The sequence below is a fragment of the Arthrobacter sp. AD-310 genome, assembly GCF_054656615.1.
In genome coordinates, this window is record NZ_BAAHNO010000014.1 from 1 (window position 1) to 57,671 (window position 57,671).

General features: G+C 67.3%; 46 protein-coding genes and 2 pseudogenes (1 of these 48 running past the window's edge). 22 read left to right on the top strand and 26 right to left on the bottom strand.

All coding sequences use genetic code 11. From position 1 onward, the window contains the following. From ACYQ1Z_RS09895 to ACYQ1Z_RS09905, 3 genes and pseudogenes are all read right to left on the bottom strand, one after another. Positions 1–486 (bottom strand): annotated as a pseudogene (locus ACYQ1Z_RS09895) (hypothetical protein); the annotation flags it as partial. Further along, on the bottom strand, positions 479–1,057 hold the full coding sequence (locus tag ACYQ1Z_RS09900) for an RNA polymerase sigma factor (RefSeq protein WP_459792344.1): 579 nt from the start codon (positions 1,055–1,057) through the stop codon (positions 479–481). The pseudogene ACYQ1Z_RS09895 and the gene ACYQ1Z_RS09900, both read right to left, overlap by 8 nt. Before the next feature lie 175 nt (positions 1,058–1,232). Further along, the gene (locus ACYQ1Z_RS09905; RefSeq protein WP_459792345.1) at positions 1,233–1,901 is read right to left on the bottom strand and encodes a protein tyrosine phosphatase; all 669 of its coding nucleotides are present in this window, start codon (positions 1,899–1,901) and stop codon (positions 1,233–1,235) included. A 174-nt stretch (positions 1,902–2,075) separates the two neighbouring features. On the opposite strand from ACYQ1Z_RS09905, the gene ACYQ1Z_RS09910 reads away from it, so the two are divergent. After that, on the top strand, positions 2,076–2,723 hold the full coding sequence (locus ACYQ1Z_RS09910) for a DUF5655 domain-containing protein (protein ID WP_459792346.1): 648 nt from the start codon (positions 2,076–2,078) through the stop codon (positions 2,721–2,723). Between the two features lie 56 nt (positions 2,724–2,779). On the opposite strand, the gene ACYQ1Z_RS09915 is transcribed toward ACYQ1Z_RS09910, so the two are convergent. Further along, the gene (locus ACYQ1Z_RS09915) at positions 2,780–3,631 is read right to left on the bottom strand and encodes a DMP19 family protein (protein WP_459792347.1); all 852 of its coding nucleotides are present in this window, start codon (positions 3,629–3,631) and stop codon (positions 2,780–2,782) included. Positions 3,632–3,895: 264 nt separating this feature from the next. Here ACYQ1Z_RS09915 and ACYQ1Z_RS09920 point away from each other — a divergent pair, with 264 nt between their 5' ends. Further along, entirely contained in the window at positions 3,896–7,336 is a 3,441-nt protein-coding gene (locus tag ACYQ1Z_RS09920) for a DEAD/DEAH box helicase (RefSeq protein ID WP_459792497.1), read from the top strand. 76 nt (positions 7,337–7,412) lie between these two features. Here ACYQ1Z_RS09920 and ACYQ1Z_RS09925 read toward each other — a convergent pair whose 3' ends face one another. Continuing rightward, positions 7,413–9,236, bottom strand: coding sequence for an HNH endonuclease signature motif containing protein (locus ACYQ1Z_RS09925; protein ID WP_459792348.1), 1,824 nt, complete (start codon positions 9,234–9,236; stop codon positions 7,413–7,415). A gap of 149 nt (positions 9,237–9,385) precedes the next feature. Here ACYQ1Z_RS09925 and ACYQ1Z_RS09930 point away from each other — a divergent pair, with 149 nt between their 5' ends. Then, on the top strand, positions 9,386–10,402 hold the full coding sequence (locus ACYQ1Z_RS09930) for a family 43 glycosylhydrolase (RefSeq protein ID WP_459792349.1): 1,017 nt from the start codon (positions 9,386–9,388) through the stop codon (positions 10,400–10,402). Between the two features lie 144 nt (positions 10,403–10,546). Here ACYQ1Z_RS09930 and ACYQ1Z_RS09935 read toward each other — a convergent pair whose 3' ends face one another. Beyond that, entirely contained in the window at positions 10,547–11,836 is a 1,290-nt protein-coding gene (locus tag ACYQ1Z_RS09935; RefSeq protein WP_459792350.1) for an ammonium transporter, read from the bottom strand. Positions 11,837–12,071: 235 nt separating this feature from the next. Beyond that, positions 12,072–12,689, bottom strand: a complete 618-nt coding sequence (locus ACYQ1Z_RS09940) for a helix-turn-helix domain-containing protein (protein WP_459792351.1) — start codon at positions 12,687–12,689, stop codon at positions 12,072–12,074. An 85-nt stretch (positions 12,690–12,774) separates the two neighbouring features. Between ACYQ1Z_RS09940 and ACYQ1Z_RS09945 the strand changes: the two genes are divergently transcribed. Further along, positions 12,775–13,317, top strand: coding sequence for a dihydrofolate reductase family protein (locus tag ACYQ1Z_RS09945; protein WP_459792352.1), 543 nt, complete (start codon positions 12,775–12,777; stop codon positions 13,315–13,317). 24 nt (positions 13,318–13,341) lie between these two features. Here ACYQ1Z_RS09945 and ACYQ1Z_RS09950 read toward each other — a convergent pair whose 3' ends face one another. The 6 genes from ACYQ1Z_RS09950 to glnT are packed head-to-tail and all read right to left on the bottom strand — an operon-like array spanning position 13,342 to position 20,264. Continuing rightward, positions 13,342–14,628: an allantoate amidohydrolase gene (locus ACYQ1Z_RS09950; RefSeq protein ID WP_459792353.1), complete on the bottom strand. Its 1,287-nt coding sequence runs from the start codon at positions 14,626–14,628 to the stop codon at positions 13,342–13,344. 11 nt (positions 14,629–14,639) lie between these two features. Next, positions 14,640–15,806: an FAD-dependent oxidoreductase gene (locus ACYQ1Z_RS09955; protein ID WP_459792354.1), complete on the bottom strand. Its 1,167-nt coding sequence runs from the start codon at positions 15,804–15,806 to the stop codon at positions 14,640–14,642. Continuing rightward, positions 15,806–17,200 (bottom strand): FMN-binding glutamate synthase family protein, encoded by a 1,395-nt coding sequence (locus tag ACYQ1Z_RS09960; protein WP_459792355.1) that lies wholly within the window; start codon positions 17,198–17,200, stop codon positions 15,806–15,808. Before ACYQ1Z_RS09960 ends, ACYQ1Z_RS09955 begins: the two co-directional genes overlap by 1 nt. 9 nt (positions 17,201–17,209) lie before the next feature. Then, positions 17,210–17,938 (bottom strand): GltB/FmdC/FwdC-like GXGXG domain-containing protein, encoded by a 729-nt coding sequence (locus ACYQ1Z_RS09965; protein ID WP_459792356.1) that lies wholly within the window; start codon positions 17,936–17,938, stop codon positions 17,210–17,212. Continuing rightward, entirely contained in the window at positions 17,926–18,834 is a 909-nt protein-coding gene (locus tag ACYQ1Z_RS09970) for a class II glutamine amidotransferase domain-containing protein (RefSeq protein ID WP_459792357.1), read from the bottom strand. Before ACYQ1Z_RS09970 ends, ACYQ1Z_RS09965 begins: the two co-directional genes overlap by 13 nt. A gap of 26 nt (positions 18,835–18,860) precedes the next feature. Then, positions 18,861–20,264 carry a type III glutamate--ammonia ligase gene (glnT, locus tag ACYQ1Z_RS09975; protein WP_459792358.1) on the bottom strand — a complete coding sequence of 468 codons (1,404 nt, stop codon included), beginning with the start codon at positions 20,262–20,264 and terminating at the stop codon, positions 18,861–18,863. 231 nt (positions 20,265–20,495) lie between these two features. On the opposite strand from glnT, the gene ACYQ1Z_RS09980 reads away from it, so the two are divergent. From ACYQ1Z_RS09980 to ACYQ1Z_RS10010, 7 genes are all read left to right on the top strand, one after another. Next, positions 20,496–21,497 carry a LacI family DNA-binding transcriptional regulator gene (locus tag ACYQ1Z_RS09980; RefSeq protein ID WP_459792359.1) on the top strand — a complete coding sequence of 334 codons (1,002 nt, stop codon included), beginning with the start codon at positions 20,496–20,498 and terminating at the stop codon, positions 21,495–21,497. Between the two features lie 161 nt (positions 21,498–21,658). Next, entirely contained in the window at positions 21,659–23,014 is a 1,356-nt protein-coding gene (locus ACYQ1Z_RS09985; RefSeq protein WP_459792360.1) for an ABC transporter substrate-binding protein, read from the top strand. A gap of 2 nt (positions 23,015–23,016) precedes the next feature. Continuing rightward, positions 23,017–23,964: a carbohydrate ABC transporter permease gene (locus ACYQ1Z_RS09990; RefSeq protein ID WP_459792361.1), complete on the top strand. Its 948-nt coding sequence runs from the start codon at positions 23,017–23,019 to the stop codon at positions 23,962–23,964. Continuing rightward, positions 23,961–24,860, top strand: coding sequence for a carbohydrate ABC transporter permease (locus ACYQ1Z_RS09995; RefSeq protein ID WP_459792362.1), 900 nt, complete (start codon positions 23,961–23,963; stop codon positions 24,858–24,860). The genes ACYQ1Z_RS09990 and ACYQ1Z_RS09995 overlap by 4 nt, the downstream gene beginning before the upstream one ends. A 50-nt stretch (positions 24,861–24,910) precedes the next feature. Beyond that, positions 24,911–26,044: a Gfo/Idh/MocA family protein gene (locus tag ACYQ1Z_RS10000; RefSeq protein WP_459792363.1), complete on the top strand. Its 1,134-nt coding sequence runs from the start codon at positions 24,911–24,913 to the stop codon at positions 26,042–26,044. After that, the gene (locus tag ACYQ1Z_RS10005; protein WP_459792364.1) at positions 26,044–26,790 is read left to right on the top strand and encodes a ThuA domain-containing protein; all 747 of its coding nucleotides are present in this window, start codon (positions 26,044–26,046) and stop codon (positions 26,788–26,790) included. Before ACYQ1Z_RS10000 ends, ACYQ1Z_RS10005 begins: the two co-directional genes overlap by 1 nt. A gap of 66 nt (positions 26,791–26,856) precedes the next feature. Continuing rightward, positions 26,857–28,539, top strand: a complete 1,683-nt coding sequence (locus ACYQ1Z_RS10010; protein WP_459792365.1) for an alkaline phosphatase D family protein — start codon at positions 26,857–26,859, stop codon at positions 28,537–28,539. 12 nt (positions 28,540–28,551) lie between these two features. Here ACYQ1Z_RS10010 and ACYQ1Z_RS10015 read toward each other — a convergent pair whose 3' ends face one another. Together ACYQ1Z_RS10015 and ACYQ1Z_RS10020 are read right to left on the bottom strand one after the other, a co-directional pair. Beyond that, on the bottom strand, positions 28,552–29,025 hold the full coding sequence (locus ACYQ1Z_RS10015; RefSeq protein WP_459792366.1) for a hypothetical protein: 474 nt from the start codon (positions 29,023–29,025) through the stop codon (positions 28,552–28,554). Next, positions 29,012–30,982: a primary-amine oxidase gene (locus tag ACYQ1Z_RS10020; protein WP_459792367.1), complete on the bottom strand. Its 1,971-nt coding sequence runs from the start codon at positions 30,980–30,982 to the stop codon at positions 29,012–29,014. Before ACYQ1Z_RS10020 ends, ACYQ1Z_RS10015 begins: the two co-directional genes overlap by 14 nt. A gap of 123 nt (positions 30,983–31,105) precedes the next feature. On the opposite strand from ACYQ1Z_RS10020, the gene ACYQ1Z_RS10025 reads away from it, so the two are divergent. The 3 genes from ACYQ1Z_RS10025 (at position 31,106) to ACYQ1Z_RS10035 (ending at position 33,903) form a co-directional block, all read left to right on the top strand. Further along, positions 31,106–31,708, top strand: coding sequence for a TetR/AcrR family transcriptional regulator (locus ACYQ1Z_RS10025; RefSeq protein ID WP_459792368.1), 603 nt, complete (start codon positions 31,106–31,108; stop codon positions 31,706–31,708). Next, positions 31,705–32,802 (top strand): D-TA family PLP-dependent enzyme, encoded by a 1,098-nt coding sequence (locus ACYQ1Z_RS10030; RefSeq protein WP_459792369.1) that lies wholly within the window; start codon positions 31,705–31,707, stop codon positions 32,800–32,802. Before ACYQ1Z_RS10025 ends, ACYQ1Z_RS10030 begins: the two co-directional genes overlap by 4 nt. A 138-nt stretch (positions 32,803–32,940) precedes the next feature. Continuing rightward, positions 32,941–33,903, top strand: a complete 963-nt coding sequence (locus tag ACYQ1Z_RS10035) for an AraC-like ligand-binding domain-containing protein (protein WP_459792370.1) — start codon at positions 32,941–32,943, stop codon at positions 33,901–33,903. Between the two features lie 17 nt (positions 33,904–33,920). Here ACYQ1Z_RS10035 and gdhA read toward each other — a convergent pair. Continuing rightward, positions 33,921–35,257: pseudogene (gene gdhA, locus ACYQ1Z_RS10040) on the bottom strand (NADP-specific glutamate dehydrogenase). A 204-nt stretch (positions 35,258–35,461) separates the two neighbouring features. Here gdhA and ACYQ1Z_RS10045 point away from each other — a divergent pair. After that, the gene (locus ACYQ1Z_RS10045; protein WP_459792371.1) at positions 35,462–36,091 is read left to right on the top strand and encodes an AmiS/UreI family transporter; all 630 of its coding nucleotides are present in this window, start codon (positions 35,462–35,464) and stop codon (positions 36,089–36,091) included. Here the strand turns inward: ACYQ1Z_RS10045 and ACYQ1Z_RS10050 are convergent. The 8 genes from ACYQ1Z_RS10050 to glyA form a co-directional block, all read right to left on the bottom strand. Beyond that, positions 36,088–37,563 carry an APC family permease gene (locus ACYQ1Z_RS10050; protein WP_459792372.1) on the bottom strand — a complete coding sequence of 492 codons (1,476 nt, stop codon included), beginning with the start codon at positions 37,561–37,563 and terminating at the stop codon, positions 36,088–36,090. The two genes, ACYQ1Z_RS10045 and ACYQ1Z_RS10050, sit on opposite strands and share 4 nt — an antisense overlap. Positions 37,564–37,769: 206 nt before the next feature. Continuing rightward, on the bottom strand, positions 37,770–38,681 hold the full coding sequence (gene purU, locus ACYQ1Z_RS10055; RefSeq protein ID WP_459792373.1) for a formyltetrahydrofolate deformylase: 912 nt from the start codon (positions 38,679–38,681) through the stop codon (positions 37,770–37,772). A 3-nt stretch (positions 38,682–38,684) separates the two neighbouring features. Then, positions 38,685–40,058 carry an L-serine ammonia-lyase gene (locus ACYQ1Z_RS10060; RefSeq protein WP_459792374.1) on the bottom strand — a complete coding sequence of 458 codons (1,374 nt, stop codon included), beginning with the start codon at positions 40,056–40,058 and terminating at the stop codon, positions 38,685–38,687. Continuing rightward, positions 40,058–40,708, bottom strand: a complete 651-nt coding sequence (locus tag ACYQ1Z_RS10065) for a sarcosine oxidase subunit gamma (RefSeq protein ID WP_459792375.1) — start codon at positions 40,706–40,708, stop codon at positions 40,058–40,060. Before ACYQ1Z_RS10065 ends, ACYQ1Z_RS10060 begins: the two co-directional genes overlap by 1 nt. Beyond that, positions 40,701–43,643 carry a sarcosine oxidase subunit alpha family protein gene (locus ACYQ1Z_RS10070; RefSeq protein ID WP_459792376.1) on the bottom strand — a complete coding sequence of 981 codons (2,943 nt, stop codon included), beginning with the start codon at positions 43,641–43,643 and terminating at the stop codon, positions 40,701–40,703. The genes ACYQ1Z_RS10065 and ACYQ1Z_RS10070 overlap by 8 nt, the downstream gene beginning before the upstream one ends. Then, the gene (locus ACYQ1Z_RS10075) at positions 43,640–44,056 is read right to left on the bottom strand and encodes a sarcosine oxidase subunit delta (protein WP_459792377.1); all 417 of its coding nucleotides are present in this window, start codon (positions 44,054–44,056) and stop codon (positions 43,640–43,642) included. Before ACYQ1Z_RS10075 ends, ACYQ1Z_RS10070 begins: the two co-directional genes overlap by 4 nt. Before the next feature lie 30 nt (positions 44,057–44,086). After that, the gene (locus tag ACYQ1Z_RS10080; protein WP_459792378.1) at positions 44,087–45,307 is read right to left on the bottom strand and encodes a sarcosine oxidase subunit beta family protein; all 1,221 of its coding nucleotides are present in this window, start codon (positions 45,305–45,307) and stop codon (positions 44,087–44,089) included. After that, entirely contained in the window at positions 45,304–46,653 is a 1,350-nt protein-coding gene (gene glyA, locus ACYQ1Z_RS10085; protein ID WP_459792379.1) for a serine hydroxymethyltransferase, read from the bottom strand. Before glyA ends, ACYQ1Z_RS10080 begins: the two co-directional genes overlap by 4 nt. A 126-nt stretch (positions 46,654–46,779) precedes the next feature. On the opposite strand from glyA, the gene ACYQ1Z_RS10090 reads away from it, so the two are divergent. Next, positions 46,780–47,448 (top strand): GntR family transcriptional regulator, encoded by a 669-nt coding sequence (locus tag ACYQ1Z_RS10090; protein WP_459792380.1) that lies wholly within the window; start codon positions 46,780–46,782, stop codon positions 47,446–47,448. 16 nt (positions 47,449–47,464) lie between these two features. Here ACYQ1Z_RS10090 and ACYQ1Z_RS10095 read toward each other — a convergent pair whose 3' ends face one another. Next, positions 47,465–47,842, bottom strand: coding sequence for a VOC family protein (locus tag ACYQ1Z_RS10095; RefSeq protein WP_459792381.1), 378 nt, complete (start codon positions 47,840–47,842; stop codon positions 47,465–47,467). A 98-nt stretch (positions 47,843–47,940) separates the two neighbouring features. Here ACYQ1Z_RS10095 and ACYQ1Z_RS10100 point away from each other — a divergent pair, with 98 nt between their 5' ends. Together ACYQ1Z_RS10100 and ACYQ1Z_RS10105 are read left to right on the top strand one after the other, a co-directional pair. Beyond that, positions 47,941–49,860: an amylosucrase gene (locus ACYQ1Z_RS10100; protein WP_459792382.1), complete on the top strand. Its 1,920-nt coding sequence runs from the start codon at positions 47,941–47,943 to the stop codon at positions 49,858–49,860. 52 nt (positions 49,861–49,912) lie between these two features. Then, a complete protein-coding gene (locus ACYQ1Z_RS10105; protein ID WP_459792383.1) occupies positions 49,913–50,767 on the top strand; it encodes a prephenate dehydratase in 855 nt (284 codons plus the stop codon). Here ACYQ1Z_RS10105 and ACYQ1Z_RS10110 read toward each other — a convergent pair. Then, a complete protein-coding gene (locus ACYQ1Z_RS10110) occupies positions 50,740–52,662 on the bottom strand; it encodes an FAD-binding monooxygenase (RefSeq protein ID WP_459792384.1) in 1,923 nt (640 codons plus the stop codon). The two genes, ACYQ1Z_RS10105 and ACYQ1Z_RS10110, sit on opposite strands and share 28 nt — an antisense overlap. A 232-nt stretch (positions 52,663–52,894) precedes the next feature. Between ACYQ1Z_RS10110 and ACYQ1Z_RS10115 the strand changes: the two genes are divergently transcribed. The 4 genes from ACYQ1Z_RS10115 to hpaD all read left to right on the top strand — a co-directional run. Continuing rightward, complete coding sequence (locus tag ACYQ1Z_RS10115) at positions 52,895–54,382, top strand: fumarylacetoacetate hydrolase family protein (RefSeq protein ID WP_459792385.1); 1,488 nt, start codon at positions 52,895–52,897, stop codon at positions 54,380–54,382. Next, positions 54,382–55,068 (top strand): GntR family transcriptional regulator, encoded by a 687-nt coding sequence (locus ACYQ1Z_RS10120; RefSeq protein WP_459792386.1) that lies wholly within the window; start codon positions 54,382–54,384, stop codon positions 55,066–55,068. The genes ACYQ1Z_RS10115 and ACYQ1Z_RS10120 overlap by 1 nt, the downstream gene beginning before the upstream one ends. A 29-nt stretch (positions 55,069–55,097) precedes the next feature. After that, on the top strand, positions 55,098–56,627 hold the full coding sequence (gene hpaE / locus ACYQ1Z_RS10125; RefSeq protein WP_459792387.1) for a 5-carboxymethyl-2-hydroxymuconate semialdehyde dehydrogenase: 1,530 nt from the start codon (positions 55,098–55,100) through the stop codon (positions 56,625–56,627). 99 nt (positions 56,628–56,726) lie between these two features. Further along, positions 56,727–57,671, top strand: the 5' portion of a protein-coding gene (gene hpaD / locus ACYQ1Z_RS10130) for a 3,4-dihydroxyphenylacetate 2,3-dioxygenase (protein ID WP_459792388.1). The gene runs 159 nt beyond the window's last position; only the first 945 of its 1,104 coding nucleotides appear in the window; the start codon lies at positions 56,727–56,729; its stop codon lies off the right edge, out of view.

The following is a 57,671-nucleotide window of genomic DNA, read 5'->3' on the forward strand; positions in this document are numbered from 1 at the left end:
GGCAGGCCCCGCGGGAGCCGGCGCCGCCGGCTCCTGGCCCGGGCTTGGGGCGGGTGCGCTGCCAGTTCCGGTCACGAAGGAGGTCACGGCCTGGTTGAACTGGCTGAACGAGTCGCGGAAGCCCTGGTCCGAGGCCACGGCGACGGCACCGCCGGCGCCGAGGGAGACGGCAACGGACAGGGCGGTAAGGGCGGCACGGCGCTTGGCACGGCGCCTGGCGGCCAGCTCATCCACGGGTGCGGGACCGTTCCCTGCCGGTGCCGGGTCTTCTGCCGCCAGCGGTATGGCCAGGGGCTGCACTGCGGGGGCTGCCTCCGTTGCGCGCTTCAGCAGCGCCGCGACCTCCGACGACGGGTCCGGCGTCTCCGACCCCAGGGCACGCAGCTGCAGAAGGGCGGGGCGGAGCTGGCCATCGCCGTCCAGATCCGCCTCTTGAAGCAGCTGGTCGATGGCGGCGTCGCTGCGGGGTCCTGCGGTGTCACTCATGATTCGCCTGGTTTCTTGAGAGCGTTTGTGCCTTGAGGTTGTGAAGTGCCCTGCGCTGGAGCTGTTTGACGGCTCCCGCGCTCTTGCCCATGATCGCGGCCACCTGTTCAATGGACAGGTCCGCAACGACCCGGAGGGCCAGGACTTCCTGGTGTTCCTCGCTAAGTCCGTCCAGCATGGCAGCGGCGCCGCCGGTCAGTTCCACGGCGTGGTCCTCCGCTGATGGGGTGGTGCGCGCATCGTGCTGGGGGTCGTACGCGGTAAGCTGCGGCCGCCGCTCCAGCCGCCGGTAGTGGTCCACCATGCGGGCGTGGGCGATGGAGAAGATCAGGGACTTTGCGCCCTGCAGGCCGCCTGTGAGTCCCCCGATTTTGGGGTAGAACGCGAGGAACACATCCTGCGTGACCGCCTCGGGGTCGTCAACGCCGCGGGCCTTGAGGTATCCCTGGACGGGCCCTGCGAAAGACCGGTAGGCAGCACCGAACAGCACAGCGGGATCCGTTCCGGCTGCGTTGTCGAATATGTCGGTTTCTTCGTGGGCCAAAGTGTCCAGCACCGGCGGCTCCTCCATCCCGGAACACGGCTGCAGCCGGCCCGGTTTCCAGCGGGGCTTGCCACGCCCCATGGACTTTTTGTCTGCCCGGCTACCTGCGGGCAGTTCCGGACCGCGGGACCCTCCGTGGCAGGTCCCGCGGTCCGCGGGGACGGCAGCGTCAAAAGCTGCGGTCCACCCTAGCTGACAGTCCCTAGCGGACCGAAACCTCAGGGGCGTCCACTACGTCGCCGCCGGCCGGAGCCGGGACAGCGGGAACGGCCGGGACCGCGGATTCGCCGTCGACGCCCGGAACGGCGGGCACGGCAGGAACAGCGGGAACCTCGGGCCGCTCAACCTCAACGGCCGCGGAACCGGCGGCATCGGCGCCAGCCTCAGCGGCAGCGCCAGCGCCGGCCACCACGTCGGTGCAGAAGCTTTCAACGTTGGCTTCACCGTCAGCGGCGATGACCAGCGAGGAGAAGCCTTCGGAGGAAGCGTCCAGGCCGCCGTTCGAGAAGGCGGTGCACAGGCCGAAGGCAGCTGCGCCTGCGGCGTCAACGGCGGCACCGGCGGCAGCGGAGCCGGAAGCATCGGCGGCAACGCTGTCATCGCTGACCGTGGCGTCGGCGTCGGCCGCGGCTTCGGCATCTGCGGAGGCATCGGCGTCGGCGGTGGACTCTGCTGCGGTCGCGGCACCGGTTGCTGCGTCGCCGGCAAGCTCCGGAGCGGGGGCGCCGAAGAGATCGTGGGCGGTCTGCTGGGCTTCGGCGGGCAGGACACCGGACACGGCTGCGACGCCGGTTCCGCCGACGGCCAGGGTGCCGGCAGCGAGGACCGAGGCGGCGACTTTACTGGTGGCGAGAACGGTGAACAAAGACATCAAGCACTCCAAACCTAGACAACTATCGGGTCGGGTCCGGCAGGCGGACCCATCACCTCCTTCATCGCCGGCGGCAGCGGAAAGGTTACGGTGGCCGGAAAACTTTTTTGCAGACCGGTCCTGGTAGGTGGTTCCGGGCATGTCCCCTCGGGCCACACCGCATAGGATCGGTGCATGCCTGACGCCCTGCCGCCCCAGCCCGCAGCCACTCGTCAGGGACCGCAGCAGCCCGGCGCCCAGGCTCCGGCGCCGCAGGAAGCCGGCACCTGGCAGCAGATGGTGGACAACAATAAGGCCCTGCTGCTGCGGAAGACCGGCAAGGACACCGCATACTGGGCGGAACAGGCGCGGGCCGCGGGCATCACAAGCGACCGGGAGCTCCGGGACTGGATGCGCGACAACTTCGGCGTGACCGGCTACGCCCAGTACGCGGTGTCCTGGGAAATGTTCGGCTACCCGGAGTTCATGCTCCGGGACGCGGACGAACTGATTGACGGCCAGTACGCCAACCACCCGCAGCTGCGGCCCGTCGCCGACGCCCTCCTGGCCTGGGCATCAGCCACCGCCGGCGTCCAGATCCAAATGCGCAAGGGCTACGTATCCCTGCACAGCCCGCGCCGGAAATTCGCCCAGGTCACCCGGACCATCAACACTGCGGTGGACGTGACGCTGCGGCTCGACGCTCCGGCTGAGGGCCGGCTCGAACGCGTGCGGACCCGCGCCGATGATCCTTTTACCCTCCGTGTACGCGTCACCTCGCTGGAACAGGTGGATGACGAGTTGCTGGAAATCCTTGCGCTGGCGCTCGAACAGAACAGCTGACGGGGCATGCCCGGGGCCGCCGGCCGTCCGCGGCGGCGCCGACATGAGCCCGGCTTCTAGGCCTCGACCAGGTCGGCGTCGGCCTCTTCGAACTCCACGGCGGCGACAATCTCAAGCGTTTCCGGGTTGATCATGAACGCCTCGTCGTCCTCCTCGACCATGATGAAGTCTCCGTGGTCGGTGGTGAAGTGCCACGCGAGGGTCATTTCGCCGTCGTGCATGTAGTTGGGATTGCCCATGGTGATCTTGACCAGCTCGTAGCCAGCGATGCTGCACAGCTCACGGATGATGAGCTCGAAGTCCGGCGCATCTTCCAGGGCTTCGGCCTCGGCCTTGGCCCGGCGTTCGGGCAGATCCGGAATCTGTGCGGCCAGGCGTTGGATGTACCCGCCCACCTCCTCGTCATCGAGCACCAGCAGGTCCGCCTGCCCCCGCAGCCAGGCCGCGTTCAGCGCGGTGATGTTCTCCCGCTCCAGCAGCTCCTCGAACTCGCCGTCGAGCTCTTCCATGCGGAGGACGCCGTCGGGGGTCTCTTCCGTGTCGTCCAGGCCGCCGTCGAGGTAGAACTCCTCGTCTTCCTCCGACAGGTCGTCGTAGGCCTCCACGGCCCGGTTGAAGAGATCCAGGTGGGCCGTGGCACCCATGCCCGCCATGCCCTCGCGGACCAGGGCGTCGGTAATGGTGCGGTCCCCCGCCACAAAGGCATACTGGGCAAACCCGCCTTCCAGTGCCTGGGTGAGGTAGAAGTCGACGTAGTAGCTGCGGACGGCCACCGGTGACATTTCCTCTGTCTGCAGGAGGGCGTTGTGCATGGCATCCACCACGGCCACGTTGGCTTCGACGGCCTCCTCATCGCTCGCTTCGATGCTGCTGCTGGTCAGGATGACGGGCTGCTGGCTGCTGATCATGGCAATCCTCACTGCGTATATCGCTGCTGGTGCTTGGGACACCTGTCACGCTACGTGCGCGCCACAGCCCGGCTGTTGAGGAGGAGGTGAACGTCAGGCGAAGTTTTGGCGGGCAGCCGGAACCGGGCCGCCCGCTCTCCTGCAGCAGCGAACCCGGGACCAGCGGACCGGCGGCCAAAGAACCAACGCCCAGGAACTAAGATGGATCAGATAACCAACCACCGGACCCGGCTCCGCCGTGTCCTGCTGAAAGTAGCGCGCACCATGCCACCCCAACCGGACGAGAGTGCGGACCTGGCGATACAAACCCCTGCCATCAACGACCGCTCGCTGGCCGCCGGACTGGCCTACGCCATGGGCAGTCGCGTTTCGGGCATGTCGTTCGACGCCGGGACCGGACTCATGCTGGGCAAGGTCCGGGGCAGCGCGGACGTTCCCTACTCCACCACGGCAAAGCTGGTCCGCAAAGGCGGCGGCTGGAGCTGCACCGTCGGTGTCTGCAGCTGCCCGGTACGCAAGGACTGCAAACACGTTGCCGCGCTGCTCTTCGCGGCCGAGGACAACCCCGCCATCCGTATCCAGCTCCTGTCCCCGGCCACCGCCACCCAGGTGGCCCGCGAGCCGGCCGCCGTCCTCTCCGACTGGGAGCAGGCCCTCAGCCCGCTCATCTCCCAGCCCGGCACCGCACCATCCGGCAACGGCGTCCCGCTGGCCCTCCAGTTCGAGATCGAGGAACCCGCCCCGCACTTTTCCTACACAGGCCGCCGGGACCCTGTCCGCAGCGTCCGGCAGCTTAAGGCACGCCCGGTGATCATGGGCGCCAAAGGCAAATGGATCCGCGGTGACGTCTCCTGGAACACGCTCAGCTACCTGAATTTCCGCAGGGAGTGCAACGAGGCGCACGTGGAATGGATGCAGGAGTTCCTGGCAGCCCACTCGGCCTCCGCCAGCCGGATGCACAACTCGGCCGGGCTGTGGCTGGGCCTGAACAGCTACTCGGGCAGGAACCTCTGGAGCCTCCTGGCCGATGCCCGCAAGATCGGGCTCGCCCTCGTGGACTCGCGCGGCACCGAACCGGTGCGGCTCGCAGAGGCACCTGCCGCCGTCGGGCTTGACCTGGGCAGGTACGGCGCGCCCGACGCTGCTGCCGCTGCGGGCACGGCGGCCGACGGCGGCCTGAAGCTGTCCCCCACCATCACCGTGGAGGGGGCCGGGGTTGATCCGGCCTCCGTGGGCATGATCGGCCGGCCCGCGCACGGCATTTTCTTCACCACCGGGGAAGCGTCACTTCCCGGGGTGCCCGACCCCAACGGCACGATCACCCTGGCCCCGCTGGAAGCCGGCCTGAGTGAGGAGCTGCTGGCGTTCGTCACGGCGGGCAGCACCTTGCACATCCCGGCCAAGGACGAACCCCGCTTCCTCACCGGCTTCTACCCCAAGCTCAAGCAGAAGGCCCGGGTGACTGCGCGGGACGAATCCGTGGAGCTTCCCGCGCTCGCCGTCCCCACCCTCTCCCTGCTGGCGAACTACGGCGCGGACCACCGCGTGCGGCTGCACTGGGAGTGGCACTACAAGAGCGGGAACCTGGTCACCGCCCAGCCGCTGTGGCGCCACCCGGGCGACCACGGCTACCGTGATGACGCGGCCGAAGCGCGGATCCTGGAGGGCGTGGGGCAGCCCTGGGAACTGGTTCCGGCGCTGGGCGAGTCCGCCACCGGCGGCTGGGGCACTCCCCGGCTGGCGGCGTCGGCCGAGCTGAAGGGCCTGGACACCCTTGCCTTCACCGAGGACGTGCTGCCCCGGCTGCGCCAGGCTCCGGACGTCGAGGTGGAGACGGCGGGCGACATCGCCGATTATCGCGAGGCCGAGGAAGCACCCGTGGTCTCCATTTCCACCAAGGCCACGGAGCAGCGGGACTGGTTCGACCTTGGCATCCAGATTTCCCTGGAAGGCCAGCCGGTGTCCTTCGCTGCGGTCTTTTCGGCCCTGGCCGCCGGACAAACCAAAATGCTGCTGCCCAGCGGCGCCTATTTCTCGCTGGACCTGCCGGAACTGCACCAGCTGCGGGCGCTAATCGAAGAGGCCCGGTCGCTGCAGGACAATAAGGACGCGCCCCTGCAGATCAGCCGCTTCCAGGCCGGGCTGTGGGACGAACTGGCGCAGCTTGGCATCGTGGACCAGCAGGCTGCCGCGTGGCGGTCGGCGGTGGGCGGCCTCCTCGAGGGCGGCACCGACGGCCTGCCCCTGCCCGCGTCCCTCAACGCCGAGCTCCGCCCGTACCAGCTGGAGGGCTTCAACTGGCTGACCTTCCTGTACAAGCACAGCCTGGGCGGCGTCCTTGCCGACGATATGGGCCTGGGAAAGACCGTGCAGGCGCTGGCGCTGATGTGTGCGGCGAAGGAACTGGCGGTTGAGGCTGCCGCCGCCGTTGAAGGAACAGGGCCCGACGGCGGTGCTGCCGACGTCGCGCCTTTCCTGGTGGTTGCTCCCACCAGCGTGGTGGGCAACTGGGCGGCCGAAGCGGCCCGTTTCGCACCCGGATTGAAGGTCCACGCTGTGGGGGAAACGTTCGCGAAGAGCGGGCAGGACGTTGGGGAGGTCCTGGACGGCGTGGACGTGGTGATCACGTCCTATGCACTGTTCCGGATCGACTACGACGCCTACGCTTCCCGGTCCTGGTCCGGGCTGGTGCTGGATGAGGCGCAGTTCGTGAAGAACCACCAGTCGAAGGCGTACCAGTGTGCCCGGAAGCTGCCGGCCTCGTTCAAGCTGGCCATCACGGGTACTCCGCTGGAGAACAACCTGATGGAGTTCTGGGCACTGACGTCCATCGTGGCGCCCGGCCTGTTCGCCAGCCCGAAGCGCTTCGCGGAGTACTACCAGAAGCCGGTGGAAAAGAACGGCGACAAAGGGCAGCTGGAGAAGCTCCGCCGCCGGGTCCGGCCGCTGATGATGCGCCGCACCAAGGATCAGGTGATCAAGGACTTGCCGCCGAAGCAGGAGCAGGTCCTCGAGGTGGTGCTGAACCCGAGGCACCAGAAGGTCTACCAGACGCATCTGCAGCGCGAGCGGCAGAAGATCCTTGGCCTGATCGACGACGTGAACAAGAACCGGTTCACCATCTTCCAGTCGCTGACGCTGCTGCGGCAGTTGAGCCTGGACGTTTCGCTGGTTGATCCCGAGCTCTCCGCCATCCGGTCGAGCAAGCTGGACGTGCTGTTCGAGCAGCTTGAGGACCTGGTGGCCGAGGGGCACCGGGCGCTGATCTTCAGCCAGTTCACCGGCTTCCTTGGAAAGGTCCGGGAACGGCTGGACGAGGAAGAAATCGAGTACTGCTACCTCGACGGCGGCACCCGCAACCGTGCCGACGTCGTCAGCGAGTTCAAGAACGGCACGGCCCCGGTGTTCCTGATCTCGCTGAAGGCCGGCGGTTTCGGGCTCAACCTCACCGAGGCCGACTACGTCTTCCTCCTCGACCCCTGGTGGAACCCGGCGTCCGAGGCGCAGGCCGTGGACCGGACGCACCGGATCGGGCAGGCGCGGAACGTGATGGTGTACCGGCTGGTCGCAAAGGACACCATCGAGGAGAAGGTCATGGCGCTGAAGGCCCGGAAGTCGCAGCTCTTCGCGGACGTGATGGAGGGCGACGCCCTGGCGGGTGGCGCCATCACCGCGGAGGACCTGGCCGGGCTGTTCAAGGAGTAGGACGCCCGGCCGGGGGCACATACTCCTCCGTGCCGGATCGCGCGCTTCTTATCCGCCCGGGCCCCTGGGCTGTGGGTCAGGTGAGTGCTGGTTCCGGGTATTCGTAGGGATCTGGGGGCAGGGTGATGGGCATGGTGTAGAGGATGTCCCAGGCTTCGTGGTCGGGTGGGAGATCGTCCTCATCGATGAGGTGGCCGGCCGGCATATCGTCCTCGAATGATGGGTCCTCATCCATGAACGGCTCACCTTCGAACGCCCAGGGTGGGGGTTTGGGGAACGTGAACGGCTCATCCGTGAACAACCAGGGCGGGGGCTCGGGGAATAGGCACGGATCATCGGAAAACGTCCCAGGTGCAGGTGCACCTGCAGGTGCAAGCTGAGCACCATCGAGCGGCGGCGCTGGCTGCTTTGTGTGGGGTAGGAGTCCTGGTGGCCAGTGGGGTGGTTGCCAGTCCTGGTGTTCGCTTTCGTAGTACCGGCCGGCGGGTGAGATCCAGCCGGGCGGTTCATGCAGGGTTGCGGGGGTGGGGTGCCAGCCGGAGGTGTGTTTCATCCGGTGATGTTTCGGGCAGGGCTGTCCCAGGTTCCTGACCCCGGTACTGCCGCCGTGCTGCCAGGCCAGCAGGTGGTCGGCTTCGTTGTCGAGGGAGTTGTTGCTGCAGCCCGGGAACGGGCATTTACCGTCCCGCAACCGCAGCCACCGCCGCAGCGCCTCCGAAACCCGGTAACTGGTCCGGCCGATCTCCAGCGGCGCCCCGTCCCGCGGATCCACCAGCACCCGGTAGAACGACTCCGCCCCCTCAGCCACCAGCTTCCGGGCCATCGACGCCGGGATCGGGCCGTGCCCGTCAAGCACCGCCGGTTCATCCGTGGCCCCCAGCAGCGAGAACACCGGCACCATCACCAGCACCTGCGCCCGCGGCCCCGGCGCCTTCCCCAGCCTCAAATACCCCTCGTCCGGCTCTGCGTTACCGGCGAAAGCCGCCTCGTGGCCACCATCATCCTCGCGGCTGAACCCGGCGCCGAGCAGCAGGTCCACGGCGATATCAGGGCGGAGCTGGGTGAGGGTGCGTGGTTCGTCCGGTCCCTGCATGCCCCGGGCGATCGCCGTGGTCCGGTTCCAGATTGCTGACGCCCGGTCCGCCGGAATATGCAACGACAGCCACGACATCCCGTCCCGGTCCCGGGTGCATTCCATCCGCCGCTCCGTCACCCCCTTGGCGTGCCGGGCCTCGATCGACTCCGGATGCTGCCGCTCCCGCCACGACCGCACCTTCCGCCGCAACCGCGCCGGCGGCAACCCACCCGCCAAACCATCAGGGCCCGCACCCGGAACATCCGGGTTCAGGAAATGCGCTTCCAGGGCTGCTGTCGCGGCAGGGTCCAGGCCTGTGGTTTCGTCCACCAGGACCCTGGCGTTCTGCCACGACACTTCCCCGGCCTGCAGCGCGTCCAGCGCCGCCGGCAACGACCCCGTCAGAGCGTGTGCCTCACCGATCAGGGCACCGGCGGCACGCTCACCAATGGTCAGCACACACGCGACCTCAGCCACCGTAGCCATCTCCCGGCCCTTCACCCACTCCGGGCCGGACCCCGGGTCCTGCATCGCGGCCAAAGCGCTGACGTGGCCGTCCACCAGGCGCACCTTCACCGCGGCGGTGGCAGCCTCAAGACGTGCGATCACCGCCAGCCCGTCCACGCAGGCATCAGCAAAGTCCTGCAACGGATCACCACAGGCCGAACGATCAGCAGAATCAGTGGCGGCGTCGGGGCGGGTGTTACCAGCGACAACACCGGCAAGCTCGTCCACGAAACCAGCCACCGACGCAACAGCAGCCGCAACCGAGGCCATGCCCTCCACGCCCCGGAACTCCCCCGCTGCGACTGCTTCGCTTTCCATGAACCAAGCATGCCAAGAGGGTCCGACAAAACTCCCTGCCGTGGACCAACACAAATCAGATTCGCGACTTTCCAACTCATGGTGTCCGGCCGCGGGCGCGTACACCTATGCTAGAACACGCCACTCCTACAACGTTGGAGAAAAAAGTCGTGCCAGAACTCCGGACAATCACTGAACCCACTGCCGAGCAGCCGGCCCTCCCCCACCTGCGCCCGGACGCCTTCACAATCCCGTACCGCGACCCCGTCTGGGACGGCCCCACCGATCCGGTCCTCGTTGCCGACCACCTTAGGGGCGAATGGGTCCTCTTCTACACCCAGCGCCGGGCCACCGCGCCGGGGCTGGCCGGCGTCGAGTGGGTCCACGGCACGGCCATCGGCGTTGCCCGGTCGTCCGACGGCGGCGCCTCCTGGCGCTACCAGGGAACCGTGGCGGGGCTCGTCCCGCCGGAAACGGAACGCCCGGCAACCCTTTGGGCGCCCGACGTCGTCCGCATCGGCGACCAGTGGATCATGTACCTTACCGTTCTCGGCGGCCGGAGGACGGACTGGACCGGGAAGGCTGCCATCGTGCAGTTTGCGAGCACCGACCTGGAGAACTGGGAATACCTTGGCGAAATTGGCCTGGACTCGCCGCGGGTCATCGACGCCGCGGTCGCGCTATGTGGCGATGGCCGCCACCGGCTCTGGTACAAGGACGAAGCACGGGGCTCCAACACCTGCAGCGCCGTCAGCGACACTCCGGAAGATCCGGCGTCGTGGATCCGCGAGGGCGTGGCCATCCCGGGAAGACCGCATGAAGGTCCGAAGGTGTTCCCGCTCGCAGGCACGTTCTGGATGATCGTGGACGAATGGCGGGGCCAGGCCGTCTACCGCTCGGAGGACGCCACAGGCAACTGGAGGAGGCAGGAACACCTTGGCGGGCTTATCCTGACCCGCCCCGAAGAGATCGACGGGCGTCCCGTCGTCGGACGCCACGCGGATGTGGTGCCGCTGGCCCCCGCCGGCGACGGCACGGAACGGGCGCTGCTGGTGTACTTCACGCATCCGTACTGGGGCGGCGAGGACATCGGCACCATGGAACCGGACCCGCGCACGCACCTGAGCCACGTCAGGGCCGCAGTCCTCGAGGTCCGGGACGGGAACCTGGTCTGCACCGAACATTGAAGCACCCCTGGCCACCGGGGACGCGACAAAGGGCCAAGCCTTGGAACTATAAGCCGGCGGCTGCCGGCACCGGTCCAAGGCCTGGCCCTTTGCCTGACCCATATACCGGGCGCCGCCCCCAGCAGGCGGGCGCCCGGCAGCTTGTCAGCCGCGCTGCGGTGAACCCAGTTCGACCGGGTCCTCGTCCGTCAGGTACGCGAGCTCGGAGTGGGCCGCGAGGTCGATGCCGCGCAGTTCGTCCTCGGGGTTGATGCGCAGGCCGATGGTCTTGTCGAGGATTTTCGCCAGGACCCAGGTGATGCCGAAGGAGTAGGCCAAGACAGTGACCGTGGCGAGGGCCTGGGTGCCGAGCAGTTCGGCGCCGCCTCCGTAGAAGAGCCCGCTGACCCCGTTGGGTGCGGCGTCGGTGGCGAAGAGACCGATCAGCAGGGTACCCAGGATGCCGCCCACGAGGTGGACACCGACGACGTCGAGCGAGTCGTCGAAGCCGAGCCGGAACTTCAGCTCGATGGCCAGGGAGCAGACAGCCCCGGCGATCAGGCCAATGGCCACCGCACCGAGCGGGCTCACCGCGCCACAGGCCGGGGTGATTGCAACAAGCGCCGAAATGAGGCCCGATGCCGCACCCATGCTGGTCGCGGCACCATGGCGCATCCGCTCCACAAAGGCCCAGGCAAGCAGGCCGGCCGACGCGGCCACGGCGGTATTCAGGAAAACCACCGACGCCGACTGGCCGGCGGACAGTGCGGAGCCGGCGTTGAAGCCGAACCAGCCCACCCACAGCAGGCCCGCGCCGACCAGCACCAGCGGGCGGCTGTGCGGCTTAGCGTGCTCCACCTTGGGCCAGCCGGAGCTCTTGCCCAGGACCAGTGCCAGGGCGAGGGCGGCAGCGCCGGCGTTCATGTGGACGGCCGTGCCGCCGGCGAAGTCGATGGCTTTGATGCCGCTGGCGATCCAGCCGCCAACCGTGGACCCGTCCGCCGACGAGAAGGCGAACACCCAGTGCGCGATGGGGAAATAGACGATGGTGGCCCAGATGCCGGCGAAGAGCATCCAGGCGCCGAACTTCATGCGCCCGGCCGCCGCGCCCGCCACCAGTGCTGTGGTGACGCAGGCGAAGAACAGCTGGAACGCCGCAAACAGGATGACCGGGATGGACGCCCCCTCGTCCGCGGCCAGCAACTGCCCCATGCCGGGGAACTCGGTGACGTCACCGATCAGCCCCAGCCCGCCGACGGAATTCCCGAAGGCCATCGAGTAACCGAACAGCGCCCACAGGACGGCCACCAGGCTGGCGCCGCCAAAACACATCATCATCATGTTGAGGATGCGGCGCGACCCCACCATGCCCCCGTAGAACAGGGCCAGGGCGGGAATCATCATGCAGACCAGCGCCGAGCTGGCCAAAATCCAAGCGACATTTCCCGAATCCATTGGGAAACCCCTTTCGTGATGCGAGGAGAGGACGGCAGATCGCCGGTGGAAGCCACTCCGCCAGGAGGGACGCGGAGTCAGTACCGCGTTCAGGGGAGTGCGGCTATTGCCGTCTGGTTCCAACTGTATGGCGGGCATTTTGAGGTGGGTTTCGGGTGTGTTAATTCATCGTTTCAGTCATCCACACCGGTGTTTCAGGCGTCCCGCGCCACCCGGGAGTTACCAGGTTCGGGGGCTACCTGGCCGAAACGGCAAGGAACCTGATGGGAAGGTCCAGCAACTCCAACGGCCCGTGCGGGCCTTCGCCGTCGAGCAGCAGGGAGTCGCCGGCTTCCATCGTGTATTCGTAGGCGCCGTGGCCGTAGACCATCCGGCCGGAGAGCATGTAGATGAACTCGGTTCCGGGGTGCTGGAACAGCGGGAACACGTCGGAGGCGTCGGTGAGCGTCACCAGGGTGGGTTCCAGGGCATCGGTGCGGCCCTTGAGCGTGCCGAGGACGCGGTATTCGTGGCCGTGCTGCGTGCCGCTGCGGACCGTCAGGCTGCCCTGCCCGTTCTTGGTGAAGGTGGCGTCCCGGTCCGTGTCCGCGCCGCGGAACAGGGCGGTGACCGGGACCTTCAGCCCGTCGGCGAGGCGCTGCAGCGTGGTCAGCGAGCAGGAGGTGGTGGCCGTTTCGATCCTGGAGATCATGGCCTTGGACAGGCCCGTCCGGGCGGCAAGTTCAGCGGACGACAAGCCCTGCGTGGTGCGGTAGTGCCGGACCTGGGTGGCGATGACCTGTTCGAGCTTCCCGGAAACGCCGCCGTCGGAATGCGCCTGGGCGCCGGCGTCGTCCGGGGCGTGGTTGGTCATGAAGCCATCTTAGGCGGGCCATGCTGAAGGCATAGCTGCACAGATCCCGCGCGCCTACTCTGGTACCGAAACGAAAGGAAACGCCATGCGCACGGTTACCTACGGGGCGGCGTGCAGCCTGGACGGATTCATCACCGGTCCCGGCGGCAGCCTGGACTGGCTGCACTTCAGCCGCGACGTGGAAGACGTTATGGCCCGTTACTGGTCCACGGTGGATGCCGTCCTGATGGGCAGGAAGACGTGGGAGTTCGCGGCTGGCCAGGGCTTGGGTGGTGAAGGCACGGAAGGAAGCGGCGGCTTGCCCCCGGTTGCCACCTACCTCTTTTCGCGGACGCTCCAAAAGGCGCCGGCCGGCGTCAAACTCGTATCCGTCGACGCTGGCGGATTCGTCAACCGCCTCAAGCGCCGGCCGGGCAAAGGCATCTGCGTGATGGGCGGCAGCGAGCTTGCCAACTCGCTCTTCGAGGCCGGCGCCATCGACGAGGTGAGCCTGAACGTGCACCCCGTCCTGCTGGGCTCCGGCGTGCCCTTTTTCCGGCCACTGAGCCGCCGCGTCCCGCTTGAACTGGCGGAAGCCCGCAGCATCAGCGGCGGCTGCGTGCTGCTGACATACCGGGTGGTCCGGTAGGTCAGGCAGCGCACGACGACGGCACTAGCCGATCACCCGGGCCTCACCAAGCAATCCCGCAAGGGAGTCCGCCAGCGCGAGTGCCCCGGCCTCCGCGTCCCGGTCCTCCACCAGTTCGTCCGGCGAGTGGGAGACGCCGGTGGGGTTCCGGACAAAGATCATGGCGGTGGGCAGATGCGATGCAAGGACCCCGGCGTCGTGGCCGGCCCCGGTGTCCAGCACCGGGGCGTCCGGCAGGAGCCCGCGCAACCTGTCCCGCAGGCCGCCGTCGAAATGCACCGTGGGACTCAGCGACTCCGTTGTGATGTTGGCCGTGCACCCCTCCTCGGCGGCCAGGACCTGGGCGTTCAGCCCGATGGCTTCCACCAACGCCGCCGTGACGGAGTCCTCCGGGTGGCGGACGTCGATCCACAGGTCCACCCGGGAGGCGATCACGTTGGTGCCGCCCGGCACGGGCTGCAGCCGGCCCACCGTGGCGCGCGCATCCCGGTACTTCCGCGCGGTGTCGCGGATGCCCACCACCACTTTGGCCGCCGCGATCATGGGATCCTTGCGGTCCCGCATCAGCGTGGTGCCGGCGTGGTTTCCCTGCCCCGAGATGCTGAGCTTCCAGCGGCCGTGGCCCAGGATGGATGAGCCGATGGCCACGGGCTGGTGGAGGTCGATCAGCCCCCGGCCCTGCTCGACATGCAGTTCCACGAACAGGCCGAGCTGCTGCAGGGTCTTGTAGTCCGCGCCGATGAACCGGGGATCCTGTCCGTTCGCTGCGGCAACATCGGCGAAGGTGTTGCCGTCCGGGTCGCGGAGGTTGCGGGCCTTGTCCGGGTCGAGTCCGCCGGTGAGCAGCCGGGAACCCAGGCAGGCGACGCCGAACCGCGACCCTTCTTCCTCGGGGAACACGGCGATGGCCAGTGGCCGCCGGGGCCGCAGTCCGCGGGCTTTGAGGAGGTCGACGGCGACCAGCGCCGAAGCGACTCCCAGCGGACCGTCGTACTCGCCGCCGCCGGGAACGGAATCCAAGTGGCTTCCGGTCACGACGGCGTCCTTCCGGACCCGGGTTGCCGTATCCCACCAGGCCCAGATGATGCCGTTTGCGTCGGTATGCACATCCAGCCCGCGCCGTTCCGCCTGCTCGGTGAACCAAGTGCGGAGGTCAGTTTCTGCTGTGGAGAACACCGGGCGGGAGTAGCCGCCGCGGGTGCTGTCCCGGCCGACGCCGGAGATGTCCCTCAGGAGGCCTGCGACGGTGGGTGCCGCGGCTGTCCCGGCGGGGACGGCGTGCGGTGCTGGTGCTGTGTGGGAAAGGCTCACGGGAATCCGTTCTATGAGGCGAGGGCGGTGGAGGATGCGCTGCGGAACCGGTCCGGAACCGTCCCCGAACCGGTGGCCAGGTCCGCCGCCCACTGGCCGATCAGCGGCGCGAACTTGGCCCCGTGCCCCGAACAGGGCGAAAGAACTGTGAGGTTGTCAGCCCGGTCGATGACGAAGTCCTCGTTGGGTGTGTTGGTGAACAGGCAGGTGGTTTCTGCGTACGGTTCTGGGTCCAGGCCGGGCAGGTACCGCCGGACGTAGTCCACCACTCTTTCCCGGTTGGCCGGGTCCACCATCCCGGTCTGGTCCGCGGCGGACCGGAGGCGCGGGCCGCCGTTGTATTCGGCCACCTTCTGGCCTGCGAAGCCGGCGTCCCGGCCGCCGGGAAGCCCGTACGCCTGGATGGCCGGGGCTTTGTGGATGAAGGTGGGCCACGTGGCGCCGGAAGACTCGTCGCGGTAGCGGAAGTGGAACGCCTGTTCCTGCCGGACGGTGAATTCCGGCAGCGCGGCGAGGAATCCTGCCGGCAGCGCCAGGGACTGCAGCAGCCCCGGCAGCCAGCCGCCCGCGCTGATGACGACGTTGCCGGCGTCGAGCGTTTCCCCCGTGGCGGAAAAGAGGCGGTAGCCGCCGCGCCCGGAACCCAGCCGCTCCACCCGGTCCAGGCTCCATCCCGTCAGGACTGCCGCGCCGTGCCGGACAGCGAGCGCCACCATGGCGTTGACGGACGTTTCGGCGTCGATCACACCGGCGCCGGGGTGCCAGAGGACGTCGGTGTCGAAGGCGATGTGCGGCCAGCGGGTCCGGGCTTCGGCGGCGGTCAGCAGTTCGTGCTCAATCCCGACGGCGGCCAGCACCTCCGCGAGCCTGGCCGGGTTGCGGTCCGGGCCATAGTCCACGGCACCGTAGGGGGTGATGAGCTCGGTGCCGGATTCTGCGGCGAGCCCGTCCCACAGTTCCTTCGAATCCAGGACTGCCTGTGTGTAGAAGGCCTCGGGGTAGGCGTAGCGGAAGATCCGGGCGGAACCGTGGGAGCTGCCGTCGTGGGCGGCCGGCACGTCGCGTTCCAGCAGGGTGACCTGGTGGCCGCGGGCGGCGAGCTGCCAGGCGGTGGCGGCCCCGGCCAGGCCGGCGCCCACCACCACAAAATCCGACGTGTCGGAAAAGCGACCGGCCATCAGAAGCTTCCCTGGACACCGGGGATCCAGCTGGTGCCGGCCAGCGGCACCCGGGCCATGGCGGAGGCTTCGATGGTCAGCGCCACCAGGTCCTCGGGCTCCAGGTTGTGCAGGTGGGATTTGCCGCAGGCCCGGGCGATGGTCTGGGCTTCCATGGTGAGGACGCGGAGGTAGTTGGCCAGCCGCTTGCCGGCAGCCACCGGGTCCAGCCGTGAAGCAAGCGACGGGTCCTGGGTGGTAATGCCGGCGGGGTCGCGGCCGTCCTGGAAGTCGTCGTAGAACCCGGCGGCGGAGCCCAGTTCCGCGTATTCGGCGGCGTAGCGGGGATCGTTGTCGCCCAGGGCGATGAGCGCCGCGGTGCCGATGGCCACGGCGTCCGCTCCCAGGGCCATGGCCTTGGCCACGTCGGCTCCGGTGCGGATGCCGCCGGAGACGATGAGCTGGACCTTGCGGTGGACTCCGAGTTCCTGCAGCGCCTGCACGGCCTGCGGGATGGCCGCGAGGGTGGGGATGCCAACGTTTTCGATGAACACCTGCTGCGTGGCCGCCGTGCCGCCCTGCATGCCATCGAGCACCACCACGTCGGCGCCGGACTTCACGGCGAGCGCGGTGTCGTAGTAGGGCCGGGAGGCGCCGACCTTGACGTAGATGGGGGTTTTCCAGTCGGTGATTTCGCGGAGTTCGCCGATTTTGATTTCAAGGTCGTCCGGGCCGGTCCAGTCGGGGTGCCGGCTGGCGGAGCGCTGGTCGATGCCCACCGGAAGGGTGCGCATCCCGGCAACGCGTTCGGTGATCTTCTGGCCGAGCAGCATGCCGCCGCCGCCCGGCTTGGCGCCCTGGCCCAAGACGATTTCGATGGCGTCGGCCTTGCGGAGGTCGTCCGGGTTCATGCCGTAGCGGGACGGCAGGTACTGGTAGACGAGGTGCTTGGACTGGCCGCGCTCCTCAGGCGTCATGCCGCCGTCGCCCGTGGTGGTGGAAGTGCCCACCTCGCTGGCACCGCGGCCCAGCGCCTCCTTGGCGTTGGCGGACAGGGCGCCGAAGCTCATGCCGGCGATGGTTACCGGGGTCTGCAGGTGCAGCGGCCGGGAGGCGTGCCGGTCGCCGAGGACGACGTCGGTATCGCACTTTTCGCGGTAGCCCTCCAGCGGGTAGCGGGACATGGAGGCGCCGAGGAAGAGCAGGTCGTCGAAGTGCGGGACCTTGCGCTTGGCGCCCCAGCCGCGGATGTCGTAGACGCCGGTGGCGGCGGCGCGCTGGATGTCGGCGATGGTGGCGCGGTCGAAGGTGGCGGACTCGCGCAGACCGAGTGCAGCGATGTCAGAAGCAGCCAGGTTTTGGGCCGGTGCCGGGGCCAGGCCCTGTACGGGTGCAGGGATGGAGGTGATGGTCACGGGAGCCTCCTAGTAGGCGGTCGAGTTGTCGACGTGGAAGTGGTAGAGGTTCCGGGCGGAGCCGTAGCGCCTGAAGTCGGCGGGGTTGTCGGTACGGCCGGCGGCTTCGAGGAGTTCCGCGAGCTCGGCCAGGTGCTCGTCCCGCAGCGGCTTTTCGATGCAGTCGGCACCGAGCGAGGCCACGGTGCCCTTGACGTAGATCCGGGCCTCGTAGATGGAGTCGCCCAGGGCGTCGCCGGCGTCGCCGCAGACCACCAGCCGGCCGGCCTGCGCCATGAACGCGGACATGTGGCCGATGTTGCCGCCCACCACGATGTCCACGCCCTTCATGGAGATGCCGCAGCGGGCCCCGGCGTTGCCGTCGATGACTACCAGGCCGCCGTGCCCGGTGGCCGCGGCGGACTGGGAAGCGTCACCCGTCACGTGCACGGTGCCGGACATGATGTTCTCGGCGAGTCCGACGCCGGCATTGCCGTTGACCGTCACGGTCCCCTTCTGGTGCATCCCGGCCGCGTAGTATCCGGCGTGGCCGTCGATGGTCACGGAAACGTCCGCGGTGATGCCGACGGCGAGGCTGTGCTTGCCGCCGGGGTTGGTGACGGTCCAGGACTGGCCGTCGGCGGCGTTGTGCAGTGCCTGATTCAATTCACGGACCGGGGCGTCGGCGAGGTCCACCACGGTAGGCGCCTCGGCAGTAGCGGCAGTTTCCAGGCTTTCGGGGGCTGTCAGAGTGACCATGTGTAGACCTTTCCGGGTTCCGGTTCAAAGATGCGGGCGTTCTCGATGCCGGGCAGTGCTGCCAGGGCACGGTACTCGGAGGCCATGGCCACGTAGTCGTCCGTTTCGGCGATGATGGCGGGCTTGCAGGCGATGGGGTCGCGGACCACGGCCATGCTGTCCGCGGTGGTGACCACCAGGGTGTAAAAGCCGTCCAGGACCTTGCCCAGGTTCACCAGGGCTTCCTCGAGGGTGTCGCCCTGCTGCAGCCGGCAGGCGACGTAGCGGGCGCCCACCTCGGTGTCGTTTTCGGAATCGAACACCACGCCCTGGCGCTTGAGTTCCCGGCGGACGGTGGCGTGGTTGGAGAAGGACCCGTTGTGCACCAGGCAGAGGTCGTTGGCGACCGAGAAGGGGTGCGAGCCGCCGGCAGTCACGGCGGATTCGGTGGCCATCCGGGTGTGGGACAGCCCCTGGCTGCCGGCCATGGCCTCCAACCCGTGCTCCGCAGCGATCTCCATGGGGTGGCCCACGCTCTTCATCACGGCCACGTGTTCGCCGCGGCCGATGATGGTGGAGCCGGGCACGGTTTCCGTGACGGCCTTGGCCAGCAGGTCGGTCCCGACGGCGGCGCTCACCAGGGTGGTGTCGCCCACCACCTGGACGGTTGCCTGCGCGCCGGACGGCAGGAGCGCCGCAACACCTGCGGTGAGGGCCGCCGTCGTCATCCCCTGGTCTCCGCCGAGCAGGCTCAGGGTGGACGTGCCCGGGGAGACCAAACCCGGGGTGTTGTAGACGGCGAGGCCGGCGGAGTCAGGGCCGCGGTCCACGATCTGGCAGAGCATGGAGGACAGCAGGCTGCCCATCCGGGGGTGCAGCGAGGGATTGCGCAGCTGCAGCGCGGCGATTCCGCACATGGTGGGATTCCTTTACTGGGTAGGGATTAGATCGAAGTGAGGTAGGTCCGGATTTCCCAGTCGCTGACTTGGTTGTGCCAGCTGAGGAACTCCTCTTCCTTGGCATTGGCGTAATAGGTTCCGATCTCCGGGTCGCCGCTGAGGCTGGCCAGGACCACCGGGTCCTTGCGGAGCGCTTCCACGGCGTGCAGCAGGGTGGCCGGCAAGAGGTGGGCATCCGGCTTGGACTCCCCCGGCCCGGAAGGAGCGCCGGGGTCGAGGGACTTTTCCACGCCGTCCAGGCCGGCCGCCACGGCGGTGGCGATGGCGAGGTAGGGGTTGGCGGAGCCGTCGCCGGAGCGCAGTTCGATCCGGTTGTTGTCCGGGACGCGGATCATGTGGGTGCGGTCGTTGCCGCCGTAGGACGCCTTCCGCGGGGACCAGGTGGCGCCCGAGGAGCTGGTGGTGGCACCGGTCCGCTTGTAGGAATTGACGGTGGGGGCGAGGAAGGCCTGCAGCGCCGGGGCGTGGTCCAGGATTCCGCCGATGAAGGAATAGGCGAGGCCGGAGAGCCCAAGGCCGCGGCCGCCGTCGTCCGTTTCCGCATCCGGGAACAGGGCCTGCCCGTCCGACCACAGCGAAAGGTGGAAGTGCAGGCCGGTGCCGGTACGGTCCGTGAACGGCTTGGGCATGAAGGTAGCCGTCATGCCGCGCTGTGCGGCCAGGATGTTCAGGATGTAGCGGAGCGAAACCACCCGGTCCGCGGTGGTCAGGGCATCCGCGTAATTGAAGTTCTGCTCGAACTGGCCTGCCGCGTCCTCGTGGTCGTTCGCGTAGTTGCCCCAGCCGAGGGTGTTCATGGCCTCGCTGATGGACGTCAGGTGCTCGTACATGCGGGTGACCCCGCGGGCGTCGTAGCAGGGGCGGGGTGAATCGTCGCGGGCGTCGGCGGTGCTCAACGTCCCGTCGTCGTTCCTGTTGACCAGGAAGTACTCCACCTCGGCGCCCACCTTGGCCTGCATGCCCTTGTCCGCGAGGCGGGCCAAGGCATTCTTCAGAATGACGCGCGGGGCGTACGGCCACGGCTTGCCGTTGACGTGCGGGTCGCAGTGGATGAGGGCCAGGCCCTCCTTGATAAAGGGAACCGGGGTGAAGGAGGCGAGGTCCGGGACGGCGATGAGGTCAGAATCCTGGGGCTTCTGGCCGATCAGGCCTGCGGCGTAACCGGCGAAACCCATGGCTCCTGCTTCGAGTTCGTGCGCGGCTTCCACCGGAACCAGCTTGGCGCAGGGCTTTCCGGTCATGTCCACGAAGGTGGCGAGGAGGAACCGGACATTGTGGGCGCGGGCGATGTCCGCCAGGGAGATGATAGGCGCCTCGGTCAGCGGTGCCGGGGCTTGCGAAGCAGGCTCCACAGCGGGGGTTACAGCAGGGGTTGCGACACTTGTCATCGAAACATTCCTGTCCGGGTTGGCGTTAGCTAATAGTAAACGTTGTTGCACCAGAGTATCCAAGTGGACATTTCACGCGTCGGGCGGGCAGGTTAACTCGATGTTTCCGCCGGACCCGCATCATTGACGCTTCCCCGGCGAACCGTTGGCGCAGCACAGGGCCGCTAAGCTGGGGAAACGGAAACGGCCCGCTGCGCAGAGCAGCCCCCTGGCCGCGGGAGGAAGACGGAAATGGCGCGAGCGACAGTCCAGGACGTCGCCAAAACGGCAGGCGTCTCCGTGGGGACCGTGTCCCGGGTCCTCAACGGCAGCCCGGCCGTCAGTGAATCGAGCAAGGAAAAGGTCACCGCGGCCGTCCGCCAGCTCAATTACCGGCCGCTCGCCTCCGCCCGGGATTTGCGCCGGGACCGGACCATGCGCATCCTCGCACTGGCGAAGAACCTGAACTCACCGGTGATCAGCGAAGCCTTCCGGGGAGTCAGCGACGCTGCAGCCCTGTCCGGCTACGTCAGCCTGATCGCCCCCACGGCCGGCAACCCGGAGCGTGAACAACAACTTGTGGACATGCTGCGCAACGGCTCGGTTGACGGCCTGGTCATGTTTTCCCCGACGATGCCCGACGAAGACATCGCGGACATGGCGGAACAGCAAAGCGTGGTCCAGGTCTGCGAGATCGCCGAGGCCGAGGCCGCATTCGGGGTCGCCATCGACGACCGGCAGGCGGCCGTGGACATGACACGCCACCTGATTGCGACCGGAGCGCGCCGCCTGGCCATGATCGGCAACAGGGCAGCACGCTCGGGCCGCCTGCGCGAGGAAGGTTTCAGGCAGGCTGCAGCAGAAGCCGGCTTCGCCGCCGATCAAATACTGTTCGTGGAAGGAGACTTCGACTTCCGCACCGGGAGGCTCCAGGCAAGAACCCTCCTGGAAGCGGGACAGCTCCCCGACGCCGTCTTCTGCGGCAGCGACACCGTGGCCGCAGGATGCGTCCGGGCAATCACCGACGCCGGCCTGCGGGTCCCGGACGACATCGCCGTGGCAGGGTTTGACGATTCCGTGCAGGCGGAAATGTGCACTCCCGAACTGACCACCATCCGGCAACCGGCTTATGAGATGGGCCGCCGGGCCTTCGAGGCGCTCCTCTCCCGCATGACCGACCCCGGCCCGCACCGCAGGGGCAGGACATTCTTCCCCCACCAGCTGGTGATCAGGGATTCCACCCGCAGCCAATAAAAGGGTTGACAGTCCAGTGTGGCGCCTGACACACTTCTGTGGAATCGATTCCAAAAATCCACTGCACTCCCTGCTCGCAGTATGGAATCGATTCCATAGAAGCAGTCAGCCAGGCAACGAAGACGCACCCTGAGCTTCCCCACAAACCAAAGGAGACACTTGTGGATCTGACCCGACGTTCTTCCCCGTTCCAGGAGGACACCACGGCCCTTGCGTCCGGGGCGGTTCCCCGCGCCGGCGGGCGGCGACGCGCACGTGCCGCCGCTTCCGTAGCGGCAGCGGTTGCCGTGGGCCTCCTGCTGGCCGGATGCGGCGGCGGGGCGGCACCGCAAGGCGGCGACCAGCCGGCGGCCGCCGATCCTGCATCGGCCGGCCAGGCTGCAGGAAGCCTGAACATCTGCGGGGGCAAGGACGCTTCCGGCATCTACAAGGGCACCACGGAGGCGTTCGCCGCAGCTAACGGCAAGGTCACCGCAAAGTACACCGAGATCGGGGCGACCACGGACGAAGCCCGCACGCAGGCGGTGCAGAGGCTCGAGGGCAAGTCGACGGAATGCGACATCTTCGTCACGGACGTCATCTGGACATCCGAATTCGCGTCCCAGGGCTGGCTCCTGGACCAGACGAAACTCGTCGAGGCCAACAAAAACCGGCTCATCCCGTCCACCGTGGAAACCACCAGGTACGAGGACAAGTACTGGGCTTCGCCATTCTTCACGAACGCTGGCCTCATCTACTACCAGAAGGACAAGGTGGCCAAGCCCGAGACCTGGCAGCAGCTCTACGCCGAGGCAGCGGAGGCCCCGGGAAACAGCTTTGTCTACCAGGGCAAGCAGTACGAGGGCCTCACCGTGAACTTCCTCGAGATGCTGTACAGCGCCGGCGGCGAAGTGCTGGACGACAAGGGAGAAGTACGCATCGATTCGCCGGAGACCAGGGAGGTGCTCGACTTCATGGTGAAGGGCCTCAAGGAAGGCTCGGCAGACCGGGCGGTACTCACCTACAACGAGGATCCCGCACGCCTGGCCTATGAGTCCGGCAACTTCGGATACCAGCGCAACTGGCCCCACGTCTACCGCCTGCTCAACGCCACACCGCTGGCGGGCACCTTTGGAGTAGCTCCGCTTCCTTCATGGGAAGGCGGCAAGGCTTCCGGCGTCCTGGGCGGCTGGAACCTGGCCATTTCGGCGCACTCCACCAACCAGGCTGCGGCGGTAGCCTTCATTGACTTCGCCACCACCCCCGACTGGCAGAAGCACGTGGCCATGGACTTCTCGCAGGCACCGGTCAACGAGGCCGCCTACGCGGACACGGACGTCCTGGCGAAGATGCCGTTTGCCACCGAACTGCTGGCTTCGGTCAAGGGTGCCAAGCCGCGCCCCATTTCCCCGGTCTACCCCCAGATCTCGCAGGCGATTTACAAGAACGTCTACTCCGTGCTGTCCGGCACTGCCTCCACGGAGGACGCCGTCAAGGCCATGACCGAGGAGATCACAGCCGCAAAGGCGAGCTTCTGACCATGGCCACCAAGTACCTCTCCCCGGGCAGCCGGGTGACCGGGCGCGGTGTGAGTGGACGGGACCGGGCGGAGCGGCGGCTTGCCGTCCGCATGACCGCCCCGTCCCTGGTCCTGATGGCCCTGGTCGCTGCCGTACCGATCGGATACGCCCTCTGGCTGTCGCTGAACCAGTACAGCGTCCGCACCGCGGGCCTGTCGCGCTTCGTCGGCCTCGACAACTACATCAGCGCCCTCACCGGTACGCACTGGTGGGCCGCCTTCGGCCAGACGTTCCTTTTCGCAGGGCTCTCGGTCTCGCTGGAGCTGGTGCTCGGCACGGCCATGGCACTGCTGCTGAACCTCGCCTTCCGCGGCCGTGCACTCCTGCGGACCGTGGTGCTGCTGCCATACGCCGTCGTGACCGTAGTCAGCGCCATCACGTGGGAAACAATGTTCCAGCCCAACCTCGGCCTGGTCACCAACGTCCTCTCCATGCTGGGCCTGCCCGGCGGTGACGTGGTCTGGCTGGGTGAGCACGGTTATGCCATGGCCGTCATTGTCCTTGCCGATGTCTGGAAGACCACTCCGTTCGCGGCGCTGATCATCCTGGCCGGGCTGCAGGTCATCCCGGCGGAGGCCTACGAGGCCGCGGAGCTGGACGGTGCCAGCAAGTGGCAGACGTTCACGAACATCACTTTGCCGCTCCTGCGGCCGGCGATTGTGCTGGCGGCCATCTTCCGCACCATGGACGCCCTGCGCGTCTTCGACCTTCCGTTTGTGCTTACCCGGGGTGCCAACGGCACCGAGTCCATGTCGATGCTGGCCTACACCCAGCTGCGCGAAAACCGGCTTGTGGGCGAAGGATCGGCCCTGTCCATCCTGACCTTCCTTACCGTCATGGCCGTTTCGGTGGTCTACATCCGCTTCGCCGGAGGGAACATCCGGGACGTCGCCAAGGAGGAACAATGAGCACGCTGACAGCGCCGCGCACAACGGCGGCTCCCGGCAACACCGGCAGGGCACCTAAACGCAGGTTCCGTGGAGAAGCGAAACTGCACCCGGTGGTATGGGTCTTTGTGGTGGCCGTGATGGGCTTCTCGCTCATCCCGTTCTACTGGCTGGTCAATACCTCCCTCAAGACCGGCCCCAGCCTGTCGAAGGGTGAATTCTTCCCGAGCCAGCCCACCCTCGGGAACTACCTGGCGGTGTTCCAGAACCCCGAGTTCCTCCTTGCCCTGCGCAACTCGGTGATCATCGCCGTCGTCACCACCACTGTGGCCCTGGTGTTCGCGTCCTTTGCTGCCTATGCCCTGGCCCGGCTCAAGATGCGCCGCAAGGCGCTCATCCTGACCCTGATCCTCTCGGTGACCACGTTCCCGGCCATCGCCATCGCGGCCCCGATCTTCTCGATCTGGCGCGAGATCGGGCTGTACGACACACTCCTGGGCCTGATCATCCCGAAGCTGACATTCGCCCTTCCCCTGGCGATCTACACGCTGACTTCCTTCTTCCGCGAGATCCCCCGCGAACTCGAGGAATCGGCATACATCGATGGGGCCACCCCGTTCACCGCCTTCCGGAAGGTCATCCTGCCCCTCGCAGTCCCGGGCCTGGCAACCACAGCGATCCTGGTGTTCATTTCGGTCTGGAATGAATTCCTGCTGGCCGTCACCCTGACCACATCGCCGGAATCCCGCCCGGTTCCGGTGGCCATAGCTTTCTTCAGCGGCACCAGCGAGTTTGACCAGCCGCTGGGCACCATCAGTGCGGCATCGGTGATCATCACCGTCCCTCTCGTCATCCTTGTGCTTCTTTGCCAACGGCGTATCGTGTCCGGCATGACTGCCGGCGCCGTCAAAGGCTAAGAAGGCGCCCCAACCACATTCCACAGCACCATAGAAGAAGAGGAATATCTGTGAGCAACGAGCAGTCCCCCGGCCGGCAGGCCGCCACCCCCGGGAACCCGGAAACCCAGGATCTTCGGGTGGGCGTGGTCGGCATCGGCTGGGCCGGCCAGCAACATCTGAAGGCATATTCCGAACTGGACGGCGTCCGCATCGTGTCCCTGGCCGGAATGGAGCAGGAACTCCGCGACTCGCTCCAGGCCGAATACTCGATTCCCAGCGCCTTCGCAGACTGGAAGGAGATGCTGGATTTCGGCGGCCTGGATGCCGTCAGCGTGGCTGTGCCCACCTTCCTGCACGCGCCCATCGCCATCGCGGCCCTCGAACGGGGAATTCACGTCCTGAGCGAGAAGCCGATTGCGCGCAACGCCGTTGAAGGCCAGGCCATGGTCGATGCGGCCCGCAAGGCCGGGCGCGTCCTGGACGTCGCCTTCAACCACCGCCGGCGCGGCGACATCCAGGCGCTCAAGGGCGTCATCGACGACGGCGGGCTGGGACGCCCCTACTACGCCAAAGCATCCTGGCTGCGGCGTTCGGGCATACCTACGCTGGGCAGCTGGTTCACCAACCCGGAACTCGCCGGCGGCGGACCGCTTGCGGACATCGGCGTCCACGCGCTGGACTACGCCCTGCACCTTCTGGGCGAACCGAAGGTGGTTGCCGTCTCCGCCGCCACCCACTCCGAACTTGGCCCGCAGGGCAGGGGCGGCGGCAACCGCTACTCGGCACAGGCCACCAGCCATGCCTTCGAGGTGGAGGACTTCGCCACGGCGTTCCTCCGCCTTGAGGGAGGCGCGACGCTGGTGATTGAGGCGAGCTGGGCCACGTACCGGGAAACCGACGACCTGCTGGACTTCACGGTCTACGGCACGGACGGCGGCGCTGAACTCAAGGTGCAGGGCGCCCCCTTCCCGCCCCTTGGCCAGCTTCGGGTGTTCACGGACAAGGACGGCGAGTCCGCCGACTACGTACCGCCCGCCCTTCCGGGCCGCGCCCATGATGCGGTGGTGGAGGATTTTGTCACGGCAGTGCGGGGCGGCGAGGCAGTGTGGGGCGAGCATGACGGATCACTGGCGCTCTACCGGGCCCAAATTATCGATGCGTGCTACCAGTCCGCGCTGGAGCAGAGGGAGGTTCGGCTCTAATGGACGGCAAACTGAGGATCCGGGTGTGGAACGAGGGCGTCCATGAGGCAAACAACGAGCCCGCCCACATCGGTGAGATCTACCCTGACGGCATTCACGGTGCCATCGCCGCCGGCCTCCGGCAGCACTGCCCGGACGCAGACATCACGACGGCGGTCCTGGCCGACGAGGAGCACGGCCTCAGCGAGGAGGTGCTGGCAGGGACGGACGTCCTGCTCTGGTGGGGACACGTTGCGCATGCTGAGGTGAGCGACGCCGTCGTCGAACGCGTCCACCGGCATGTACTGGGCGGAATGGGCCTGATTGTGCTCCATTCCGGGCACTTCGCGAAGGTGTTCACCAGGCTGCTGGGCACCAGCTGCTCACTGGCCTGGCGGAACGAGGGCGAGCGCGAGCTGGTGTGGACCGTCAAGCCTTCACACCCCATCGCCGAAGGGGTGGACAGCCCTATCGTGATCCCCGAGCAGGAGATGTACGGCGAGCTGTTCGACATTCCGGACCCGGACGACCTCATCTTCATCAGCTCGTTTGCCGGTGGTGAGGTGTTCCGCTCCGGCGTCACGTTCACCCGGGGCAAGGGGCGTATCTTCTACTTCAGCCCGGGCGACCAGGAGTACCCGGTGTACCACCACCCGCAGGTTCAGCGGGTGCTCGCGAACGGGGTGAAATGGGCGGCGCGGCCGGGCCTGGATCGGTCTGCCCCGGCGGTCAGCAATCCTGCCCGCAACTGGTTCGCGGAGGGATAGGGAGCCGGCAGGCATCCTGCGGCATTCCCCATAGCCCCACCGGGACAGAGCGGGTACAACTGAGAGATGACTACCCCGGCAGTGGTGCTCGGCCCAATGGTGCGGTACGTGGATCAGGCGTCGGCCGCGATCTGGGTGGAAACGCGGGATGCCGGACAGGTGACGGTTGCCGCCGGAGGACGGTCGTGGGAGGCGCCCACGTTCGGCGTCCATGGCCACCACTACGCGCTGGTGGACGTCAACGGGCTGGAGCCGGGGTCAGTTACGCCCTACACCGTCCAGCTCAACGGCGCCCACGCCTGGCCCGAGCCCGGCTCCGAATTTCCGCCGCCTGTCATTGCCACCCTGAAGCCCGGGAAGCCCCTGCGCCTGGCCTACGGCTCGTGCCGCACCAGCGTCCCGCACGATGCGTCCGGCAACCGGAGCCACGGGGTGGACGCGCTGCGGGCCTTTGCGCTGGATATGATGTCCGGCGACGGCAGGCGGTGGCCGGATCTGGTGGCGTTCCTGGGCGACCAGGTCTACGCCGATTCCACAAGCACCCAGATGCAGGAGTTCATCAAGTCCCGCCGCGACATCCGCCAACCCCCGGGCGAGGAGCTCCAGGACTACGAGGAGTATGCCCACCTCTACTACCTGGCCTGGTCCGACCCCGCCAACCGGTGGCTGCTGTCCACCCTGCCCACCGCCATGATCTTCGACGACCACGACATCCGTGACGACTGGAACGCTTCCCTCAGCTGGCAGGAGAGCATGCGGAAGACCAGCTGGTGGCAGCAGCGCATTGTGGCCGGGCTCGGGTCCTACTGGGTTTACCAGCACCTGGGCAACCTCTCGCCGAAGGAGCGCGCGGCGGACCCCGTCTGGCGGAAGGTGGCGGCGCACCGCGGCGCCGGCGAGTTTGACCTCAGCCGGCACCTGGACAGTTTCGCGGGCCGGGCCGACCGGGAGCCGCAGAGCTACCGGTGGAGCTTTTGCCGCGACTTCGGGGACACCCGGCTGATCGTGGTGGATTCGCGTGCCGCCCGGAACCTGGAACCGGACCGCCGGTCTCTGCTGGACGATGCGGAGATGGCCTGGCTGGACGAGCGGATGTGCGGCGGCGTCCGGCATCTTTTGGTGGCCACTTCCCTGCCATTCCTGTTGCCGATGGGCCTGCACCACCTGGAGTCCTGGGATGAGGCAATTTCGGAAGGCGCCTGGGGCAAACTGTCCGCCCGCGCCGGCGAAAAGCTGCGCACGACGTTCGACCTGGAGCATTGGGGTGCATTCCAGAAGAGCTTCCAGCAGGTGGCCGCCATGGCCACCGAGGTGGCCGACGGCAAACGCGGAACGCCCCCGGAGACCGTCACTTTTGTCTCCGGGGACGTTCACTTTTCCTACGTCTCCGAAGTGGAGCGCTCCTCGGGCAGCCGTATCATCCAGGCCGTCTGCTCACCCATCCGCAACCCGCTGCCGCGGCTGCTCCGCTCCTTCGGCGCGGTAACGTCCTACGGTTTCGCATCCCCCATCGGAGCCGCGGTGGCCCGCTCCGCCCGGGTCCCGGACCCGCCCTTCAGGTGGTCCGGCATCAAGGGCCCCTGGTTCGACAACAACCTGGCCACCCTTGAAGTCGTGCCCGGGGGGCTCCGGCTCCGCTGGGAGAAGGGCGTCGTCCAGGATGGCAACCACCTGCACCCCCGGCTCGAAAGCGTCGCGGACTTCACCCTCGCGTCCCGGACTGCAGGACAGGGCGCCGATGTCCTTTAGTGCCGATGTCCTTTAGCGCTGAAGCCCCTTACTACGGCGCAGCCGCGCCACAAGGGTGGCAGCCAGCAGCGCGGTGGCAAGTTCCACGCCGATGACCAGCAGGAGGTGGGCGGAACCGGCGGGCATGACAGCGGACGACGGCGGGACGGCGCCATGGGCGTGTCCCCCGCCGGCCATGCCGGGCAGCAGGCCCGCGTGCAGGAGCACCATCACCAGCGCTGAGGCCGTCACTTGGTGAAGCGCACCCACCCGGCTGTGCCGCCAGATATGCACCGTGCACGGCAGGCAGACGGCAGCGAGCGCGAGCATGACGGCCCCAACCCACACGCCATGCTGCCCGAAAATGGCAAGCCATCCGTGTGCTGCGCAGGAAACGCCCGTGGCTGCCGCTACCAGGCGCGGATGCACGACGGGGCGGCGGGCAGGGACCCGGCCCGCCGCCGTCGTGCATTCCGTGAAGCCGGAGGCGAGGCTAGTGGCAGTCACCGCTGCCGCCCTCACTGTGGCAGGCCGCGGCCTGCCGGTTCGGGTTGGCGGGGACGTCCAGGACAGGGCTGCGGTCGAAGAAGCCTTCGGGACGGAGCTTGAAGCCCACCGTGTCCACGGGCATGATCGGCCAGTCCTCCACCCGCGGGAAGTGGGTGAGTCCGAAGGTGTGCCAGACGACGATGTCCTGTCCGTCGATGTCGCGGTCCTGCGCCACGTAGGCGGGCAGGCCGGCACCGCCGGAGTGCTGGTTGACGAAGTCGCCGGTCGGGTAGCGTTCGTCATCCGCATAGCGGGTGACCCACAGGTCCCTGGTGGCGAAGGCAGCGCGCCGGGCGATGGAGGAGCCGGGATCGGCCTGGAGGGTGGGCTGGTTGTGCGGGTGGAGCTTGTAGCCCACGGGTTCACCCAGCCGGTTGCGGGATTCGGGGTTGGAGATGATCCAGGTCCGGCCGGCACGGGCGTCGGCTTCGCGGGCACCTTCGGACTCCCGGGTGAGGAGGGTGCGCCGCCGGGTGAAGGCGTTGCCGCGCTCGTTGCCGGGACCCATAGCCTGCCGGACGACGTCCTCTTCCTCCACCCGGTTGGTGAAGCCGTCGATCGCCATATCCAGCCGGGCGCTGAACAGGTGCTGGTGGAAGGGTGCGCCCAGGCCGGGTGCGAGCTGGGAGATGTTGTCCGAACCGCCTTCCGGGAATGCGGAGGTGAACACGATGCCGGTGGCCTTGGCCTCGAATTCGATGGTGCCGTCCAGGTAGAGGTACCAGTAGAACCCGTAGTCGTAGTTGCCGATGGTGGTGAAGAAGGAGATCACCAGGCGGCGGTTGCGGCGGGTGTAGGTGACGCCGCTCCACAGGTCGGTGTGCTTGGAGAGGATGCTCCAGTCCTCCTCGTGCATGCAGATGCCGTTGCGGATTTCCCTCGGGTTGCCGAAGGCGTCGGAGATGACCGGGCTGAGGTAGGTGATCTCACCGAGGCAGTCGCAGCCCAGTTCCAGGGAATTGGCGTACTGGCCCACCAGGTATTCGCCGGTGTCGAAGTAGTTCTGCCAGGACCGGATGGGCGACGGGTCACCGTACGGGACCACCATTTCGGCAATGGAGGCGCGGTTGATGACGGGCCGCTTCCGGTCCCCGTCCCGGAAGGCCAGATTGTGCAGGACCACGCCCTCGCGGACGTCGAAACCGACGTCAACGCTCCACTTCTCCCATTCGACGTGGTTGCCGCCCGTGACAGTGAAGCTGGGCCCTTCAGGCTGGGTGATGCTGATGGGTTTCTGGGTTTCGCGGACCGGGCCGGTCAGTTCGGGGTCGGTGTAGTTGCCGTGCTCGGCCGGGATGGGCACCGCGCCCAGGTCGATCACCTGGGTGACCTCCTTGTTGACGACGTCCACGTAGGCGACCAGGCCGTCCACCGGGTGTGCCCAGGCACTGTCCTCCGGGAAGTCCTGGACAAAAGCGAGCCCCCGGAGGATGCGGCGGCCCTTCTCCCCGGGGTATTCGAAGACGCCGGCCGAGAGCGGGGCCACGCGGACCTTGCCGACGTCGAGCCCCCTGTCAGCCAGAGCCGTGAGCCAGCGCCCATCCGTGGCAAGCAGGGACTCCACCACCTCGAACTCCTCCTCGAGGACCGGCAGTTCGCCGGTCACCGCGGTGTCGAGTTCGACGGCGGATTCCACCTTTTGGTGCGTCACGGAAACGAGCACGTCACGCGGCGCAGCCCCGGACACGTCGTGAATGAAGACGCGGAAGCGGCGGTCAGCCGCGTCCGCGCCCGTGCCCGTGCCCGTGCCTGTACCGCGGGCCGGGTCGAGCAGGCCGAGGTAAGCGATGCGGTGCTGCGGGTCCAGGAGGCCTTCGGACTGGAGGATGGACCGCACGTCCAGGATTTCCGGCGCCGTTACCGGGCCAAACGCGGATGCGGAAGGGACTGTGGTTTCAGTTGGTGCAAGAGTCATGGGAAACCTTTGATCGGACCGTTGCCGGTCACGGGGTTTTATTTTCTATAGTTGTAGAGAATAAACGTCCGTAACATGGCTCACAAGAGTCTGCAGAGAAATATTTCCGGGGAGTAGCCAGCGGTGCCGAAGATAGTTGACCATGACGAGCGCCGCCTGGAACTGGTTGATGCCACCTGGCGGATCATCGCCCGGCAGGGCCTCGAGGGCGCGACAATGCGGGAAATCGCCCTGGAAGCCGGGTTCGCCAACGGAGCACTGAAACCCTACTTCCCCACCAAGGACACACTGCTGGAATTCGCCTTCGGCCACGTGTTCAACCGGACCAACAGCCGGATCGCCGGCGTCACTGAGGGCAAGTCAGGCATCCAGGCGCTCCGGGCCTTCTGCCTGGAGGTCCTGCCACTGGATGAAGAGCGGATCAACGAGGCGCGGATCGTTATCCCGTTCTGGCAGAAGGCGGTGAACGATCCGCAGAAAGCCGAAATCCACCGGCAGTCCATGGACGAATGGGTCACCACCATCCGCCGGTTTCTCGCCGAGGCGAGGGACAACGGCGACATCCGTGCCGCCGTCGACGACTCCATCCTCGCCGGCCAGCTCCTGAACATGCTGCTCGGCGCCCAGATCGAGGCCGCCCTGGCACCCGCCGGCCGCACGGAGTCCGGCCACACCGACCAGCTGGACGGCTACCTCGCACTCCTTTGCCAGGAGGCACAACAGTGACCATTCCTGCCGGCATTGACACCCCTGAGGTCCTGGTGGACCTGGACATCCTGGACTGGAACATCACCCGAATGGCGGACACCGCCGCAGCGAAGGGCCTGGCCCTGCGCCCGCACGCCAAGACGCACAAGATTCCCGAAATTGCGCGGCGCCAGCTGGCAGCCGGGGCGGCGGGCCTGACGGTGGCGACCATCGGGGAGGCGGAAGTCTTCGCGGCGGCGGGCATGGACAACCTCTTCATCGCTTACCCGCTGTGGATGTCGCCGCAGAAAGCCGAGCGGCTCCGCCGCCTCGTGGCCGGTGCGCGTGTCGCCGTCGGGATTGATTCGGCGGAGGGCGCCAGGCAGCTGGGCACGTCCCTCGGGCCCGCGGCGTGGCGCGTGGACGTGCTCGTGGAGATCGACAGCGGCCACCACCGCAGCGGCATCAGTCCTGAGGGTGCCGGCGACGTGGCCCAGGCGGCGTCCGACGCCGGCCTGAACGTGGCCGGCGTATTCACGTTCCCGGGCCACAGCTACGCCCCGGGCATGCCCGCCCTGGCAGTGGCCCAGGAACAGGACGCCCTGGCGCGCGCCGCCCAATCCCTTGCGGACGCGGGTTTTGATGCGCCCGTGCGGAGCGGCGGCTCCACGCCCACAGCCCTGCTGACCGAGGGGTCGGCCGCCACCGAAGTGCGCCCCGGCGTATACGTCTTTGGCGATGCCCAGCAACTGGAGCTGGAACGGTGCGCACTGGAGGACATCGCCCTCACGGTCGCCGCCACGGTTGTCAGCCATCACAACACCCCGCCAGGGACGCCCGCCCGCTTCATCATCGACGCCGGCAGCAAGGTCCTGGGCAGCGACCGGCCGGCATGGGCCACCGGCTTCGGCCGGCTGCTGGACAACCCGAAGGCCAGGATCACCGCCCTCTCCGAACACCACGCCACCGTCGAATGGCACGGCCCCGGCCCCGCTCCTGCCCGGGGTGACCGGCTGCGGGTGATCCCCAACCACGTCTGCCTGGTGCTGAACCTGGTGGACGACGTTGCCGTGGTCCAGTCCGGAGAACTCGTCGACCGGTGGGTGGTCGCCGCCCGCGGCAGGAACAAGTAACCCCCTCCCCCTCCCGCCGACGGGCGGGGGTTTTTCGACAGGTGTTGAAAAAAGACCCGCCCGGCACTAACCTGATTCCACTGTGTTCCGGGACACAGTTCCGGGGGAATGTCCGATGAGCAGACATCAGGAGCATCCATGCCAGCACCAGCCCGCACCGCAGCCCGCCCTGCACAGCAGAACCTGACCTCCAGCGTCGCCACGTCCTTCACCCACTGGAAGCATCTGGTGGCGGAATCCTTTGTCCCGCTTGTGGCGCGGACTGCTGACGTGGACGGTTTCCGGGGACAGATGCGTGCCCGGGTTTTGGACCGGCTGTCCATCGTGGAGGTGACGGCGACCTCGCACGAGGTGCACCGTACGCCGGCGCTGGTCTCCCAGGCCAACCAGCGCTACTTCAAGCTGAACCTGCAACTGGAGGGAACCGGCCTGCTGGTGCAGGACAACCGGGAAGCCCTGCTGCAGCCCGGCGACCTGGCCATCTATGACACCAACCGGCCCTACACCCTGGCGTTCGAGGAGCAGGCCCGGGTCATGGTGGTGATGTTCCCCTGCGACGCACTCTCCCTGCCTGCCGATTACGTCGGCCAGCTCGCCGCCGTCCGGATGGATGCCACAGGAATGGCTGGAATCGTTGGCCAGTTCCTCCGCCAGCTTTCCAGCAACCTGCAGGTGCTGGACGGGCCAAGCGGGTCGCGGCTGGCCGCGAACGCCCTGGACCTGGTGGCCACCATGCTGCACGCCGAAATGGACATGGCGCCGGACCGGATGAAGCCGCAGGCCCTGCTCGCAGTGTCCGCACGGGAGTACATCGACGCCAACCTGTCCGATCCCCGGCTGTCACCGGCGGGCATCGCCGCGGCGCACTTCATTTCCACCCGGCACCTGCACAACGTGTTCCACGAATCCGGCACCACCGTGGCCGGCTACATCCGCACACAGCGCCTGGACGGGGCCCGCCGCGACCTGCGCGACCCCCTGCACGCGGCCCTGCCCGTGGGGGCCGTCGCCGCGCGCTGGGGCTTCCTGGATCCGGCCCACTTCAGCCGCACCTTCCGGGATGCCTTCGGCGTCTCCCCCAGCGACTGGCGCCGCGGCTGACGCAGCAACGCGGGAGGTTAGATCAAGCCCTGCGCCAGCATCGCGTCAGCCACTTTGACGAAGCCGCCGATGTTGGCGCCGAGGACGTAGTTGCCCGGGTCGCCGTATTCGTCGGCGGTGGCCGCGCAGCGGTCGTGGATGCCGACCATGATGTCCGTGAGCCGCTCCTCGGTGTGTTCGAAGGACCACGAATCGCGGCTGGCGTTCTGCTGCATTTCGAGGGCCGACGTCGCCACCCCGCCGGCGTTGGCCGCCTTGCCCGGGCCGAAGAGCACGCCCGCCGCCTGGAAGACCGCGACGGCCTCGCGCGTCGAGGGCATGTTGGCCCCCTCGCCGAGCGCGATCAGTCCTTGCGCACCAGGCGGGCGGCAGCCTCGCCGTCGAGCTCGTTTTGCGTGGCGCAGGGCAGCGCCACCGTCGCGTCCACGTCCCACACGGAGCCGCCGTCCACGTAGTCGACGCCGGCGCGGCGTTCCGCGTAATCCTTCAGCCGTCCGCGGTCCACTTCCTTCACCTCGCGGAGAAGCGCGACGTCGATGCCGGCCTCGTCCACGACATAACCTGACGAGTCGGAGCAGGCTACAACCGTGGCACCAAGGGACTGGGCTTTGGCGATCGCGTTGATCGCCACGTTGCCGGAGCCGGAGACCACGACCCGCTGGCCGTCGAAGGAGGTTCCGCGGGTCTTCAGCATCTCCTCCGTGAAGATGACAGTGCCGAAACCCGTGGCCTCGGGCCGGACCAGGGAGCCGCCCCAGGAGATGCCCTTGCCGGTGAGCACGCCGGATTCATACCGGTTGGTGATGCGCTTGTACTGGCCAAAGAGGTATCCGATTTCACGGCCGCCCACGCCGATGTCACCGGCGGGGACGTCGGTGTATTCGCCGATATGCCGGTAGAGCTCGGTCATGAAGGACTGGCAGAAGCGCATGACCTCCGCGTCGCTGCGGCCGCGGGGATCGAAGTCCGAGCCGCCTTTGCCGCCGCCAATGGGCATGCCTGTGAGGGCGTTCTTGAAAATCTGCTCGAAGCCGAGGAATTTGACGATTCCCAGGTACACGGACGGGTGGAACCGCAGGCCGCCCTTATACGGGCCAAGGGCGGAGTTGAACTCCACCCGGAAGCCGCGGTTGATCCGGACGCGCCCGGCGTCGTCGGTCCAGGGGACGCGGAAGATGATTTGCCGCTCGGGTTCGCAGAGTCGCTCCAGGATGGCTGCCTCGAGGAATTCGGGATGCCTGTCATGGACCGGGCCGAGGCTTTCGAAGACCTCCCCCACCGCCTGGTGGAATTCAGCTTCGCCGGGATTCCTGGCGAGGACAGCGTCCCTGATGGCCTCCATCCGTGCATGCATGGTGATTCCTTACCTCAGGCCACGCATGGGAGGACCGCGCCGCCCCGGTGCTGGCACTTGATTTGTTGAGCTTTCAAGTTTATCCGAATATGACTGCGCCCGGCACAATCAGGGCCCCAGCTCAGCTAACCTCCGTATTGTGACATTTAGATTCCATAAAGCGAAAATCAAAACCAGGTTTGTCCTGCTGGAGGAAGGCCGCTGATGCCGTACGTCTGCCTCCTGCTCTCGGGTGCTGCCCTGCTCGTCAACGGCCTCGCCACGCTGGGCCATCTGCCCCGACGCGACGCGGCCGTCCTGAGCGTGGTGGTCGGTGGCATCCAACTGGCGCTCGCCGTCGTACATCTCGGCGTCTCCCCCGCGGCGCCGCTGCTGACTGCCGCCGGGATGTTCCTGTTCGGCCTGACGTACGTCTACGTGGGCCTCGACGTGCTGCTGGGGCTGGGCTCCAGGGGCGTGGGCTGGTTCTGCGGGATGGTGGCATTCGTGGGTGTGCTGCTCGCCGCCGCCTGGCTGGGCTCCGATCCGCTGCTCGCCGTCCTGTGGCTGGCGTGGGCGGCGCTGTGGGCGCTGCTGTTCATGGCCTCCGGGCTCGGCCGTGCTCGCCTGGAACCGCTAATCGGCTGGGCGCTGGTGCTGTTGAGCCAGCCCACCACGACTGTCCCCGCGGTCCTGGGCATCGCAGGGATCTGGCCCGGGCACCTGCAGGCGGCCTGGCTTGCCGCGGCCGTTGTGACCGCGCTCTTTGTCCTGGCACGCGGACTGGCCCGGCGCGTGGGCGTCGCACCGGGCCCGGCGAGGACTGCCGGCACCGCCGGCAGCCCGGGCCGCTAAGCCACGTTGTGGCCGAGGCTGGACGCCCTGTGCCGCCGCTGCACCTGCGCTTCGACCAGCACGCCCGCCACGAACACCACCGGGACGGCTGCCAGCAGCGCTGTGGCGGTTTCGGAGCTGCCGCCGATCAGGGCGGTGAAGTTGCTGACCACCAGGAACAGGACCCAGGCGAGCAGCAGGGCCGCGAGCGCGGGGGCAAGCAGCGTCTGCCACAGCGGCGCCGCGCCGTGTTCACGGCGAAAGAAGCCGACGACGGCGGCAGAGCAGAGGATGTAGAGCACCAGCAGTGCCGCCACGGCCAGCCCGCTGAACCAGGAGAACAGGGTCAGGACCGGGTCCAGTGCCAGGACAGCGAACGGAACTACCAGGACGACGGCGGCCGCGGTTTGGATGCGGGCCGCCACCGCCGGGGCGCGGTGCCGGTTGGTCCGGGCCAGGACGGCAGGCATGGAACCTTGCAGGGCGAGGGAGTGCAGGTACCTGTTGATGCCGTTGTGGAACGCGATGATCCCGGCAAGCAGCGAGGTGACCAGCAGGACACCGGCCACAGTCCCCGCCCACGGACCGAACAGCTCCACCATGGGCCCCAGCACAAAGGAGGTGGCATCCCCTGACTCAAGGGCCGCCCCTGCCGCGTCCATAACCCTGGACGGGCCGTAGTAGCTGACGAGCATCCAGGAAATGAAGGCGAAGAACACCGAAATGACACCGACGGACAGGTACGTGGCCCGGGCGACGGTGCGGTGCGGGTCCTTGGCCTCGGCCGAATAGATGGCGGTGGATTCGAAGCCGAACATGGAGGCGACGGCGAACATGATGGCCACGCCTGGCGCGCCTGACGCGATGGCTTCCGGAGAGAAGGACGCAGCCGCGCTAATGCCCTCCGGCCCGCCACCGCTGAACAGCACCGCGAAGCCGAACAGCAGCAGCACCGCCACTTCCAGCCCCACCAGGACCGCCAGGACCCGGGCGCCCAGTTCGATGTTGAGTGAACCAAGGACCTGGACCCCTGCCATGGTGGCCAGGGACAGCACCCACCAGGGCACCTCCAGCCCCGTCGACGCCAGGAGTCCGGAGAACGCTGCACCGTACAGCCCGTACATCGCGGCCTGGATGGTGTTGTAGGCGAGGAGTGCCAGCCACGCCGCGCCGGCACCGGCCCGCCTGCCGAAGGCCGCGGTGATGTAGGCGTAGAACGCGCCGTTGGCCTGGATCCTGCGGCTCATCGCCACAAATCCCACGGCGAAGATCACGATGACGATGCCCACCACAAGGTAGGCGCCGGGCGCGCCGGCACCGTTGCCGAGGGCAGCCGCAAGCGGCGCGGCGCCCACGATCCCTGTCAGGGGAGCCTGGGCGGAGAGGACGAAGAACAGGATGCCCAGCACGCCGATGCTGCCGGCGCGGAGGGCGGTTGAATGCTCCCTGGCCGGAACGTCAGTGGTCCGGGGCTCGGAATTGGAAATACTCATAGGATCCCTCATTACGGTCATGAGTTGGGGAAATTCTGTGGGATCCAGCTTGGCAGCGGGGGCTATACCGGAGTTTGTCCCGCAGCGACCAGTCCTTGTCGCTCAGCGAAGTGACCGCCCGCGCAAAGGCGGTCCATGGGACAGCAAAAGCGCGGCCGGCCGCCCATAGACGACCAGCCGCGCTTCCGATATGCGGTTTTGTTCCCTTAGCGGAGCACCACCGTGCGGTTGCCCTGCAGGATGACCCGGCCTTCGCAGTGCCACTTCACCGCGTTGGACAGGGCCTTGCACTCCGTGTCACGGCCGGCCGCCACCAGGTCCTCGGGACCGTAGGTGTGGTCCACCTCCACCACCTGCTGGGCGATGATCGGACCCTCGTCCAGTTCAGCGTTGACGTAGTGCGCGGTGGCGCCAACAGTCTTGACGCCGCGGGCGTACGCCTGGTGGTACGGCTTGGCGCCCTTGAAGCTGGGCAGGAACGAGTGGTGGATGTTGATGGCGCGTCCGTCCAGCTTGCGGGTCAGGTCGTCGCTGAGCACCTGCATGTAGCGGGCCAGCACCACCAGTTCCACGTTCAGGCCGTCCACGAGTTCCATCAGCTTTGCTTCGGCCTCGGGCTTGGTTTCGGCCGTCACCGGGATGTGGTGGAACGGGATCCCGTGCCACTCCGCCAGGCCGCGGTGGTCTTGATGGTTGGAGACCACGGCGACCACCTCGATGGGCAGTTCACCGATCCGGGCGCGGAACAGCAGGTCGTTGAGGCAGTGTCCGAACTTGGAAACCATGATCAGCACCCGGCGCTTGGACCCCTTGCGCTCCAGCTGCCACCGCATGCCGAACTTTTCCGCCACGGGGGCAAAGGAATCCCGCAAAGTCTCCAGCGTGGATTCGTCGCCTTCGGAGACGAAGTGCACGCGCATGAAGAAGTGGCCTTCTGAGCGCTCACCGAACTGCTTGTTGTCGATGATGTCGCAGCCGTTCGCCAGCAGGAAGCCGGAGACGGCGTGCACGATGCCCGGACCTTCGGGGCAGTCCAGGGTGAGGACGTGCTCCACGGAGGTTGGCTCCTTGGGGCTGGGCGAATCGGGGGCAGGGACGTGGGCTTCAGTAACAGACATGGCTCAGCACTCGATCACATTCACGGCGAGTCCTCCTCGGGAGGTTTCCTTGTACTTGGTTTTCATGTCGGCTCCGGTGTCGCGCATGGTCTTGATGGCCTTGTCCAGGGAGACCTTGTGGCTGCCGTCCCCGTGCAGGGCCAGCCGGGCGGCGTTGATCGCCTTGACGCTGGCAATGGCGTTCCGCTCGATGCAGGGGATCTGCACCAGCCCGCCGACAGGGTCGCAGGTGAGGCCGAGGTTGTGCTCAATCCCCACTTCGGCCGCGTTCTCCACCTGCGCCGGCGTCCCGCCGAGGACCTCGCACAGTCCTGCGGCGGCCATCGAGCAGGCCGAGCCCACCTCGCCCTGGCAGCCGACTTCGGCGCCGGAGATGGAGGCGTTCGTTTTGAACAGGATCCCGACGGCGGCCGCCGCCAGGAGGAAGCGGACCACGCCGTCGTCGTCCGCTCCCGGAACAAACTTGACGTAGTAGTGCAGCACGGCAGGAACGATCCCGGCCGCGCCGTTGGTGGGTGCCGTCACGATGCGGCCGCCGGCCGCGTTTTCCTCATTGACGGCGAGGGCGAACAGGTTCACCCATTCCATGGCGCGCAGCGCATCCGTGCTGGCGGAGTCCGCGGACAGGGTCTTGTACAGCGCCGGTGCGCGCCGGGGAACCTTCAGCCCGCCGGGCAGGATGCCTTCGGCACTGCAGCCGTTCTGCACGCATTCGCGCATCACGGCCCACAAGCCGAGGAGCTTCTCCCGCAGTTCCGCTTCGCTGCGCCACACCAGCTCATTGGCGAGCATGACGTCCGAGATTGACATGTTTTCCCGGCGGCAGATCTCCAGCAGCTCGTCCCCGGTGGCGAACGGGTAGGGCTGCACGGTGGTGTCTGCCACCACCTTGTCTGCTCCCTCGGCATCGCCGTCAACCACGAAGCCGCCCCCAATCGAATAGAAGCTCCGCTCGCTCAGGACGGCGCCGGCATGGTCAAAGGCAGTGAAGGTCATGCCGTTGGGGTGTGCCGGAAGGGACTTGCGGCGGTGCAGCACCACGTCCGCTTCCCAGTTGAAATCCACCCGGTGGGTTCCGGCGATGTGCAGCTCCGCGTCCAGGGCAGCCGCTGCGACCTGGTCGTCGGCGGTGAAGGTGTCCACCGTTTCCGGGTCCAGGCCCTTGAGCCCCAGGACCACGGCCTTGTCCGAGCCGTGGCCGCGCCCGGTGGCGCCCAGGGACCCGAACAGTTCTGTCTGGACCCGGGCCGTGCCGGCAAGCAGGCCGTCGGCCTTGAGCCCGTCGGCGAAGAGCTTGGCCGCCCGCATCGGGCCCACCGTGTGTGACGAGGAGGGCCCGATGCCGACAGAAAACAGATCCAGGACGCTAAGCGCCATTAGGGGACCTCAGGCGACGCATACTCCCGCATGGCGTCCAGCAGCCACCGGCCGAGGAACTCGGCAAAGGAGGCGCGGGGGAAGACCCGGAACGACTCGTCGCCGGTCTTCCACAGGATCGCGGGAATGTTCGCGATTTCGGTGGAGAAGGCGGTGCCGGTCTTGAACGCCCGGGGGTGCAGGTCCAGCGAGTTGCCCTTTTCCAGGACCGCGCGGGCCCGCGGGCCGGTGAGTTCGAACGTGGTCCGGTTGGCGGAAAGGTCCACCACCTGGCCGGCGCCGTCACCCAGTGCGTCCTTGAGCGCGGGGATCAGGTCGCCGCCCAGGGATTCGTGCGCCTCGGTGGGAGCGACCACCAGGAACTCGGCGGGGCCGAGCCACAGGACGGAGATGTCGCCGTTGCTGACCACGGAGCCGGACCCGGTGGGCAGGCCGCCGGTGACGGCGGCCAGCCGCTGGGCGGCGTCCGACCCGGGGACTGCCCTGAGTCCCACCATGGTGAGGAAGGGGACCTCGGAGAGTTCAACGACGCCGGCCAGGGAGCCTTCGGCGAAGGCCTCCCGGAGCAGGCGGGCCGGGCTGGTGCGGGCCGACAGGTTCTTGTCAATTGAGTTCTGCGGAGCAGTCGGGGAAGCTGCTGTTTCAGCCATCTTTGCGGGTCCCTTCGGGGTCAAAAAGCACTGTTTCTGCGACGACGACGTCCACCAGCTGGTCGCCGGCGGCTGCCACCAGGGTTTCGCCGATGCGGTTGCGGCCGTTCTTGATCAGGGCCAGGCCGAACGACCTGCCCAGTGCGGCGCTGTGGTAGCTGGAGGTGACAAAGCCTTCCATCGGCACCGGACCGTAGGCCGGGTTGGTGGAACGGCCCTTCTCCACGAGCTGGGTGCCTTCAGGCAGCCGGAGCGTGCCGTCCACGGGGAGGACGCTGACCAGGTGCTTGCGGTCTTCACGCTGCGCGTCCACCCGGGAGTAGGAGCGCTTGCCGATGAAGTCCTTGGCCTTGGAGACGATCCACTCCATGCCGGCGTCCTGCGGGGTGACGGTACCGTCGGTGTCCTGCCCGACGATCGGGTAGCCCTTCTCGGCGCGCAGCACGTGCATGGTTTCGGTGCCGTACGGGGTGATGTTGAACTCGGCACCCGCGGCGGCCACGGCCTCCCAGGTGTTGAGTCCGTACCAGGCCGGGACGTTGATTTCGTAGGCGAGTTCACCGGAGAAGGAGATCCGGCAGACCCGGGCCCGCACGCCGGAGGCGAGGGTGGTTTCGCGGAAGGTCATGAACGGGAACGCCTCGGCGTCCAGTCCGCCGTTGGCAGCCAGCTCCGGTGCAACCTTGGCAAGCACTTCGCGGGACTTGGGGCCGACGACGGCAATGGTGTTCCACTGCTCGGTCACCGAGGTGCAGTGCACGTCCAGTTCCGGCCACTCGGTCTGCAGCCATTCCTCCAGCCAGTCCAGCACCTTGGCGGCGCCGCCGGTGGTGGTGGTCATGAAGTAGGTGTCCTCGTCGAGGCGCAGGGTCACGCCGTCGTCGAAGATCATGCCGTCCGCGTAGCACATCACGCCGTAGCGTGCGGAGCCCGGGGCGAGCTTCTTGAACGCGTTGGTGTAGACGCGGTTCAGGAACTCGCCCGCGTCCTTGCCGCGGATTTCGATCTTGCCCAGGGTGGTGGCATCCATGAAGCCCACGGAGTCGCGGACGGCGGCGCATTCGCGCAGCACGGCGGCGTCCATGTCCTCCCCGGCCTGCGGGTAGTACCAGGGGCGCTTCCACTGTCCGACGTCCTCGAACAGCGCACCCTTGGCCACGTGCCACGGGTGGATGCTGGTGACACGGGCGGGGTCGAAGAGTTCGCCGCGCTGGCGCCCGGCCAGTGCCGCGAAGGCCACCGGGGTGAACGGTGCACGGTAGGTGGTGGTGCCGATGTCGCCGATGCCGCGGGAGGCTTCGCCGGCCGTGCGGAGGGCCGCAGCGATCACGCCGATAGCGTTGACCCCGGAGGTCTTGCCCTGGTCGTTGGCGGTGCTGATGGAGGTGTACCGCTTGACGTGCTCCACCGAACGCATGCCGGCTCCGGTGGAACGGAGGACGTCGGCCACGGACTGGTCACGCTGGAAGTCCACGAAGTGGTGGTGCCAGTCGTCGGGCGTGCCGCTCTCCCCCGGAACCAGCCACAGCTGGCGGGTGGGGGCGGAGGCCTTCGGCTCGCCGAACACGGCAGGTTCAACAACGGAGCTGAAACCGGCGGCGATGGCCGCCTTCGCGCCGGCGGAGACACCCTCGGCGACGCAGTCTGCGGTGGCGAAGGAGCCGCGGCCCGAGCCGATGATCTGCTGGTCGCGGACCTCGGTGCTGGGCACGAAGGCGGCAAGGTCCTCGTCCCAGCGCAGCTTGCCCTGGCGCTGCGAGTGCAGGTGCACCAACGGGCTCCAGCCGCCGGAGACGGCCAGCAGGTCGGCGGCGATCTGCTCGACGCCCGAGGTGAGCTCACCGTCGTCGTTGATGCTGCGGACGGTGACGCCGTCCAGGCGGCCGGCCGAATCAGCTGACGTGTTGGCGACGGCGCTGCCGATCAGGACGCGGATGCCGGACTCGACGGCGGCGGTTGCCACCGGGGTGAGCTGCGGGCGGGCGTCGACGACGGCCGCGACCTTCACGCCTGCTGCCACCAGGTCGAGGGCGGTGGCGTAGGCGCTGTCGTTGGTGGTGCTGATGACCACGCGGTTGCCGGCGGCCACGGCGTACCGGTTCAGGTAGCTGCGCACGGCGGAGGCGAGCATGATGCCCGGGCGATCGTTGTTCTCGAAGACCAGCGGACGCTCGTGGGCGCCGGGGGCAAGGACCACCTGGCTGGCACGGATGTGCCAGATCCGCTGGCGGGAGACGCCCGGCGCCGCCGGGGTGGTGAGGTGGTCGGTGCGGTTCTGGACGGCGATGACGTAGTTGGCGTCGTAGGCGCCGAACGCGGTGGTGCGGTTCAGGACCGTGGACTCGGCGCCGGAGACCAGTTCAGCCTCGACGTCAGCCACCCATTCCAGGGCGGGCTTGCCCTCGATGGTCTCGGTCAGGCCTTCGGCCGTGGAACCGGAGAGCAGGGAGCCGCCCAGTTCTGGCTGGTCGTCCAGCAGCATGACGCGGGCTCCGGTGCGGACTGCTTCGCGGGCTGCGGCGAGGCCGGCGGGGCCGCCGCCGATGACCAGGACGTCGGTGTGGACGTACTTCTTGTCGTATTCGGCGTGGTCGTCCGCAGGGTCAAGCTTGCCCAGGCCGTTGAGCTGGATGGCCTGGAGACCGTCCACCAGGGAAACGGTGGTGGCGGGAAGCATGGATTCAGCCACATGGCCGGGGAAGCGGGCTTCCACGCGGACCAGGGCGTTGGCCTCCTCCACACCTGCGGACATGATGCCGCGGGGGCGGTCCTCGTAGAGCGAGTTGCCGGCGGCGATGCGGCCGTTGGCGATCAGTGCCGAGGCGAGGGTGTCGCCGGGGTGTCCGGTGAATTCCTCGCCGTCCACGGTGAAGCGCCAGGAGATGGTGCGGTCGATGCGGCCGCCGGTGGCCAGGCGGGCGTTCTGGGCGGTCACTTGGTGACTCCTTCCGGGGCAGAGGCGGCAGGGACGCTGGTGGCAGTGCTGGTTGCAGCGATGCTGGGCGCGGCGGTTCCGGTGGTGGTGCTGTCCGCGGCAACGCTGGCGGTGCCGGATTCGGCAGCCGGGGCTCCGGCCAGGTCGGGACGCGGCTCGCCCATCCGGTAGACGGACTTGATGTCGTAGCTCACGGTGTCGCGGACCATGTTGAACCACTGGCGGCAGCCGGTGCTGTGCACCCAGCGCTCAGCGAAGGAGCCTTTGGTGTTGCTGCGGTAGAAGAGGTAGCGGGACCACTCCGTGTCGTTCAGCTCGTTGGGGTTTTCCGGGTACGGGACGTGGGCCTGTCCGCCGTAGTGGAATTCGGTTTCGTCCCGCGGGCCGCAGTTGGGGCATGGGATCAGCAGCATGTGCGTTAGTCCTTTTCTGGTGGCGGGCGGCTAGTGGGCCACGGCGGCGGCGCCGTGTTCGTCGATGAGGGCGCCGGTTTCAAAACGTTCCAGCGAGAACGGCGCGTTCAGCTTGTGCGGAGCGCCGGTGGCGATGGTGTGCGCGAAGGTCATGCCGGCGGCCGGCGTTCCCTTGAAACCGCCGGTTCCCCAGCCGCAGTTCACGAACATGTTCTCCACCGGGGTGAGGCCGACGATCGGCGAGGCGTCGAGGGTGGTGTCCACGATGCCGCCCCAGGTCCGGAGCACGTGGGCCCGGGCGAAGATCGGGAAGAGCTCGACGGCGGCCGCCATCTGCTGCTCGATCACGTGGAAGGAACCGCGCTGGCCGTAGCCGTTGTAGGCGTCAACGCCGGCGCCCATGACCAGCTCGCCCTTGTGCGCCTGCGAAACGTACACGTGGACGTGGTTGGACATAACCACCGTGGGGTGGACGGGCTCGTGCAGTTCGGACACCAGGGCCTGCAGCGGGTGGGACTGGATGGGAAGCTCGAAGCCTGCCATCTCGGCCAGGACCGAGCTGTGGCCGGCGGCGCACAGGCCCACCTTTTCGGTGTTGATGGTGCCGCGGGTGGTCTTGACGCCCACCACGCGGTCGCCGTCCTTCAGGAAGCCGGTGACTTCGCAGTTCTGGATGATGTCCACGCCCATTTCGTCGCACTTGCGGGCGAAGGCCCAGGCGACGTGGTCGTGCTTGGCGATGCCTGCACGCGGCTGGTAGGTGGCGCCCATCACCGGGTAGCGGATGTTGTCGCTGATGTTCAGGATGGGGCAGAGTTCCTTGACCTGCTGCGGGTCCAGCCATTCAGCGTCCACACCGTTGAGCTTGTTGGCGCCCACGCGGCGGACGCTTTCGCGCACGTCGCCCAGGGTGTGGGCGAGGTTCATCACGCCGCGCTGGCTGAAGAGGAAGTCGTACTCGAGTTCCTCGGGCAGGATTTCCCAGAGCTTGAGGGCGTGCTCGTAGATGGCCGCGCTCTCGTCCCAGAGGTAGTTGGAGCGGATGATGGTGGTGTTGCGGGCCATGTTGCCACCGGCCAGCCAGCCCTTTTCCAAGACGGCGATGTTGGTCATGCCATGGTTCTTGGCCAGGAAGTACGCGGTAGCCAGGCCGTGTCCGCCGCCGCCGACGATGACGGCGTCATAGGAGGACTTGGGCTCGGGGTTCCGCCACAGGAAGTCCGGGTGCTCCGGGAGGTGGGGTGCGCTCACTGGGCTGCTCCAATCAGGTCTGCTTCGGCACCGGCCAGGCTGGCGTCGTTGCTGTTCTCGGAAAGATGCGGGTAGAGGGGGAACTGCCCGGCCAGCGCGGTCACGCGGGCGCGGAGCTCGACGGCGGTGTCCCCGGGAAGGGTGCCGGTGCTGGCGGAGGCGATGAGCGCCGTCGCGATGATGTCCGCAACCTCGGCGAATTCGGTGGCGCCGAAGCCGCGGGCGGCGAGGGCGGGGGTACCGATGCGCAGGCCGGAGGAGACCATCGGCGGGCGGGGGTCGAACGGGACGGCGTTGCGGTTGACCGTGATGCCGATCTTGTGGAGGGCATCCTCACCCTGCTGGCCGTCCAGTTCGGAGTTGCGGAGGTCAACCAGGACCAGGTGAACGTCGGTTCCGCCGTTGACGACGGAGATGCCGGCAGCCTGGACGTCCGGCTGCAGGAGGCGCTCAGCCACCAGCTGGGCACCCTGCAGGACGCGCTCCTGGCGTTCCTTGAATTCGGGGGCGGCGGCGAGCTTGAAGGCCACGGCCTTGGCGGCGACCACGTGTTCCAGCGGTCCGCCCTGCTGGCCGGGGAACACGGCGCTGTTGATCTTCTTGGCGTATTCCTCCTTGGCGAGGATGACGCCGCCGCGGGGGCCGCCGAGGGTCTTGTGGGTGGTGGTGGTGACCACGTCCGCGTAGGGGACGGGGTTCGGGTGCAGGCCCGCGGCGACGAGGCCGGCGAAGTGCGCCATGTCCACCATCAGGTAGGCGCCGACGAGGTCGGCGATGCGGCGGAACTCGGCGAAGTCCAGCTGGCGGGAATATGCGGACCAGCCGGCAACGATCAACTTGGGCTTGTGTTCCAGGGCGAGGGCTTCGACCTCTGCCATGTCGATGCGCAGGTCCTCTTCGCGGACGTGGTACGGAACCACGTTGTACAGCTTGCCGGAGAAGTTGATCTTCATGCCGTGGGTGAGGTGGCCGCCGTGGGCGAGGGAGAGTCCGAGGATGGTGTCGCCCGGGTTCAGCAGGGCGAACATTGCGGCGGCGTTGGCCTGGGCGCCGGAGTGCGGCTGCACGTTGGCGAACTCGGCGCCGAACAGGGCCTTGACCCGGTCGATGGCCAGCTGCTCAATGACATCGACGTGCTCGCAGCCGCCGTAGTAGCGCTTGCCGGGGTAGCCTTCGGCGTACTTGTTGGTGAGGACGGAGCCCTGGGCCTCCATCACCGACGACGGAGCGAAGTTCTCCGAAGCGATCATTTCCAGCGTGGACTGCTGCCGGCGAAGTTCCTCTGCGACGGCGGCGGCGACGTCGGCGTCAACCGTGGCAAGCGAGGCGTTCAGTACGTCCTGCATTTTTCTCCTAAATGGACTCCGGAGTTACTGATCCGCAACTGATCTGTAACTGATATATTAGAACTGACGTAATAGTATGTTCCAGATCACTTAGCAGTCAATAGCCTTCGTGGAGGAGAGCTCAACATGGGCGTAATGCTGGAGAACACCCTCGCCGGCGAGGAAGATCTCTCCCTCGCCGAGCGCGCCTACCGGCACCTGCGGGACCGGCTCATCATGCTCGAAATCCGGCCCGGCGAAGCCATCAATGACGGCAAGCTGGCCGCCGAACTGGGCATCGGCCGCACCCCTGTGAGGGAAGCACTCAAACGGCTCGAAAGCGACCACCTGGTGGTTTCCTACCCGCGCCGCGGGACCTTCGCCACCATCGTCGACATCACCGAACTCGCGGACGTCTCTGAACTGCGCGAGTCACTGGAGCCCCTGGCGGCCCGGCGTGCGGCCAAGCTGGCCACGCCGGCCCTCCGCGCGGAGCTGAGGGATACGGCGGCGGCGATCGCTTCGATGGCCCTGGACGACGACCCCTACGACCTGATGCGGTACGACATCAAGGTCCACCGCCTGATTTACCGCGCGGCGGCCAATTCACACCTTGAGGACGTCCTGATCCGCTACGACAACCTGGCCACGCGGATCTGGTGCATGGTGCTGGAAAAGGTACCGTCCGTGGCGTCGCATATCGAAGAGCACGTGGCGCTGCTGGAGGCGGTGGCGGACGGCGACTCGGAACGCGCCGGCAAGCTCGCACTCGAGCACGTGACAAGCTTCGAGCAGGCCATCCGCAGCGTGCTTTAGGGCGGCGCCTTCAGCCTTATGCGTCCAGCCGCTTGCGCAGGAGGCAGAATTCGTTGCCCTCCGGGTCCTGGAGGACATGCCACGACTCCCCGCCGGTCTGGCCCACGTCCGCCCGGCGGGCACCAAGGGCAAGCAGGCGCTCCAGTTCGGCGTCCTGGTCCCTGTCCACGGGGTTGACATCGATGTGCAGCGGCAGTCGCCCGGTGCGCGGATTGCTGCTGGGGCTCAAAATGATCGTCGGCTGCAGGCCGCCAAACCCGTCAGCGGGCGGTCCGATCTCGATGTACCCGTCCTCCCGGTCGAGTTCGACATAGCCAAGGACGTCGCTCCAGAAGCGGGCGAGGAGTTCGGGGTCGGCGCAGTTCAGGACCAGTTCACTGATTCGGCATGACATGCCCGCCAGTGTACGGGGACCGCCCCGCGGGTGTGACGTGGGATACTTCCATGGGAGTGTCGCCGGAGGTACCGGCGCAAACGGAAGGGGCCCGTGGCATGCAGGAATCCGTCAGTCTGGACCAGGCACCCCGGCAGCATGTCCTCGCCGCACTGGCCCGCGAACGGCAGGCCGGCCTGGGGCCGGATCCGGACTTCGATCGGCGGCTGGACAGGCAGCTTCCCGCCCTGGCCGGACTCTTTGGTTCCCTGTACCACTCCCGCGCCGACTGGGTTGAGCAGCTGTCCGCCCTGGTCGTCCAGGCGGCCCGCTCCTGGGACGAGCGCCCGCAGGAGCTGAAGTTGCTGGACGCGAAGCACGAAAGCGCTCCCGACTGGTTCCAGTCCAACAGCATGCTGGGCGGCGTCTGCTATGTGGACCGCTACGCCGAAAGCCTGGAGGGTGTGCGCGCCAGCATCCCGTACTTCAAGGAACTCGGGCTCACGTACCTGCACCTCATGCCGCTGTTCCTGGCCCCCGAACCGCACTCCGACGGCGGCTACGCCGTCTCCAGCTACCGCGAGGTCAACCCGAAGCTCGGCACCATGGACCAGCTTCGCTCGCTGGCAGCGGAGCTGCGCAGCAACGGGATCAGCCTGGTGGTGGACTTCATCTTCAACCACACCTCGGACGAACACGAGTGGGCACGGAAGGCCGCTGCGGGTGACCCGAAGTACAGCGGCTACTACTGGATCTACCCCGACCGGACCATGCCGGACGCATTCGAGCAGAACGTGCGCGAGATTTTCCCGGAAAACCATTCCGGGTCCTTTATCCAAATGGAGGACGGCCGCTGGGTGTGGGCCACCTTCCACACGTACCAGTGGGACCTGAACTACTCCAATCCGGAGGTGTTCCGGGCCATGGCCGGCGAGATGCTGTTCCTCGCCAACCAGGGCGTGGACATCCTGCGGATGGACGCCGTGGCCTTCATCTGGAAACAGCTGGGCACCCCGTGCGAGAACCTGCCGGAGGCGCACACCCTGCTCCGCGCCTTCAATGCAGTGTGCCGGCTCGCGGCGCCGTCGCTGCTGTTCAAGTCCGAGGCAATCGTGCACCCGGACGAGGTGGCGCTGTATATCGACCCCGCCGAATGCCAGATCTCCTACAACCCGCTGCAGATGGCCCTCATCTGGGATTCCCTGGCAACCCGCGACGTCTCGCTCCTGGCCCAGGCACTGGAACGCCGGCACAACATTCCGTCCGGCACCTCCTGGGTCAACTACGTCCGCAGCCACGACGACATCGGCTGGACCTTCGCCGACGAGGACGCAGCCGAGCTGGGCATCAACGGCTTTGACCACCGACGCTTCCTCAACTCCTTCTACGTCAACCGGTTCCCCGGCAGCTTCGCCCGCGGCGTCCCCTTCCAGGACAACCCTAAAACCGGGGACTGCAGGATTTCGGGTACGACGGCGTCGCTGTGCGGCATGGAGGTCGACCCGGTCGAGGCGGTGGAACGGATCCTCCTGGCACACTCAGTGCCGTTCAGCACCGGCGGTATCCCGCTCCTCTACCTTGGCGACGAGGTGGGCCAGGTCAACGACTACGGATATGCGGAGGAGCCGGGCCACGGGGACGACAGCCGTTGGGTCCACCGGCCGCACTATCCCGCGGAGCAGTACGCCCGGCGCAATGATCCGTCCACACCGGAAGGAGCCGTGTACGCGGGAATCCGCCGGATGATCGAGGTCCGCTCCCAGACGCCGGAACTGGCCGGCTCCACGCTGATCGACTTCGCCACCAACAACCGGTCGGTCCTGGCCTACCAGCGCCCGGCCGGCGCAGCCGACGGCGGCGTCACCAGGGTGCTGGCCCTGGCCAACTTCAGCGACTCCGCCCAGTCCCTGCCCGCTGAAACGTTCGGCGGATTCCTACCTGCCGCCGTCGACCTCCTCTCGGAAGCCTCCCTGCAGCTGGACGAAGGGGTCACGCTCCTGCCCCGCCAGTACCTCTGGCTGCGGGTCACGCCGCTGTAGCATCCACGGGCCGTTTTCCTAACGGCCCGCCGGCCGTGAAACCATACAACCCATGGCCTCCAAGATTGCGTACCAGGGTGAGCCCGGCGCCAACTCCAATATTGCCTGCCAGCAGATGTTCCCGGACATGGAAAGCGTTCCGTGCGCGAGCTTTGAGGACGCGTTCGAGCTGGTGTCCAGCGGCGAGGCGGACCTTGCCATGATCCCCATCGAGAACTCGATCGCGGGCCGGGTGGCGGACATCCATATCCTGCTGCCGCAGTCCAACCTGCAGATCGTGGGCGAGTACTTCCTGCCCATCCACTTCGACCTGCTGGGCATTCCGGGCAGCACCATTGAGGCCGCCACCGAGGTCCACAGCCACATCCATGCCCTGGGCCAGTGCCGCCGCCTGATCCGCGACCACGGCCTCAAACCCGTCATCGCCGGTGACACCGCCGGGTCGGCCCGTGAGGTGGCCGAGTGGAACGATCCCCGCAAGCTCTCCCTCGCTCCCCCGCTGGCCGCCCGTATCTACGGCCTCGAGGTGCTCGCCTCGCGGGTGGAGGACGACCCTTCCAACACCACCCGCTTTGTGGTCCTGGCCCGGGAAACGGAACTGCCGGCCCGGGATGAGCTTCCCGGACCGGCAGTCACCAGCTTCGTGTTCCGCGTCCGCAACGTCCCCTCCGCCCTGTACAAGGCGCTGGGCGGTTTTGCCACCAACGGCGTGAACATGACGCGGCTGGAAAGCTACATGGTGGGCAACGAATTCGCCGCCACGATGTTCATGGCCGACGTCGAAGGCCACCCCGAGGACCTGCCGCTGAAGCTGGCCCTCGAGGAACTGGACTTCTTCACCACAGAGGTGCGGATCCTCGGTGTGTACGCGGCCGCGGACTACCGCGCGGCGGCTGCCACCGCCTGACGCGGTTTTGCGGCTGATCCCTTGAGCAGCGGCGCGAAGAACGCGCCCAGCCCGGCGGTGGCCGTCAGCGGCAGGACGTTGGCGACGTACTGGTCCGGGCGGACCACCACCACAACACCGCTGCGGTCCAGGCCGCGGAGGTCGAAGATGTCGGCGTTCGGGTCGGTGCCGTAGACCTTTTCGTAGTCCGTCAGCTTGAACGGTCCCACAGATGGCTTGAAGACGGCAGGGACCGCGCCAATGTCCAGCCCGGTGTGCGGCTGCTGGTAGATCACCTTCAGGTCGAACCATGCGTCCGGATCAGCGCCCGATGGCGTTGCGGCCAGCGGTGATTCCGGCGCCTTCGCAAACCACTCGGCGAGCTTGTCCGTAGCCGAGTCGGTACCCGGCAGGGAGGCGTCGGCAAAGACGTAGATCCGCCAGCGGCCGTCAGCCGTGGCGTGGTGGCCGAGGTGGATGGGGTTGGTGTCGGCAACGCGCACCACGGGTGCGGACTTGAAGCGCTTGCCCACCGGGAAGCCTGCCGCCAGCGCCTGGTGGTCGCTGCTGCCGACAATCAGGGACGGCGCATACTGGGTCATGAACCCGGCCGGGAACTCGGCCGTGCGCACGTAGAAGTCCTCCAGATCGGAGGGGTGCTCAAAGTCCTCGGGCTTCTTGGCCATCATGGATGACCATTCCTTGTCGAAGTCGATGAGGTTCCTGGCCACCACCTGGCGTTCTTCGGAGTAGGTGGTCAACAGGCTCTCGGGGCTGCGGCCTTCCAGGACGTGCCCCAGTTTCCAGGCGATATTGAAGCCGTCCTGCATGGACACGTTCATGCCCTGGCCGGCCTTGGCACTGTGGGTATGGCAGGCGTCCCCGGTGATGAACACGCGCGGGGTGCGGGTGCCGCGGTCCTCCGGCAGGACGTCGTCGAACCTGTCCGTGAGCCGGTGGCCCACCTCGTAGACGCTGTGCCAGGCCACGTTGCGCACGTCCAGGGTGTAGGGGTGCAGGATCTCGTTGGCCTTGCGGATGATGTCGTCGATGCTGGTGTTCCGGACTGCGTGATGGGTTGCGGGGTCCACCTCGCCCAGGTCCACGTACATGCGGAAGAGGTGCCCGCCTTCGCGCGGAATGAGCAGGATGCTGCCCTTTTCGCCCTGGATGGCACATTTGGTGCGGATGTCCGGGAAGTCGGTGACGGCGAGGGTATCCATCACTCCCCAGGCGTGGTTGGCCTGGTCGCCGGCGAGCGTGCAGCCGATCGCCTGGCGCACCTTGCTGCGGGCACCGTCCGCGCCCACCACGTACTTGGCGCGCACAATGCGCTGCTGCCCCTCATTGGGTCCGGCGGTGTGCCGCAGCGTCACCGTCACCGGATATTCGCCAGCGCCGGTGACCTCAAGGCCTTCGAAGTCGTAGCCGTAGTCGGGCTTCAGGCGGCTCGGCGAGTTGGCGGCAAACTCCGCGAAGTAGTCCAGGACGCGGGCCTGGTTCACGATAAGGTGCGGGAATTCACTGATGCCGGTCTCGTCATCCACAGCCCGGGCGGCACGGATGATGTTGGCGTGGTTGGCCGGGTCCGGTTTCCAGAAGGCCATCTCCGTAATCCGGTAGGCCTCGGCGATGATGCGCTCGGCGAAGCCGAAAGCCTGGAAGGTTTCCACGCTGCGGGCCTGGATGCCATCGGCCTGGCCAATGGCGAGCCGTCCCGGCCGTCGCTCGATGATGCGCGTGGTGACGTTCGGGAACATGGACAGCTGCGCGGCCGCGAGCATGCCGGCGGGTCCTGTGCCGACAATCAGCACGTCAACCTCGTCCGGAAGTTCCTCAGGACGGTTAAGGCCGACGCCGGCGGCGGGCTTAACCCGCGGGTCACCGGATACGTAGCCGTGGTGGTGGAACTGCACGGGATTTTCCTCACTTCGTTGTGGATGACCGCTCGGTCAAGCTGTTCTATATCAGAACAAGACATTCGATTATCGAAAACTTGGATGGTGCTTCCACTGTACGCTCCGTGTGATCCAGGCGACAAGTGCCGCCTTTGAGCGGAAGATTCCCCTTGGATTTCCGGGGTTGACGAACCTGGGGGATCGGTGGATAGTGATCGTATACGATTTGATACCTAATGAGGAGAAGGCTTTGGAGCTCGTCAACGGCGACACCCTCGCAGCAGCCCGCAAGGTGGTCGCGGTGCACATCAACTACCCCAGCCGGGCCGCCCAGCGGGGCCGAACCCCGGAGCAGCCTTCCTACTTCCTGAAGCCGTCCAGCTCGCTGGCCCTCAGCGGCAGTGCGGTGGAGCGGCCGGCTGGCTGCGAGCTCCTCGGCTACGAGGGCGAGATCGCCCTGGTCATCGGCAAGGCTGCACGCCGGGTCGGCATCGAAGACGCGTGGAGCCACGTCGGAGCCGTCACGGCCAGCAACGACCTCGGCGTGTACGACCTGCGGTACGCGGACAAGGGCTCCAACGTCCGGTCCAAGGGCGGGGACGGGTTCACACCCGTGGGCCCGGCACTGATTCCGGCAGACGCCGTCGACCCTACAAAGCTGCGCATCCGCACCTGGCACAACGGCGGCCTTGTCCAGGACGACACCACCGAAGACCTGCTTTTTCCATTTGCCCGGCTCGTCGCGGACCTGTCGCAGCTGCTCACCCTTGAGGAGGGGGACATCATCCTCACCGGAACTCCGGCCGGCGCCTCCGTCGCCAAGCCCGGCGACGTCCTCGAAGTTGAGGTAAGTACGGTCGACGGCGGCCTCACCACCGGGCGACTGGTCACCACCGTTGAGGAAGGCACGACGGCGTTCGCGGACTTCGGCGCGCAGCCCAAGGTTGATGACGTACAGCGGGAAGAAGCCTACGGCTCCCGCGAAGCCGCCGGGCTCGCACCAGTCGGCAACGCACCCGAGGCAACTGGCGCCGTCGTGCCTGCCCTCTCCCCCGAGCTGAAAGCCAAGCTCGAATCCGTCGCGACGGCTACGCTGTCGTCCCAGATGCGGAAGCGTGGCCTGAACAACGTCAGCATCGACGGGCTGCAGGGCACCCGCCCGGACCGCAAAGTGGTGGGCCTGGCCCGGACCCTGCGCTACGTGCCCAACCGCGAGGATCTGTTCAAGACCCACGGCGGCGGGTTCAACGCCCAGAAGAAGGCGATCGACTCCGTCAACGAGGGCGAGATCCTGGTCATGGAAGCCCGCGGCGAGAAGGGCACCGGCACCGTGGGCGACATCCTGGCCCTGCGCGCCCAGGTCCGCGGCGCCGCGGCCATCATCACCGACGGCGGGGTCCGCGACTTCACCGCCGTAGCTGACCTGGAAATGCCCACCTGGTTCGCCAATCCCCACCCCGCGGTTCTGGGGCGCCGCCACATCCCCTGGGACACGGACATCACCATCGCCTGCGGCGGCGCCACGGTGCAGCCTGGCGACATCATCGTGGCCGATGCTGACGGAATCCTCGTGATCCCGCCGGCCATCGCCGAAGAACTCGCCGACGACTGCATCCAGCAGGAAAAGGAAGAAGCCTTCATCTTCGAAATGGTCAGGCAGGGCAACAGCGTGGACGGCCTCTACCCGATGAACGCCGAATGGCAGGCCAAATATCAGGAATGGGAAAGGCAACGCTGATGACTGAGACAGCATTGACCGGCGCGCCGGAGCTCTCCGACGCCCCCGCGGGCAGCAAGGCCGAGCAGGCCTACCGGGCCGTGAAGGCCCGGATCGTGGAGGGTGCCTACACACCTGGCTACCGGCTGGTCCTCGGTTCGATCGCGAAGGATCTTGGCTTCAGCGTGGTCCCCGTCCGGGAAGCGATCCGCCGGTTGGAGGCCGAGGGGCTGGTGACGTTTGAACGGAACGTCGGCGCCACCGTGGCCGGGATCGATCCCACCGAATACCTCTACACCATGCAGACCCTCAGCATCGTCGAAGGCGCCGCCACTGCATTGTCCGCACCGCTGATCGATGCAGCAGCCATCGCGCGGGCGCGGGCCGTGAACGAGGAAATGCGCGAGTGCCTGCACCACTTCGATCCCGTCCGGTTCACGCAGCTCAACCAGGACTTCCACAGCGTCCTGTTCGAGCAGTGCCCCAACCCGCACATCCTGGACCTCGTCCACCGCGGCTGGAACCGGCTCGCATCCCTCCGGTCCTCCACGTTCCGCTTTGTCCCCGGCCGTGCCCGCGAGTCCGTGGACGAACACGAAAACCTGCTCCAGCTCATCGAAACAGGAGCCGACGCAGACACGATCGAAAAAGCCGCCCGCCAGCACCGGGCGGCCACCCTTGACGCCTACCTCGCGCAAACCCGTTAGCAAGAACAGCCCAGCAAAGGACTTCAACGATGACGACCTCCACGGAAACCTCCAAGCATTACGTCCCGCAGGACCTGCCCACGCACATCAAGCACTACATCAACGGCCAGTTTGTTGACTCGGTCTCCGGCAAAACCTTCGACGTGCTGGACCCGGTGTCCAACCGGAACTACGCCACCGCCGCTGCCGGGCAGAAGGAGGACATCGAGCTCGCCGTCGCCGCCGCCCGCGAAGCCTTCACCAACGGCCCGTGGCCGAAGATGAAGCCCCGCGAACGCGCCCGCGTCCTGAACAAAATCGCCGACGCCGTCGAGGCCCAGGAAGCCCGCCTCGCCGAACTCGAGACCTTCGACACCGGCCTGCCCATCACCCAGGCCAAGGGCCAGGCACTCCGCGCGGCCGAAAACTTCCGCTTCTTCGCCGACCTGATCGTTGCCCAGTTCGACGACGCCATGAAGGTCCCCGGCTCGCAGATCAACTACGTGAACCGCAAGCCGATCGGTGTCGCCGGGCTCATCACGCCGTGGAACACCCCGTTTATGCTCGAGTCCTGGAAACTCGCCCCGGCCCTGGCGACGGGCAACACCGTGGTCCTCAAGCCGGCCGAGTTCACCCCGCTCTCCGCGTCCCTGTGGGCCACCATCTTCAAGGAAGCCGGCCTGCCGGACGGCGTCTTCAACCTGGTCAACGGCCTGGGCGAGGAAGCCGGCGACGCCCTGGTCAAGCACCCGGACGTTCCCCTGATCTCCTTCACCGGCGAGACCACCACCGGCCAGACGATTTTCCGCAACGCCGCCGCCAACCTCAAGGGCCTCTCCATGGAGCTCGGCGGCAAGTCCCCCTGCGTTGTGTTCGCCGACGCCGACCTGGACGCCGCGATCGACTCAGCCCTGTTCGGCGTCTTCTCCCTCAACGGCGAACGCTGCACCGCCGGCTCCCGCATCCTCGTCGAGCGCGCCATTTACGACGAGTTCTGCGAGAAGTACGCCGCCCGGGCCAGGAACATCGTGGTGGGTGATCCCCACGATCCCAAGACCCAGGTGGGCGCCCTGGTCCACCCGGAGCACTACGAGAAGGTGGCATCCTACGTGGAGATCGGCAAGTCCGAAGGCCGGCTCCTGGCCGGCGGCGGCCGCCCCGACCACCTGCCCGAAGGCAACTACATCGCACCCACGGTGTTTGCCGACGTCGCACCCGACGCCCGGATCTTCCAGGAGGAAATCTTCGGGCCGGTCGTGGCGATCACCCCCTTCGAGAACGACGACGAGGCCCTCGCCCTGGCGAACAACACCAAGTACGGCCTGGCCGCTTACATCTGGACGCAGAACCTGACCCGCGCGCACAACTTCTCGCAGAACGTCGAGGCCGGCATGGTGTGGCTGAACAGCCACAACGTCCGCGACCTGCGCACCCCGTTCGGCGGCGTGAAGGCTTCCGGCCTGGGCCACGAAGGGGGCTACCGCTCCATCGACTTCTACACCGACCAGCAGGCCGTGCACATCACCCTCGGCCCGGTTCATACTCCTAAGTTCGGCCACACCCCCGCATCCGGCGCCTAACCCAACTAGCTCGCATTTGTTGTCGTTTTGGCGCCTCAAAACGGCATCTACTGCCAGTCAGTTGGGAAAGATACCCCCTTTCAAAGAAGAGAGAACACCATGAGCAACCCCTTCACCGGCCCAATCCCCACCCCCACCGTCCCGGCTCCGGACATCGTCCGCTGCGCCTACATGGAAATCGTGGTCACCGACCTCGCCAAATCGCGTGAGTTCTACGTGGACCTCCTGGGCCTGCACGTCACCGAAGAAGACGAGAACGCGATCTACCTGCGGTCCCTGGAGGAGTTCATCCACCACAACCTGGTGCTCCGCAAGGGACCCGTCGCCGCCGTCGCCGCGTTCGCCTACCGGGTGAAGTCCCCTGCCGAGGTGGACGCCGCCGAGGCTTACTACCGCGAGTTGGGGTGCCGGGTGGAGCGGCGCAAGGAAGGCTTCACCAAGGGCGTGGGCGACTCGGTCCGGGTCGAGGACCCGCTGGGCTTCCCGTACGAGTTCTTCTACGAGGTGGAGCACGTGGAGCGCCTCACCCAGCGCTACGACCTCTACTCCGCCGGCGAACTGGTCCGCCTGGACCACTTCAACCAGGTCACCCCGGACGTGCCCCGCGGCCGCAAGTACCTCGAGGGCCTCGGCTTCCGCGTCTCCGAGGACATCAAGGACTCCGACGGCGTCACGTACGCCGCGTGGATGCACCGCAAGCAGACCGTGCACGACACCGCATTGACCGGCGGCGACGGCCCGCGCATGCACCACGTCGCGTTCGCCACGCACGAGAAGCACAACATCATCCAGATCTGCGACAAGATGGGCGCGCTGCGGATCAGCGACCGAATTGAGCGCGGCCCCGGCCGGCACGGCGTGTCCAACGCGTTCTACCTCTACATCCTGGACCCGGACGGCCACCGCATCGAGATCTACACCCAGGACTACTACACCGGGGATCCCGACAACCCCACCATCACCTGGGATGTCCACGACAACCAGCGCCGCGACTGGTGGGGCAACCCCGTGGTCCCGTCCTGGTACACCGAGGCCTCCCTGGTC

Coding starts and splice junctions, on each gene's coding strand:
- ACYQ1Z_RS09900 (WP_459792344.1), bottom strand. CDS start 1,057: ATGGAGGAGCCGCCGGTGCTGGACACTTTGGCCCACGAAGAAACCGAC.
- ACYQ1Z_RS09905 (WP_459792345.1), bottom strand. CDS start 1,901: ATGTCTTTGTTCACCGTTCTCGCCACCAGTAAAGTCGCCGCCTCGGTC.
- ACYQ1Z_RS09910 (WP_459792346.1), top strand. CDS start 2,076: ATGCCTGACGCCCTGCCGCCCCAGCCCGCAGCCACTCGTCAGGGACCG.
- ACYQ1Z_RS09915 (WP_459792347.1), bottom strand. CDS start 3,631: ATGATCAGCAGCCAGCAGCCCGTCATCCTGACCAGCAGCAGCATCGAA.
- ACYQ1Z_RS09920 (WP_459792497.1), top strand. CDS start 3,896: ATGCCACCCCAACCGGACGAGAGTGCGGACCTGGCGATACAAACCCCT.
- ACYQ1Z_RS09925 (WP_459792348.1), bottom strand. CDS start 9,236: ATGGAAAGCGAAGCAGTCGCAGCGGGGGAGTTCCGGGGCGTGGAGGGC.
- ACYQ1Z_RS09935 (WP_459792350.1), bottom strand. CDS start 11,836: ATGGATTCGGGAAATGTCGCTTGGATTTTGGCCAGCTCGGCGCTGGTC.
- ACYQ1Z_RS09940 (WP_459792351.1), bottom strand. CDS start 12,689: ATGACCAACCACGCCCCGGACGACGCCGGCGCCCAGGCGCATTCCGAC.
- ACYQ1Z_RS09945 (WP_459792352.1), top strand. CDS start 12,775: ATGCGCACGGTTACCTACGGGGCGGCGTGCAGCCTGGACGGATTCATC.
- ACYQ1Z_RS09955 (WP_459792354.1), bottom strand. CDS start 15,806: ATGGCCGGTCGCTTTTCCGACACGTCGGATTTTGTGGTGGTGGGCGCC.
- ACYQ1Z_RS09965 (WP_459792356.1), bottom strand. CDS start 17,938: ATGGTCACTCTGACAGCCCCCGAAAGCCTGGAAACTGCCGCTACTGCC.
- ACYQ1Z_RS09970 (WP_459792357.1), bottom strand. CDS start 18,834: ATGTGCGGAATCGCCGCGCTGCAGCTGCGCAATCCCTCGCTGCACCCC.
- glnT (WP_459792358.1), bottom strand. CDS start 20,264: ATGACAAGTGTCGCAACCCCTGCTGTAACCCCCGCTGTGGAGCCTGCT.
- ACYQ1Z_RS09980 (WP_459792359.1), top strand. CDS start 20,496: ATGGCGCGAGCGACAGTCCAGGACGTCGCCAAAACGGCAGGCGTCTCC.
- ACYQ1Z_RS09990 (WP_459792361.1), top strand. CDS start 23,017: ATGGCCACCAAGTACCTCTCCCCGGGCAGCCGGGTGACCGGGCGCGGT.
- ACYQ1Z_RS09995 (WP_459792362.1), top strand. CDS start 23,961: ATGAGCACGCTGACAGCGCCGCGCACAACGGCGGCTCCCGGCAACACC.
- ACYQ1Z_RS10005 (WP_459792364.1), top strand. CDS start 26,044: ATGGACGGCAAACTGAGGATCCGGGTGTGGAACGAGGGCGTCCATGAG.
- ACYQ1Z_RS10010 (WP_459792365.1), top strand. CDS start 26,857: ATGACTACCCCGGCAGTGGTGCTCGGCCCAATGGTGCGGTACGTGGAT.
- ACYQ1Z_RS10020 (WP_459792367.1), bottom strand. CDS start 30,982: ATGACTCTTGCACCAACTGAAACCACAGTCCCTTCCGCATCCGCGTTT.
- ACYQ1Z_RS10035 (WP_459792370.1), top strand. CDS start 32,941: ATGCCAGCACCAGCCCGCACCGCAGCCCGCCCTGCACAGCAGAACCTG.
- ACYQ1Z_RS10045 (WP_459792371.1), top strand. CDS start 35,462: ATGCCGTACGTCTGCCTCCTGCTCTCGGGTGCTGCCCTGCTCGTCAAC.
- ACYQ1Z_RS10050 (WP_459792372.1), bottom strand. CDS start 37,563: ATGAGTATTTCCAATTCCGAGCCCCGGACCACTGACGTTCCGGCCAGG.
- purU (WP_459792373.1), bottom strand. CDS start 38,681: ATGTCTGTTACTGAAGCCCACGTCCCTGCCCCCGATTCGCCCAGCCCC.
- ACYQ1Z_RS10060 (WP_459792374.1), bottom strand. CDS start 40,058: ATGGCGCTTAGCGTCCTGGATCTGTTTTCTGTCGGCATCGGGCCCTCC.
- ACYQ1Z_RS10065 (WP_459792375.1), bottom strand. CDS start 40,708: ATGGCTGAAACAGCAGCTTCCCCGACTGCTCCGCAGAACTCAATTGAC.
- ACYQ1Z_RS10075 (WP_459792377.1), bottom strand. CDS start 44,056: ATGCTGCTGATCCCATGCCCCAACTGCGGCCCGCGGGACGAAACCGAA.
- glyA (WP_459792379.1), bottom strand. CDS start 46,653: ATGCAGGACGTACTGAACGCCTCGCTTGCCACGGTTGACGCCGACGTC.
- ACYQ1Z_RS10090 (WP_459792380.1), top strand. CDS start 46,780: ATGGGCGTAATGCTGGAGAACACCCTCGCCGGCGAGGAAGATCTCTCC.
- ACYQ1Z_RS10095 (WP_459792381.1), bottom strand. CDS start 47,842: ATGTCATGCCGAATCAGTGAACTGGTCCTGAACTGCGCCGACCCCGAA.
- ACYQ1Z_RS10100 (WP_459792382.1), top strand. CDS start 47,941: ATGCAGGAATCCGTCAGTCTGGACCAGGCACCCCGGCAGCATGTCCTC.
- ACYQ1Z_RS10105 (WP_459792383.1), top strand. CDS start 49,913: ATGGCCTCCAAGATTGCGTACCAGGGTGAGCCCGGCGCCAACTCCAAT.
- ACYQ1Z_RS10120 (WP_459792386.1), top strand. CDS start 54,382: ATGACTGAGACAGCATTGACCGGCGCGCCGGAGCTCTCCGACGCCCCC.
- hpaE (WP_459792387.1), top strand. CDS start 55,098: ATGACGACCTCCACGGAAACCTCCAAGCATTACGTCCCGCAGGACCTG.